Source organism: Janthinobacterium sp. GW823-FHT06H09 (genome assembly GCF_058794735.1).
The window spans coordinates 53,538-108,714 of the sequence record NZ_JBXAHC010000008.1 but is presented as its reverse complement, the minus strand read 5'-3'; the positions used below and the strand labels follow the sequence as shown (position 1 = coordinate 108,714).

Below are 55,177 nucleotides of genomic sequence, written 5' to 3'. Positions count from 1 at the left end.
GTTGCACGATGCGTTCGGCCAGCCAGTCGGCGTGTTCCTGCTCCTGTTGCGCATGCTCAAGGAACTCGGCCTTGATGGTGCCATTGTCGCGCCCGCTCACGGTGTAGTAATGGCGTTTATAGCGCGCAATACACACCAGTTCGGTGGCCAGCGCCCCATTCAACAGGGTGATCAACTCCTGGCGGTCGCCCTGGTAGCCGGCCGTCACGGCGCCGTCATCGAGGTTTTTGGCGGCGGCGCGGATGGCGGCCGTATCGATGCCAGCTGGAATCTCAACAGATGTTTGGGTCATGATGCTTCCTTTCAAGTATTACATGGGTATCCACCGGCCAAATAGCGGCCGGTGCTGCCTACGAACAAATCAAACGCCAGGCAAAAACCGTAGTTTGGCCTGGTGTTTTAACGGCGGGCGGGAATGGCCGTGTTGTCCTCGGACAAGACGATTTCCACACGGCGATTCAGCTGGCGGTTTGCCGCCGTATCGTTGCCGGCGGCCGGATAGGCGGCGCCATAGCCTTTCGTGGCGATGCGGTCACGGCTGATGCCTTGCTCCAGCAGCGCATTGCGCACGGATTCGGCGCGGCGTTGCGACAATTCCAGGTTGTGCGCGGAGCCGCCCGTGCTATCGGTAAAGCCTTCGATCAGCACGGTGCGCTGCGGGTTGTTTTTCAGCACCTCGGCCAGCTTGCGCGCCGTATTCACGCCATCGGCCGTCAGGTTCGCCTTGTCCGTGCCAAACAGCACGTCGCCCAGGGTAATGACCATGCCGCGTTCGGTTTTCTTGGCGGCCAGGTCGGCCAGCTGTGCTTCGAGTCCGGCGGCGCGCGCTTGCGCATCGCGGGCCGATGCTTCGGCAGCCTGAGCCTGGGCCTTGGCCGCTTCCGCATCCGCTTGCGCCGTCTGGGCGCGGGCCGTGGCCTGGTCAGCCTGCTGCGTGCGCGCATCGAGGCGCAACTGGTCGCGCTGCTTGCCCGCGTTGGCGATATCGGCTTCGGCCGCTTTCTGCTTGGCGACTTCTTGCGCCGTGGCTATCTTTTGCTTGGCCAGGTAGGCCAGCTTGTCGACTTTTTCGCTATCTTCCTGGCGCGTGGCGGCGGCGTTTGCCGCTTCCAGCGCAGCGCTCGCTTCGCGGAATTCGCGTGGCGCATAGGTCGATACCATCGGGTTCGATTGCGCCGCCATGTAGTCGCCGCGGGTCTGGTCGAGCAGGCTGGTGGTGGTCGGTGCGGAGCTGCAGGCGGCAACGAGGGCGGCCATGGCCAGCAGGCCGGGAATGGTGGTGTAAGTAGCTTTTTTCATGATGGAATCCTGTTCTTATTCTTGGTTATTGTTTCGGGGCTTGCTGATTGGCACGGTCGAGTTCTTCGCGCATGACGCGGATGTTCTCGTTGATTTCGTCGGCGGCGCTGGTGGCCTTGGCCGAGTTGGCCTTGCTTTGCGCCAGCTTGGCATCGGCTTGCGCCTGGTCAGCCAGGTCGCGCGCCGTTTTGTAGTCACGGTCTTTCAGGGCCTGGTTAGCCATGCGCATTTTTTCGCGGGCCGAGCGCATTTCATCGGGTGCCAGGTCGGCGGCGCCGGCGCTGGCGGCGTTATCGACGGCGGCGCGCGACACGGCGACATCGGCCGTGGCTGGCGTTTTCAGGCTGGAGCAGCCCGTCATCAGGACAACGGCCGTGGCGCAGGCGGCCAGGGCGGCCAGTGGGGAAATCTTGAAATCTCGGTTTGTCATTTTTTTTCTCCTGGAGAATGTGTAAGCGTTAGGGTTCATACGTCGGTGCATCTGGAATCAGGAACGGCGTTTGATGTAGACGTTATAGGCTCCGGCTCCCCGCATATCCGTTCGGTGCCGCACATAGAGTAAGAAATCGACAATACTTGCATCGGCAACGTGCGCCAGCGCACGTGCCGGACCGTAAAAGCGAGAAACGGGCCCGGCTGAGGAGCGATTCCTGTAGCATCGTGAATACTTGTCCAGAAAGAATCGTCTACCATGCAACTGTCCCGCCGTCAGAAAATCTCCCTCGCCAGCGCCGCCGTGCTCATCGCCCTGCCCGTCACCGCCTCCATCGTCCTGATGAATATGGACTGGAACCGCGCCAAGCCCTGGCTCAATGCGCGCGCCAGCGAAGCGCTGGGGAGACCGTTTGCCATCGAAGGCGACCTGACGCTGACGTGGCAGCAGCCCACGACGGGAGGCAAACAAGGCTGGCGCGACTATTTGCCATGGCCGCACCTGCAGGCAAAGGATGTGCGCCTGGGCAACCCAAGCACCATGTCCGGGACGGACGACGGGGCGCAGCTGGCCACCGTCAGCCAGCTGGCGTTCTCGCTCAATCCCCTGGCCCTGCTGGACAAGAAAATCATCATTCCGCAATTGCGCTTCGACACGCCGCAGGTGCGCTTGCTGCGCAACAAGGACGGCAAGAACAACTGGACCTTCGACAAACAGGAGCAGCCATCGCCGTGGCAGCTGGAATTGCAAGGCGTGGTCTTCAGCAAGGGCACCGTGTATCTGGACGATGCTGTCACGAAAACGGCGATGCGCGCCGATGTCGACACCATCGCGAACGATGCGCGCTACGGCATCGCCTGGACGCTGTCGGGAAAATACCATGGCGAAAGCGTCAAGGGCGGCGGCAAGGCCGGCGGCGTGCTGTCGCTGCAGCAGCAAGGCACGCCCTTCCCCATCCAGGCCGACATGCGCGCAGGCGGCAGCAGCATGGCCATCGAAGGCACCCTGACGCGTCCGGCCAAGCTGGCCGCGCTCGACGTGCGCCTGAAGCTATCGGGACCCAGCATGGCGAGCCTGTATCCATTGACGGGCGTGCTGCTGCCGGAAACGCCGCACTTCAGCACGGAAGGCCATTTGACGGGTACCCTGGCGCCGCGCGGCGGTGAATGGGTGTACGACAAGTTCACCGGCAAGGTGGGTTCCAGCGACATCAGTGGCAAGCTGGCCTTTTCCGCCAGCACGCCGCGCAAGCGCCTGACGGGAGAAGTCCACTCGCGCCTGCTGCAATTTTCCGACCTGGGCCCGCTGGTCGGCGCCGATTCCAGCGCCAGCAAGAAGGAACGCGGCGTGGCATCGACGCAGCCGGCCGGCCGCGTGCTGCCGGTGGAAACGTTCAAGACGGAGCGCTGGACCAGCCTGGACGCCGATGTGCGCTACACGGCCGACAAGATCACGCGCGATGCCGAGCTGCCAATCAGCAAGCTCGACACGCATGTGGTGCTGACGGATGGCGTGCTGTCATTGACGCCGCTCAACTTCAACGTGGCGGGCGGCACCTTGACGTCGCAAATCAAGCTCGACGGCAGCGGCAAGGTCATCGCCAACGGCATCGCGGCCGAACTCAAGGCCAGCGCCCGCCATCTGCACATCCAGCAACTGTTTCCCCGCCTGCCCGCCCTGCAAGCCAGCGTGGGCGAAATCAATGGCGACGCTTCGCTGTCGGCCACGGGCAATTCCGTCGCCACCCTGCTGGGCAGCTCGAACGGCGAAGTGCGCGCGCTGATCAACCGGGGCAGCATCAGCAAGCTGCTGCTGGAAGAAATGGGCTTGAATATCGGCAGTGTCGTGCTGGCCAAACTGTCTGGCGACAAGCAGGTCAAGCTGAACTGCATGGCCGCCGATTTCGCCGTCACCAAAGGATTGATGCAGACGCGCCAGTTTATCGTCGACACGGATGATGCCGTCCTGCATATCGATGGCACGGTGAACCTGGCCGATGAACGGCTGGACCTGACCCTGCGGCCGGACAGCAAGGGCTTGCGCGTCTTTTCGCTGCGCTCGCCCCTGTACGTGCATGGCACTTTCAGCAAGCCCGACGTGAGCGTCGACAAGGGCGTGCTGGCCTTGCGCGCCGGCGGCGCACTGGCGCTGGCCGTGGTGGCGCCCGTGGCGGCGCTGCTGCCGCTGGTCAATACCGGCCCCGTCGAAGATAGCGAGTGCGCGGCCCTGCTGGCCCAGGCGCGCGTGAAACCGGTGGCGCCCAAGCCGGGGAAAGCCGTACGCAAGGTGCGCTGAGCGCGGCGTGGGCGCCTTTACAATTGTTACACCCCTATGTGCGTTGCCGAACAGACCCTGCCTTGCCGCAATCCTATGCTGTGATCGTGCCTGAAACACACGGCGTCACGAAGTCATCCGGCCCATACCATGCCGGCGCCACGAGGTCTGAATTCATAGGAGAACTATCATGCAAATCATTAAAAAAATCGCCGCTACCACTTCCGTTGCCGCCCTGCTGCTGAGCCTGACGGCTTGCGCCAACATGTCCGGCCAAGATAAAAACACCGCCATCGGCGCTGGCGTCGGCGCCGTTGCCGGTTCCGTGCTGACCGGCGGCAGCGCTGTCGGCGCAGTCGGCGGCGCCGCTGTCGGTGGCGTGATCGGTAACCAGGTCAAGCCGAAGTAATTATTGCTCAAGAAAGCGGGGTGGGTGCGCAGGCGCCCGCCCCGCTTTTTTGCGTCTGCGGCACAAGGATAAAAGCAAGCGGGATGAAGGCAAGCCTGATGCAAGGCAAGCGAGGAAAGTCAGACGAAGACGTTGGCCATGCCGATGGTGCCGCTGTCCTTGACCAGCTCGTAACAGCGGCAGGAGACAGCTTCCAGGCCGGCGGAATCAAGGATTTCGATATTGCCGCGGCTGTAAGTAATCAGTTTTTGCTGTTGCAGCGCGCTCGCTGCCTTGGTCACGCCGACCCGCCGCACACCCAGGGTATGGGCGAGGAATTCATGCGTGAGGTGAAATTTTTCGGATTGCAGGCGGTCGCGCGTGATCAGCAGCGAACGGGCCAGGCGCGCCTCGAGCACGTGGAAGCGGCTGCACACGGCAATCTGGATGGCTTGCGCCAGCAGGGTGTCCGTGTAGCGGTACAGCAAGCGCTGCAGGGACTCGAGCTGGGCGAACTCGGCGCAGAAATCGGCCCGCGCGATGCGGCTGGCCATGCCGGAACGTTGCACCACGGCACGCACTTGCGCCAGGTCATGACCGAGCGCGACGGACGCGCCCAGCACGCCTTCGCGGCCGACCGAGCCCACTTCCAGGGTCATGCGGCCTTCCGCCACGGCCAACAGGGAGATCAGGCAGTCGCGGGGGAAATAAATGTGGCCGATAGGCTGGCCCGGTTCGTACAGCACCTCGCCTACCTCGACCGTGACCGTATCGAACAGCGCCGTCAGGTGCCGCAAATCGTGCTCGGGCAGGCTGGCCAGCAAGCGGTTGCCGGCGTCAGGCGCGCCCACGGACGACCCCAGGCCGGATCGGCCTGCATCGCGGGGCAGGGTCATGCTGGCGTTCGTTAGTGGCATTGCTTTTCCTTGGTGTCGTTACAACTCGACATAATTTTTACTTAGCCTACGGTGCAGTACCGCCCATGTATGTACGGTGACGCACGGAAGCGAAGCAAGCGGCACAGCACACTGGCAATACACGCGAATCGCACGGATAACACGCACTACCCATTTCATTATTTTAAAAAACAGGAGCTTTCCATGACTACCACCAAATCCCTCCATCCGCTGGTACTTGCCGCCGCTGTCGCCGTCCTGCTGTTTTGCGGCGTGGGCACGGCGGCCCTGATGGGCTGGCTGCCTTCGTCCCAGAGCGACAGCCGGCCACTGGCAGCCGGCACTTCGGCCGAACAGATGGCCAACCTGCAGGCGAACCAGCCGCCAGCGAACCTGCAGCCTGCCGGTGCGCAGCCGCTGGCCGCCCTGCCGCCTCAGCAGCAACAGCAGCAACAGCAGCAGCCAGTGCGCCAGCCGCAGCCCCAGCAGCAACCACAACAGCAATACGCGGCTGCCCCGGCACCGCAAGTGTGCAGCAACTGCGGCGTGATCGAAGCCATCCATGAAGTCAATACGCGCGCCGAAGGCAGCGGCGTGGGCGCGGCCGGCGGCGCCGTCGTCGGCGGCTTGCTGGGCAACCAGGTAGGCGGCGGCCACGGCAAGCAGCTGGCCACCGTGCTGGGCGCCGTAGGCGGCGCCGTGGCCGGCAATCAGATCGAAGGCAGCGTGCGCGCCACGCGCAGCTACAACATCGTCGTGCGCCTCGATAACGGCAAGACGCGCACCGTGCACCAGAGCGCCGCGCCGAACTGGCGCCAGGGCGACCGCGTGCGCGTCGTCAACGGCGGCTTGCGCGCCATGGGCTAAGCGAAGCGCGGCGGCGCCGCTGCCGCGATAAGTTGCAAATTCAACACACGCCCGGCCTGTCCGGGCGTTTTCTTTTTGACAATGTTCGTTGGCGTACAGATGAGTACGCCGTCCCGCGAGATGATGCGTTCAAGAAAGTTCAACGAATATCTTCAAGGAGGTGCGATGGAAAACGACAAGACAAACAGTCACCGGATCTGGCTCGGCTTTATCGGTGGCGGCATATTGGCCACGGCGCTGGGCTTTTGCGCGCTGGATTTGGCGCCCGTGCAAACAAGCGCGCCCGTGTTTGGCGTCATGCTGCTGTTGACCGGCGGCATGGTCAGCTGCCTGGCCGGCGCCGTCGGCATGGCCGGCATGCTGGCCTGGATACCGGGCATGGCCGATGAACACGCCGACCGCTCCCGCTAGTTGAGCCTTGTGTACGACAGCGTACAGAACACAATGAAAACAAAGTAGACACTTAGTCATGGCATAAGCGTTCAGCGACCCGGTCGCTGCGCAATGACAAAAACTGATGACGGCGCAAGGCCAAGGCAGCCGCCGTCATCCACACATTACTCTCGGAGGACACATCATGCTGTATACAATCGCCGTCGTACTCATTATTCTTTGGCTGCTGGGCCTGGTAACTTCCTATACCATTGGCGGCTTCATCCACATCCTCCTGGTGGTGGCAGTCATCATGATCCTGTTGCGTCTGATCAGCGGGCGCGGTTTATAGAGGCCACTCCATTGGCCAGACAGGGGCGGCGCGCGTGCAAACGGGCGCCGCCCTTTTTCCGCCTTTTGCGTACAGCGTGCGCGCACTGGCACACTGCGGCATTTTGCAGTAACGTGTGCAGGTAATTCCTGGGTATGTCCCAATAACAAAACAAGGAGAAAATCCATGAAAGAAGCATTCAAAAAAGGCCCTGGCGCCACATCCCTGATCGGTATGCTGGTGATCGCACTGGCCGCCACCGGCTGCGCGGATATGTCCTCGACGCAACGTGGCACGGCCACGGGCGCCGGCATCGGCGCGGGCCTGGGCGCCTTGATCGGCGGCACCACCGGTGGCGGCAGCAGCGGCCGCACGGCCGGCGGCGCGCTGATCGGTGCCGCAGCTGGCGCCGTGGTCGGCAATATCTGGTCGAACCGCATGGAAAACCAGAAGCGCGCGATGGAGCAAGCGACACAGGGCACCGGCGTGCAAGTGTCGCAAACGGCCGATAACCGCCTGAAAATGGAAATCCCCAGCGACATTTCCTTCGACACCAACCGCGCCGACATCAAGGGCAACTTCCGCCCCATCCTCGACCGCTTTGCCGCCACCCTGAACGAAAACCCGAACACCACGGTCAGCATCATCGGCCATACGGACAGCACGGGCAGCGATTCCATCAACGAACCGCTGTCGGTGGAACGCGCGGCCCACACGCGCGACTACCTGGCCATGCGCGGCGTCTCGCCGACGCGCGTCGTCACGGAAGGCCGCGGCGCCCGCGAGCCGATCGCCTCGAATGCGGATGCGGCCGGACGCGCACGCAATCGCCGCGTGGAGATCTACGTAGCCGAGCTTGCTCCGCGCTAAGCTGACACGCATCAATAAAAAACCCGCTGGCAAGTGACCTTGCCAGCGGGTTTTTTCTATGTGAAACGGATTATTTCGACGTCGTTGCCTTGGCGCCGCTGTCGCCCTCTTTCGCCACCTTGGCAAAGTCGCCCGCCGTCACGATCGAGACGGCCGATGGCTTCAGGTACTCGCGCAAGCCCTGGTTCACTTGCGCCAGCGTCAAGGCGGCCACTTTCGCTTCCAGGTCCTTGTCGTAAGCCATGGTACGGTCTTGCGCCAGGTAGCTGGCGAGGCCGCTGGCCAGAGCGCTGTCCTGCGTGCGGCTTACTTCTTCCGATTGCAGCCAGCCCTTTTTCGCCTCGGCCAGTTCCGCTTCCGAGAACCCGTCGGCCAGCGCCTTGGCGATTTCCTCGCGCAGGGCCGCTTCCACCTTGACCGTGTTTTGCGGCGCGCTGATGGCATACGCCATCCAGTAGCCGGCCGGTTCGCGCGACGGCACGCTCACTTGCGAACCGACGCCGTACGACAGGCCTTCCTTCTGGCGGATGCGGTCGGCCAGGCGGCTGCGCAAGGCGCCGCCACCGAGCATGTGATTGGCGATCAGCAAGGCCGGATAGCTGGCGGCGTCATCCTTGAGCGGAATCGGCTGGATGGCGAACAGCACGCTGTTGGCCTTGTCCGGCGTTTCCAGCGTGACTTTCTCGCCGCTCACAGGCTTGACGGCATCGGGAATGCGCACATACGGCTGCTGCGTCTTCCAGCTGCCGTACAGGCTGGCCACTTGCGCCTTCAGCGCGGCCGGGTCGAAGTCGCCCACGGCGGCAAACGTGGCGTTCGACGCGCCATAATAGGCGCCATGGAAGGCTTTCACATCGGCAACCTTGATGGCTTTCCATTGCGCCAGCTCAAGCGGCAAGGTGGCCACGTGGCGCACATGGCCTTCCGGCGTGGCGTCGAGCAGGCGGCGGAAGGCGTTCACGGCCAGCGGCTGCGGCTCAGGCAATTCCTGCTCGGCGCGGCCGACGCGCTCGCGCTGCAATTCCAGGAATTCCGTTTCGTTCAAGGCCGGCTTTTGCAGCACTTGCGCCAGCAGGTCCATGGCGGCCGGCAAGTTCTCGCGCTTGCCCGTCAGCATGGCGGTCACGCCTTCGGCGCCGCCGGAGATGGCTACTTGCATGCCCAGCTGGTCGAACTTGTCCTTTACTTCCTGGCGCGACAGTTTATCCGTGCCGCGCGACAATAGACTGGCCGTGTAGCTGCCCACTTGCCCCTTGCCGCGCAGGCTCTCTTCGCTGCCTAGCTGCAGTTTCAACACGACGCTGACGGTATTGCCCTTGGTTTTCTTCGGCAGCAAGGCGCCCTTCAAGCCGTTCGGCAAGGTAAAGCGCGTGGTGCGCGCTTCGATATTGTCGGGACTGGGGTCGAACGCTTCGCCCTGCGCCACGACGGCGCGGCCCGTGTAGCCGGCCAGTTGCGGCGCCACGTCGGCATAGGCCGGCACAACGGTGCGGTCCGGCGCATCGGTGGGGATGAAGCGGCCCAGGGTGCGGTTCGAGCTCTTCAGGTATTTCTCGGCCGCCGCCTGCACCTGCGCCGTCGTCAGCTTGTCGAGCTGGTCGCGCTGCAGGAAGAACAGACGCCAGTCGCCGGCCGCCAGCGACTCCGTCAGGGCGATCGTCATGCGCGCCGTATTCGACGTGATCAGTTCGACCTGCTTGTTCAGCTGCTGTTTCACGCGCGCCACTTCCGCATCCGTGACCGGCTGCGACTTCAGTTCTTCCAGCACTTTCAGCATGGCCGCTTGCGCCGCGTCGAGGTTGCCATCGACGGGCACCAGGGCGCCGAACAGGTTGTAGCCCGGCTCCAGATTGCTCACCGAGTTGTATTCGATCTTGCTGGCCAGCTTGGTTTCCACCAGCGCCTTGTGCAGGCGGCCGGCGGGCGCGTCCGTCAGCACGTGACCGAGCACCTCGATGGCGACAGCGTCCGGGTTGCCGGACGGCGCCACGTGATAGCCGGCGCCGACGAACTGCGTGCCGCCGCTGCGGCGCACCGTCACGGCGCGCTCGCCATCCTGCACGGGTTCGGCCGTGTAGGTCGGTTCGATCACGCGCGTCGGTTTCGGGATCTTGCCGAACAGTTCATTGATCTGCTTCAACACCTTCGCTTCATCGAAGCGGCCCGCCACCATCAGCACGGCGTTATCCGGCTGATAATATTTATGGTAGAACGCGCGCAGGCGGGGAATGTTGACCTGTTCGATGTCGGAACGGGCGCCGATGGTCGACTTGCCGTAGTTGTGCCAGTCGTAGGCAACAGCCTGGATGCGTTCGCTGGTCACGCCGATCGGGTCGCTCTCGCCCATTTCGAACTCGTTGCGCACGACCGTCATTTCGCCCTTCTGCGTCTTCGGATTCCACAGATCGTTCTGGTCGATGGCCGCGTTGACCATGCGGTCCGCTTCCATGGCCAGCATCTGGCGCAGGTTGTCGTCGTTGGCGGGGAAGGTGGCGTAGTAATTGGTGCGGTCGTACCAGGTGGTGCCGTTGAAATCGGCTCCTGTCGAGTTCAGGATCTCGACGGGGGTTTTCGTGCCCTTCCTGACGCCGAAGTTGGCGCTGGGCTTGAACAGCAAGTGCTCGAGCAAGTGGGCCATGCCCGTTTCGCCGTAGTTTTCATGGCGCGAACCGACCAGGTAGACGATGTTGGTGGTCAGGGTCGGCTTGCTGGCGTCCGGGAACAGCAGCACGCGCAAGCCATTGGCCAGGCGGTATTCGGTGATGCCTTCGACGGACGTGACTTTGACGGCGGCGGCACGGTTCGATGCGGCCTTGCCGGTTTTCTGAATCGGCGCGGCTTCGACCGGGGTGGCGGCCAAGATAAACGACGGCGAGAGGATGCCGGCGGCAAGCAGGAGGGCGGTAATTGGTTTCAAATCGGAGTCCTGGTAGCACTACGTTATTAGACAAGCGCAAAAGCGGGCGCAATGGAATACGAATGCAAGAATTGCCATGGACCCGCGCTGCGTCTTCGCTGCCCAGGGAAATCATTGCTCTCGCAATTTACGTCATGCTTGTCAGTTACGCAAGTGCCTGTCATCGGGCTGTTATGTGCGCGTGTTATACTCCACGGTTCCGGAACTATCTGCCTGTATATGAGACGAGCTCTCGTCCTGCTCTGCCTTTTTGTCTTCATTGCCTTACCCCAGGCGTTCGCCAGCATGGCTGACGCCAGCCCTTCCCCATTCCGGCATGCAGTCACGGCCGGCACTACTGCCACGCCTGCCTTCGTCGCCGATTGCCTTGACCCCGGCGCCCATGCGGGCTTGCCCGGCGACAGCTGCGACGCCGACGAATGCGACAACGACCCCATCACGCTCTACCCGACCTCGCGCCAGGGGGCGCCGTTTTGCGCCATCATTTGGCAAGCGGGACCGGGGGCACTTGCCGAAGCGGACGCGCGGCAGGCTACCCGGCCGCCGCGCGTCCGCCGCCACATCACGCACTCGCAACACGATTCCCTGGGGCACTGGCCGCCAGGCAAGCTTGATACTTACTGACTTTACAAGGTTACACACATGGAATGGTTATTTGACCCGACAATCTGGGTCGGCCTGCTGACGCTGGTCGTACTGGAAATCGTACTGGGTATCGACAACCTGATTTTCATCGCCATCCTGGCCGAAAAGCTGCCGCCGCACCAGCGCGACAAGGCCAGGGTGCTGGGCCTGACCCTGGCCCTCGTCATGCGGCTGGGCCTGCTCTCGCTGATTTCCTGGCTGGTCACCCTGACGACGCCCTTGTTTTCCATATGGGCCTTCTCGTTTTCGGGGCGCGACCTGATCCTGCTCATCGGCGGCCTGTTCCTGCTGTTCAAGGCCACCAGCGAGCTGCACGAGCGCCTCGAAGGCGTCACGCATGCGCAGACGGGACCGAAAGTCTACGCCGGCTTCGGCCTCGTGGTGGCGCAGATCGTCGTGCTCGACGCCGTCTTTTCGCTCGACGCCGTCATCACGGCCGTCGGCATGGTGGAAAACCTGTACGTGATGATGGCGGCCGTCGTCATTTCCATCGTCGTCATGATGCTGGCCTCAAAGGTGCTGACGCGCTTCGTCAACGCCCATCCCACCGTCGTCGTGCTGTGCCTGAGCTTTTTGCTGATGATCGGCCTGTCCCTGGTGGCCGAAGGCCTGGGCTTCCACATTCCGAAAGGCTATCTGTACGCCGCCATCGGTTTCTCGATCGTCATCGAGTTCTTCAACCAGCTGGCGCGCCGCAACTTCCTCAAGCTGCAGTCGAATGCCCCGCTGCGCGACCGCACGGCACAAGCCGTGCTGAGCCTGCTGGGCGGGCGCAAAGGCCGCGAAGCCGTGGAAGAGCACGAAGTCAAGGAATTGCCCGACGTCTCCGCCTTCGGCGTGGAAGAGCGCAACATGGTCAGCGGCGTGCTGACCCTGGCCGAACGCTCGATCCGTTCCGTGATGACGCCGCGCGGCGATGTCTCCTGGGTCAACCTGAACGACAGCAGCGAGAAGATGCTGCAATTGCTGCGCGACACGCCGCACAGCATGATTCCTGTCTGCAATGATGACCTCGACAATGTGGTCGGCATCGCGCGCAGCAAGGACCTGATCGAGGACCTCGTCTCGCGCGGCAAGATCGACCCGGCCAGCATGCGCGAAGCCGTCGTCGTGCCGGAAGCGGCCGGCGTGCTGAAAGCCATGGAGACCCTGAAGCGCTCACGCGGCCAGCTGGTGCTGGTGGTAGACGAGTTCGGCACCGTGCAAGGCGTGCTCACGCCGATCGACATCCTGGAAGCCATCGCCGGCGAATTCCCCGACGAGGACGAGCAGCCGGACGTGGAAGTGCTCGGTCCCGGCCACTGGCGCATCGACGGCGCGACGGACCTGCATTACCTGGAGCAAGTATTCGAGACGGAAACCCTGGTCAGCGAAGACGGCGAGTACAACTCGCTGGCCGGCTTCCTGCTGGCGCATTTCGAAAACATGCCGGCCGTGGGCGAAGTGCTGGAACTCGACGATCTGCGCTATGAAATCCTCGAGGCCGACGAGCGCCGCATCGCCAGCGTGGACGTGCGCCGCATCGAGCCCGATCACAGTTTGTAACACAATGGCAAGCGTGCCCCGCTTGCCATGCCGTATGCTGGGGTCTGCCTTTTCCGGAGACGCCCACATGAAACATTCTTTGCTACGCCTGACCCTGCTCGCTTGCGCCGCCTTCGGCAGCCAGGCCCAGGCCGCCGCGCCATCGGCCACCATCAAGCCTGGCCTGTGGCAAGTCGACAGCAAGATGGCGTCGCCCGACGCCGCCACCGACAATGCCATGTCCATGGTGCTGCAGCAACTGGGCAACCTTCCTCCCGATCAACGCAAGCAGCTGGAAAGCATGGCGGCCAGCCGCGGCATGGCCATGCCCACCGTGGGCGCCGACGGCGCCGTGCGCGTGACGGCGTGCGTGACGCCCGACATGGCGGCGCGCAAGCAGATTCCCACGGGCCAGCCCGGCGATTGCACCTCGAAGAACAAGGACATCGCGGGCGGCATGCAGGTGTCGTTCACGTGCGCGAATCCGAAATCGAGCGGCGAAGGCAAGGTGCTGTTCTCGGGCGACCAGGCGTTCAGCATGCAGCTGGCCGTGACGACGAGCGCGCGCGGTACGCCGGAACAGGTGAATGTGACGAGCAACGGCAAGTGGCTGGGAGCAACGTGCCCTGCCCCGTCCGCCGCCGCTCAGAAACCGTGACGGAAGCCCATATTAAAAGCCGCGTCGCCGCGCCCGGCATCGCTGGCATTGCCCACCGTGTAGCGGGCGCCGTTCTTGTTGTGGATCTTCGCGTAGGACGCGTAGAAATCGCTGCGTTTTGACAGGGAATACGTGAGGCCGACGGCCACCTGATTGGCGTCGCGGTTGGCCAGGTCGCGGTCATCCTTGCGCACGTACGAGGCCAGCAGCTTGAAACCGCCCACGGGCACGGACACGCCCAGCAGAGTGTCGCGGCTGTCCGACGACGACATCGACAGGGCCAGCGAGCTGTAGGCATTGTTCGGGTCCCACGGCGAGCTGCCATAGCCCTTGTTCACGCCCACGGCGGCAAAGGCGGTGGCCACTTTCAGGTCGATGTTCGCCGCGATCAGGGTGTTGCGCGACGACATGTCGATGGCGGGCAAGGTGCCGGAGGCGAGGATGAAGTTGTTCTTGCGCTGGTGCGACACGCTGACATTCACGGCGCCGGACGAATAGCCGAGGGTGGCGCCATACGCGCGGTTGTTGGCGCTGCTGTAAGGCGACTCGCCGAAGCTGTAGATGGCGCTGGCCGTCACGCCGCGCAAGGCGGGCGTCACGTATTTGACGGTATTGTCGTAGCGTTTCACGCTGTAGCCGGCCAGGTTGCTGGCGCTGCCGGCCATGCCGCCCTTGAACGGGTCGGCCACATCGGTGAGCGCCAGGTATTGCAGGTTGTACTGGCGCCCCAGGGTCAGCGCGCCCAGGCGGCTGTCCAGGCCCACGTAGGCTTGCCGGCCGAACAGGCGGCCCTCGTCCGACTGGCCCGTGTCGTTCTGGACGCCCGCTTCCAGGGTAAACACGGCGGAAACGTCGTTGCCCAGCGCTTCGCGCCCCTGCACGCCCAGGCGCGAGCCGGAGGCGACGCCGCCGGACACCTTGGTGCCGGCGCAACCGGCGGCGCAGCCCCGCTCGGCCACGATGCCCGCGTCGAGCACGCCGTACACGGCAACGTTGGTGGATGCGGCACTGCCCGCGCCATCGGCAGCCTGGGCCGTCGCGCCCAGCGCGAAAGGCCCCATCCCTATCACAGCAAGCGCAAAATACGAGGTCTTCATGATAAATATCTCGGTGACGTGAAAAGTAAACTACCCGGTATTGATCAGGACATGCGCTGTGTGTCTGATCCAAGTGTTACCTTATCCTCGCTTTTTGTCCAGCCATCCGTGCGTTGTACAACAGAAACTTCAGCTTAGTCCCAAGAAACACGTCGCACACTGACAACACGCAAGATTGACCATGATTGTGGCAATATGCGGCAAAATGGCGTGAATTGCAGGCCCTGCCGTAAAGCAATGTTCGGTGGCGAACGTTGCGCGATCTGACGCAGGCGGTACACTACTGGTTTTACCGACAGCGGCTCGCCCGTTTTTTCTGCATGCTAGCTATCCTCGAACGCATTGACCCCAACTCCAGCAATATCGACTTGCTGGTGGAATTATTCAACTCATTGCGTCCCAAGCGCCCCCACGACAGCGCTACCGCGATCGCCAACGTGCGCACCCTGCGCCAGCTTCTCAAAGGTAACCCCGCCCAGGCGCGCGCCCTGCACGAATACGTGCTGCGCGTGCTGGCCGCACGCCGCCACGCCAGCCTGTACACGGACATCGGCGTACTGTCGAATAGCGGCTTCTTTACAGAATTAAAACGCCGCATCGCCTACCGCATGCTGCCGCCCGCCCTTGGCGATGAATACCTGAACGACGCGCTCGACCAGGTGCTGTACCTGAAGACCGATTATTTGTGGATCAGCAACGTGCCCGCCACGGACTGGCTGGAACTGTTCGATGTGCTCACCAGCGACGAGGTCGAACTGGCCGTCGGCGACGGCAATATCATGTTGCCAGGGATGCTAGACGCCATCCGCACCCTGTCCTACCGCGTCTGCGCCATGGGCCTGGAACCGGAACTGACGCGTTTCCACAATGAAATCGAAGTGTTCCAGTCGCCGTTCATGGTGCAGAACACGGAAGTGAACGCCTACCTGGATGCCTACTCGAGCCTGCTGCAGGGCGACATCGAGCACATCGAGGACGCGCGCCATTTGCTGGTGATGCTGGACCAGTGCGACGCCGTCATCGCCAAGATCCGCAAGAAGGCGCTGTACCAGGGCACCAGCATTCCCCTCACGTATTTACTGGTGGCGCTGGCGCAGAGCATCGACCGCCTGCGCAAGCTGCTGTTCCTCGTCGACACGAGCGGCGAGCTGCCCGCGTCAAACAACGTGGATATCGACGCCATCACGGTCGACGCCACGCAGGACTTGCTGCACCCGCAGCCCGTCAGCCGCCGCCGCGCAGGCGCCGTGGGGCTGGCGCTGGAACTGATACGCGCGCATAACCACAAATACAAGGTCAGCGACCTGTTTTCCGACAATATCAACTTGCTGGCGCGCAATGTGACGGAAAACGCCAGCCGCACGGGCGAGCACTACATCGCGGAAAACCGCCGCGAAATGGGTGCCATGTTCCTCTCGTCCGCAGGCGCGGGCGTGATCATCGGCTTCATGGCCCTGTTCAAGATATTGATGTCGTATTTGCGCTCGGCGCCGCTGGTCGAAGCGTTCATGTTCAGCATGAATTACTCGATCGGCTTCATGTTCATCCACTTGCTGCACTTCACGGTGGCCACCAAGCAACCGGCCATGACGGCCTCACGCATCGCCGCCGGCCTGCACAGCAAGGATGGCCGGAATATCGACCTCGACAGCATGGCGGAACTGATCAACAAGGTCTTCCGCACGCAAAACATGGCCGTGCTGGGCAACCTGGCGACGGCCATCCCCACGGCGTGGCTGATCGCGCTCGGCTACAAGGCGATCACGGGGCACAACCTGGTATCGCCGGAAAAAGCCATGCATCTGCTGCACGATATCGATCCCATCGGCAGCCCCGCCATCTTCTACGCCATGATCGCGGGCGTGTGCCTGTTCGTGGCGGGCCTGATTTCCGGCTACTACGATAACCAGGCCCTGTACACGCGCTGGGCGCAGCGCATCGCGCAATTGCGCGGCCTGGGCCGGGTGATCGGCCAGGAGCGCTTGCAGCGGCTGGGCCTGTACCTGGAAAACAACCTGGGCGGCCTGATGGGTAACTTCTATTTCGGTATTCTGCTGGGCTCCATCGGCACCCTCGGCTTTTTGATCGGCCTGCCCATCGATATCCGCCACATCACCTTCTCGGCCGCCAACTTTGCAACAGCCCTGGTGGGACTCGACCACAACATGAGCTGGCAACTGGCCGTCAAGTCGCTGTCGGGCATCTTCGCCATCGGCACGGCCAACCTGCTGGTCAGCTTCGGCCTGGCCCTGTGGGTAGCCCTGCGTTCGCGCCAGGTGCGCTTCAAGCACGGCATGCAATTGTTGAAAATCCTGGGCAAGCGTTTCCTGCGTTCGCCCATCGTCTTCTTCTTTGGTTCGAAAAACCCGCCGCCACTGGCGCTGGCCGATGATACGGCAAACCTGTCACTGACAAACAAGGCTCAAAAATGACCGCTAGGCGCATGCAACCCTGTCTCACCGCCCTCCTGCTGTGCTGGACCCTGGCTGCATGCGCTTCGCTGCCCAATGTCAAGAACCTCAACACCACCCTCGAACCCGTGGCCAAGCCCAAGGTGATCACGGGCAAGGGCGCCGTGCTGAACGTCAACAGCCGGGCCGCCCTGCTCAACAAGCGCTGGGCCAAGTCCGGCATGGACTTGAAGACCCAGGCCGCGCTGGAAGAGGCGGCCACCGGCGTGCCTCTGATCAAGGGCAACAAGGTAACCCTGCTGTTTGACGGCCCGCAAACCATGGCCGCCATGTTCGAGGCCATCAGCGACGCCAAGACCAGCATCAACCTGGAAACGTATATCTTCGACCAGGACCCGCTGGGCCTGAAGTTTGCCGACATGCTGATCGAAAAGCAGCAATCGGGCGTGACGGTCAACGTCATCTACGACAGCGTGGGCACCATCGGCGTGCCGCAAGCGTTTTTTGAGCGCATGCGCGCGGCCGGCGTGCGCCTGGTGGCCTTCAACCCCGTCAATCCGGCCAAGCTCAAGGGCGACGACTGGAAGATCAACAACCGCGACCACCGCAAGGTGCTGATCGTCGACGGCAAGACAGCGTTTACGGGCGGCATCAATATCAGCGATACCTATGCGAAAAGCTCGCTGTTCCGCTCGAAATCGAAGCCCACCGACAAGAAGGACGTGGGCTGGCGCGACACGCACGTGAAAGTGGAAGGCCCGGCCGTGGCCGCCTTCCAGTGGCTGTTCATCCGCACCTGGGCCCAGCAAGACCAGGCAGACTTGCCTGACGCCAATTATTTCCCCGTGCTGTCCGAAGTGGGCGACAAGCTGGTGCGCGTGGTGGCCAGCGAGCCGGAAGGCGGCTTTGAAATCTACAAGGCCTACATCCTTGCCATCCAGGAAGCAAAGAAATCGATCCACATCACGTCCGCCTATTTCGTGCCCGACCAGCAGACGGTCGACGCGCTGGTCGCGGCCGCCAAGCGGGGCGTAGACGTCACCGTGGTGCTGCCCGGCGTGTCCGACAGCGGCCTCGTGTTCCATGCGGGACACGCGCTGTACGACCAGCTGCTGGCCGGCGGCATCCGCATTTTTCACTTGAAACTGGCCGTGCTGCACGCCAAGACGGCCGTCATCGACGGCGCCTGGTCGACGGTGGGCTCGACCAACATCGACATGCGCAGCTTCCTGCACAACAGCGAGCTGAACGTGATCGTGCTGGGCGACAGCTTCGGCAGGGAAATGGAAAACGCCTTCCAGGAAGACTTGCGCGACTCGGAAGAGATCACCAAGGCGAAATGGGAAACCCGGCCCATCTCCGACCGCATGAAGGAATGGGCGGCCCGTTTCATGAATTACTGGTTATAAGCACGGATGAGGCGACTGGATATTTGCACAAATATGCACTATATTGCACCAATAGTATGACGATCGTCGTACTGCTCATATCTGGAGTGAACCACCATGGGAACCGTGCGCAAGACCATTACCTTGACGGACCAGCAGGACGACTGGATCAAGGCGCAAATTGACGCCGGGCGCTATACGAACGACAGCGAATACATCCGCGACCTGATCCGGCGTGAACAGGAACGCAGCGCCGAACTCGATGCGATCCGCGCGGCGCTGGTGGAAGGCGAGGCCAGCGGTGAACCCCAGCCTTTCGACGCCAGGGCTTTCAAGCAGAGAATGCTGGCAGCGCATGGCTGAATACCGGCTGACGCCCGCCGCCGAGCATGATCTTGAGGCGATCTGGGCGTATACGTCGCAGCGGTGGGGTGTGCAGCAGGCCAGTCTTTATCTTGACAACATGACGGCAGCCTTCGATGACCTGGCACGCGCGCCCGAGACGGCACCGGCATGCGAGCAGATTCGGCCCGGCTACCGGCGCCGCAAAGTGGGACGGCACATGATTTATTTCCGCATCACTCACTATGGCATTGCCATCGTCCGCATTTTGCATGACCGCATGGATGCGGCACGCCATCTGTAATTAAAACATCATCGATCACAGCGGTCGCAAGCTGGCCCACACGCCGCCCTGGCGTTCGAACGCTTCCGTACTGACCTTTTCAAACTCGGCGCGGTCTTCATTCCAGCTGTAGCGCTCGACCCGGATACAACTGTTTTCCACGCGCAGCACATTGAAGGAGTTCGACTCGCCCCTGCCCCGCGTGGACGTGGCCGTGCCCGCCTGCACCATCAGGGCCGCGTAGCCGGCGATCTTGTAGCGCTCGGCCGTGTTGCCCGCCACGCTGGCATGCAAGTGTCCCGCCAGCAATAAATCCACGCCGCATTCGGAAAACATTTGCAGCGCCTGCGGCGCGCGGTCCACCAGATCGTCTTCATCGAAGTGCTCGGGCAAGTCGAATGGATGGTGCGTGACGATGATGCGCGTCAAACCGGGCGGCAAGCGGCCCAGGCGTTCACGCAGGAAATCGATCTGCTCGTGGCTGATGCGGCCATCCTTGAACGTCAATGAACGGGCCGTGTTGATACCCAGCACGGCAATTTCCTCGTCCACATATTCGGGCGACAAATCGTCCGTCACGTGGCGCCGGTACTTCACCAGCGGCGTCAGGAAGCGGGAAAAGACGTTATACAGGGGCACGTCATGGTTGCCCGGCACCACGATCTGCGGCCCCGGCAAGCTGTCGAGAAAGTGCCGCGCCTGCTGGAATTGCACGCTGCGGGCGCGCTGCGTGAGGTCGCCGGAGACCACCACCACATCCGGTTCCAGGCGCTCGACCAGCGCGCGCAAGGGCGCCAGCAAATCCCCGTCGACCCGGCCGAAATGCAAATCCGATAAATGCACGATGGTACGCATGGCGTTCTCCTAGCTGGCGGCGGGCACGGACGCCGGCACTATCACTTCGAGCGCGGCCGTGCGGATGCGGTAGCGCAGCGGCGTATTCATGACGGTCACTTCGCCATCGGTAGCCACGCGCAGGCGGCGGTGTTTCGTGGCGATTTCCAGGTCGGTGGCCGTCAGCACATCGAAATCCTTGGCCTGCGACAACTTGCCGAACAGCGCGTGCAGGGCCAGGCGTACGAGGCCCAGGCGGCCCGGACGCTGCGCCACGTACAGGCTCAGCTGGCCACCGTTGAGGCGTTCGCGCTCGCCGATATTCAAGCCTTCCATCCGGTATTCATTATTGCCGATGAAGACGAAGGGCGTGCGCCGCGCATGCACGGCGTCGTTGAGTTTCAATTGCACGCTGAGAAAGGGATAGCGGCGCAAGGCGGCCACCAGCGCCCAGCTGAAGGCCAGCCACTTGCCCCGTCCCAGCCGCCGCTGCTGCTTTTCGCGGTCGCGCACGATATCGGGATACAGGCCCAGGCTGGAATTGTTCAGGAAGATGCGGCCATTGACTTCCCCCACGTCGACCTGGTGCGGCACGCCCTGCGCCACGTTGGCAATCGCCGCATCGAGGTCAAGCGGGATATTCAAATCCTTGGCGAAGTGGTTCAAGGTGCCCAGCGGCAAGACGCCAAACGGCGTGCCGCTGCCGACGACGACGGACGCGACGGCATTGATGGTGCCGTCGCCGCCCCCGGCCACGACGATGGGCGCGCCATCGCGCAGGGCTTGCTCGGCCGTGGCGATCATCTCGGCCCCGCTTTGCGCCAGGGTGATGGCGGCGTCGAGGCCCACGGCCAGGAATTGCGCTTCGAGCTGCTGCGCCCAGTCCGGCGCATAGCCGCAGCCGGCGCCCGCGTTGATGATGACGGCGATTTTGCTCAGGATCGTTCCCCTTATGTGGTTTGCCGGATGTGCCGGCGGCGGCGCAGGGTCGACACGCCGGCGATACAGATGGCCAGCCAGCCATAGCTTTCCGCCATGGCCGCCAGCACATCGCTCAGGTAATGTGCGCCCAAATAAATGCGGCTGAAGCCCACGAGCGACGCCATCAGGAATGCGCCCAGCGCGATACCGATGCGCTTGCCCCAGGCGCCCGGCGCCGTCTGGCAAATCAGGTAGGCGGCCAGCAAGCCATACAGGGCTGTCGAGGTGGCCGTATGGCCGCTGGGAAAGCTGTACGTGCTCAAGGCCGTCTGCAGGATGGGCTCGTCAAAGCTGGGCCGCGCGCGCACAAAAATGTACTTTAACAGCAGGTTCAAAAACATGACGCCCGGCATGGTGATGACCAGGGTAAACAGCCAATAGTCAGCGCCCTTGCGGTGCAGATACCAGCCCAGCAAGACGGCCAGGGTGATGGCGCCGATCACGCCATGCATATGCGTGACGACCAGCAGCACGCTGGTGATCCACGGCACGGCATGCCGGTTGAACCACTGCGCCACCTGCAGGTCGATCACGGTGATCTGCTCCATGCCCATCACGGCTTCGGCGATCTCGTGGAAGACCACGATGGCCACCAGCATCAAGGCCACGCCGACCGTCATATGCAGGCCCAGCTCGCCTTCGGGCGACAGGCGCGCCTCGACGAAGCGGCGCAGTTTCATGGTCACGCCCATGTCATTTTTCTCTTGCAAACTGATCTCTCTTTCTTGTTCCTGGCGATGATCAAAAAAACCACACCAGCAAAAAAATACTGTTTATTCATACAGTAGCTGTGTATTCATACAGTAGTTATGCTATTCTGATGACTCGTTCAACACATCTCCCTCAAAGGAATTGTCATGGCAACATTGAATAGCGGTTTTGGCTCACGGTTCGGCCTGGAATACGCCCCAAGCTCTTTCCTCGTCCGCATGGGCAAGCGCGAAATCCTCGTCTGCCGCGACTTCCGCAAGCGCTACTACACCGTCAATCCCTTGATCGAGTGCGGTACGGGCATCGAGCCGGGCTATGTTGAAGTGCTGCTGATGCGCCGTTGGCTCCTCATTTTATCCAAGGCGCATTAAGAATGACTTTAAAACAAGGTGCTTGCACTCTGTTTTGAAGTCTGCTCCGCCCGGCCACGCCGGGAGCGCGCCAGTACCGGCCAGCGGCAACGCTGGCCGACCCCTCATTACTGCGTGCGTTCCTGTGCGGCCGGGCTGGCAGGTGTATTCGCGCTTGTCTTGACAGGCGCCGCCTTGTCGAACACATTCGCCTCGTACCACAAGGTCACGAACAGCACCATCACGACGGGGCCGATGAACAGGCCCACGAGGCCCAGGGTTTCCACGCCGCCCAAAATGCCGAACAGCACGGCCAGGAAAGGCAAGCGGGTAGCATTGCCGATCATGCCGGGACGCACGAAGTGATCGGCCACGAACAGCACCACGGTGCCCCATGCGGCCACGCCGATGGCGGCGCCTACATTGCCCTGGAACACCAGCAAAGCGGCCGCGCACAGGTAAGCGAGCGGCGCGCCGAACGGGATGATGGCCAAAATACCGGTGGCGAACGCCCACAGGGCCGGCGACGGCAAGCCGGCAATCGCATAGGCGAAGCCGATCAGCACGCCTTCGGCCAGGCCCACGAGCACCAGGCCATTGACGGTGGCGCGGATGGCCGTGGGGATCTTTTGCGCATAGCGGCCCCAGCGTTCAGGACGCAAAAAATGGCTGCCGACGGCCGTGATCTGGCGCGTCAGCGCTTCGCCATCCTTGTAAAAGAAAAACAGGCATAGAAAGGCCAGGCCGAAATCGACCAGGCGGTGGAAGACGTCCGCGCCCAGCACCTTGAGCATGTCGCGCGCGGAATGAAAACCGCCCACGGCGCTGCCCGCAAAGAAGTGACCGAGGCCGTGGGGCTGGCTCAGGGTGGCTTGCCACCAGTCGCCGATGGCGCTGCCGGCCAGCGGAATATGCGCCACCCAGTCCGGCACGGGCAAGCCGTCCGTATTCGCATGGACGACGAAATTGGCCAGCACGGGCACTTCGCGCGCCGCCTGCGCCACGCCGAACAGCACGGGGATGATAAAGATGCAGGCGAACGCCAGGGTCAGCACGGCGGCCGCGATGATGGTGCGCTGGCCCAGCGCCGCGCGCACGCGCAGGTACAGGGGCCAGGTGGCCACGCACAGGATGCCGGCCCACACGAGCGGCAAAAAGAAACGCTGCATGACGAAGGCCGTCACGGCGATCAGGGCCAGGGAAAAGCCTGCGCTGACGATGTCGCGCTGGGTATCGGTCATACCACTCCATTCGTGCCCCGCACACTTTAAAGGTGTACGGGCTTATAGCGCCTAACAAAACCGTAGCGAGCGGAAGGAAGTTGTGGCTGAGAAGCGCAACTGTACGAAGGTACAGTGAGCATCGCAGGCCGCAAATTACGACGCGCAGTAGGTTTTGATAGGTGCTAGGCTACGCGCCAGTTGCGCAGGCGTAGCGTAACACGGAGCCATGGCGATTTATACGAGGCCCAGCTCCACCGGTTTGACGCCGGCAAACACGTGCTCGAGTTGCGCCGGCGTCAAACCGAAGGTGCGGCGCAGCAAGCCGCCCAGCACGGCGCGGTATTCATTGAACACGGGCATGTCGCGGTTCTGGAACAGCGTCGCCTGCGACATCGCCACTTGCTCACCCGCCACCTGCTTGCCCTTGATGCCGCCGCCGAGCACCCAGAACACGCTGCCGTGGCCATGGTCCGTGCCGCGGTTGCCGTTTTCGCGGAAGGTGCGGCCAAATTCGCTGACGACGACGACGACGGTATTGCGCCATTCGCTGCCCATTTCCTGCGAAAACGCGGCCAGGCCCCGGCCCAGTTCGTCGAAGCGCCCCGCCAGGTAGCCATTCGCGCCGCCCTGCCCCACGTGCGTATCCCAGCCGCCCACGTCGACGAAACCAAGGTTGTATTTGTCCTTCATCAAGCGCGCGATGCGCTGCGCTTCCAGTTCAAAGCCCTTGGTACTGATGGCGTTGCGGTTGGCCGCCTGCATTTCTCCCGTCAATTCCCGGCTCACGTCCTCGCGCACGGCAAAGCCCGCGCTGACCGGTTGCTGCAGAGGCGTGCCCTTGTACATCGCCGCGATGAGCTGGCTTTGACGCGCATCGATACCGGACTTGCCCACGGAGCGCAGCCCCATGTTCGGCACTTGCACGCCGCCCTGGAAGATCAGGGGCAGCTGGTCCGTGAAGGAAATGGCGTGCTTGCCGCTGTTGAGGCTTTGCGCGAGCCGGTTCAAAAAGCCAGAACGGAAATCGCGGCGCCCGCCCAGTTCCTGTCCCAGTTCGATGCTGTCCTGCGTCTCGAAATGGCTGCGCGTCAAATCCGTCGTGCCGGCAAACGGAATGAAGGCCGCCTCGCCGCCCGTGAACATGGGATAGATGGTCTCGCGCAAGGCCGGATGCAGGGCCCAATCGCTATTCAAGGCCAGCGCGCCGTTGTCCGCACCCGGTTTCGCGATGGCGATATTCGGCCGCGATGCATAGTAAAAATCGCTGCCGATGGGCACCAGCAGGTTGTTCGCGTCATAGCCGCCGCGCAGGAAGACGAACAGCAGCTTCGCATTCGTGGCGGGCGCGGCCAGCAAGCCGCCCGCGTGCGACAACAGGGGCGCGGCGGCCAGGGCTTTCAACAGGTCACGACGGTTCATGGCGATCCTTTCAATCTAGCGGTGCATCATTTCCGGCGAAGAGAGCAGAAATGTATTCCACTCCTGCGGCGAGGCGGCCTGTTCCAGGGCCTGGCGCGTGGCGGGACTCAAGGTCGGCTGTAGCGACTGGTAATACAGGGCGCTGGCCAGCTGGGGAAACGCGACCTTTTCCTGTGGCTGCGGGCCGTCCGTCTTGAACAGGCCGGCGCTGCCCGAACCGATGGTGCGGGCGATATCGAAACGCGTCGTCATCTGGCCGGGGCTGGCCCAGGACGCATCCGTGAGCGGATAGCCGTCCGGCGTCTGGCGCCCGTACAGGGGCTGTCCCATGCGCGCGAGCCAGCTCAGCATGGGACCGGCGTTCAGGATGGGCTTGTCGTCATAGCTGAGGCGCACGGCCGACACCACATAATGCATGGGATCCTTGAATTTCTTGCCCAGCGACTGCCTGAACTCGGGACTGCTGAACATGGTCTGCAACACGTCGGCGATCATGCCGTCGCTGTGCTGGAAGGTGGCCGCCATGCGCGCCACCAGCGCTTCGGGAGGGTTATCTCCCACGAAATACTGGGCCAGCTTGCCGCTGATAAAGCGCGCGGTGGCGGGACTGCGGCTCAGGCGGTCCAGCGCTTCATCGAGTTCGGCCAGTCCCCGCCCCTTCACCGTTTGCCCGAGGAATTGCTTATCGCCGTAATCGTGGCGGTTCGGATTGAATTCGAACAGGCCCCGGCGCACGTATTGCGATTGCAGCGCCGGTTTCACCTTCGGCGTATCCGTGCCCAGGTTGACGCCCACGCCGGTGAGGATACGCGCCAGTTCCTGCACGTCGGTCTGGCTATAGCCCCCGTTCACGCCCAGGGTATGCAGCTCCATCAGCTCGCGCGCATAGTTTTCATTGATGCGCTTGACGGCATTGGCTTCATTATCGAGGTAGCGCAGCATGGCCGGGTGGTGGACGGTCGCGCCCAGCAAGTCGCGGAATTTCCCCAGGGCATGCGGCGCGATGGCGTTCGCCTCGTAATCGCCGACCATGGCGCGCAAGTTGTGCTTGCCCTGGTGCACGCTGAAATGGTTGAGCCAGAACCAGCTCAGCTGCTGCTGCAGCTGGTTCGGCGAATACACGTCCAGCAACAGCGAGCGCGTGGCCGCCTCGCGCGCCAGGCGGTTCAGTTCCTGCTGGTACTCCTTTTGCGCTTGCTGCTTCGCCATGTCGTCCATGACGCCGGCCGACTCCTTGCGCTTTTGCTCCACGGACATGACGAGCTGGTCGAGCGGCACCTGGCTGATGGTCATGGCGTCGATCTGCGCCTGCACGGCGGGCGGCAGGCTCGTTTTGCCTGGGTGTAACTGCGCCTGCAGCCAGGCGTTCCAGCCTTCCTTTTGCAACTGGCGCACGCTGCCGCCGTTCACGCCCCAGCTGACGCGCTCGAGCATCGCGATGCCTTGCGCGGCATTGTCGGGCGCGGCGACGGCATGCTGCGCGGCCGGCGGCGCCGTCGCGGCACAGCCGGCCAGCAACAGCAGGGATATCAAGGTCGTCGGCAATAATCGGTTCGGGCTCATGGCAATCTTTCAAGCGGTTTCAACCAGAATGCCTGAGGGTACGCCCAGGTTGACCCGCGCATGATTGCCATTTGCAACGAGTTGTAATCAAGCGGGCGTGTTCGCCAGCCGATCGCGCGCGGGCGCGGGTACGTTAGCAATGAACAATCTCGGATAAAATGTTATCGAGAGAATGGCGTACTGCAATGGCAGCTGCGTATTTTCTCTTAAACCAGACATTATCCATACAATACGTCCACATTAAAAAGAAATGAAAATATTATTTATCGCCGCATTGGGAATCTTATCGTTCATTCAAACGCCCTTATCCTTCGCCGAGAATCTGAATGGAAAAACCCTGTATGTGCAGCGATGTGCCGTGTGCCACGGAGCAGAGATCAAGGGAACCGGGCCATTGGCGAATAAAAGCAATCCCTCTACACCGGATCTGACAACGGCCGCTTTTAAAAAACGCCTGAAGGATTATCCGGGCGTGATCGTATCGTCCGTCATACTGCGCCCGAATGGCGATTTGATTCCAAAGACCTTGAAAGAGAATGGCGTCAAGATCGCGCCATACGCCTGGCGGGTAAAGGATTTTCGCGATTTGAATCAATACATGAGTGATGTGATTTTCAAAAACCGCTGATCTTGAAATCAGCGGAGTACACCTCGCGCAGGAATACTCCGAAATCAATCATGCTGTTTGAATAACTCCACGCACTGATCCCGCAGGAAGTCGCGCAACTGCAGCACCAGCGGCGTCACTTGCGCCCGGTGCGTGCAGACCAGGTGCAGGGGCGTCGCCTCGCCCGCCACGTCGGGCAACAGCGCTTGCAGGCGGCCGGTGGCCAGGTCGCCAGCCACGTCGAGCCGCGATTTGTAGGCGATGCCCAGGCCCGCCACGGCCCAGCGGCGCACGAGGTCGGCGTCGTCGGCGCTGCGGTTGCCGCTCACCTGCACGGTGACTTGCTCGCGCTGGGGCAAGCGGTAAAAGGTCCAGCGGTCGTGCAAGCCGTCTTCCAGCGCGAAGCGCAGGCAATTGCGTTGCGACAAGTCTTGCAGCGCCAGCAAGGGGCCATGCTCGCGCAGGTAGCCGGGCGAGGCCACCAGCACCCTGTCGTTGGCGGGCGCGATGGGCATGGCGACCATGCTCGAATCGTCTTGCTGGCCATAGCGGATGGCCACGTCGACTTGCTGACGCACCATGTCGGCCACCCGGTCGCTGACGCTGAGCTGGTAGTGCAGTTTCGGATGGCGCGCCTGGAATGCGTCCAGCCAGTCCAGCATCAGGTTGCGGCCCAGGTCGGAAGGCATGGCAATTTTCAAGGTTCCGCCGAAACTGTCCTTGCCGGCCAGCAGTGCGTCATGGCCCGCGCGCAGCAGGCGCAGGGCTTCGCGCGCATGCTCGAGATATTGCGTGCCTTCCGGCGTCAAGCTCAGCGAACGGGTCGTGCGGGCCAGCAGGCGCAAGCCCAATTCCCCCTCCAGGCGCTTGACGGCGGCGCTGGCCAGCGCAGGCGAGATGCCGATCTCGCGCGCGGCCGCCGACAAACTGCCCCGGTCAGCCGTGCGGACAAACACTTGCAAGTCATCGAGTCGCAGCAATTTTCAGCATTCCTTTGAAAGTGTTTCGGTACGCGCCCTCTTTTACCGCGGCGTGAAAATGGCCATGATACGTCATCAAGCCTGTATGGCGTAGGTCGGATGAGGTCCAAAGGACCGTAATCCGACAACATTGTTGGCGTGGCCGATGGTGGTGTCGGATTACGCGCGGTACAGCCGCGCTAATCCGACCTACCCGACTCCATCACTGTTTTACCAAAGGAAGAATATGAAAGCCATCGCCTACCACCACAGCCTGCCCATCACGGATGCCGACGCCCTGCTCGACATCGAGCTGCCCGTTCCCGCCGCCACCGGGCGCGACCTGCTCGTCGCCGTCAAGGCCATTTCCGTCAATCCCGTCGACACCAAGGTGCGCCAGAACCGCGCGCCGAAAGACGGCCAGCCGGAAGTGCTGGGCTGGGATGCGGCCGGCGTCGTCACGGCCGTCGGCCCCGACGTCACCCTGTTCCAGGTGGGCGACAAGGTCTGGTACGCGGGCGCCATCAACCGCCCCGGCAGCAACAGCGAATTTCAATTAGTCGACGAGCGCATCGTGGGCCACATGCCGGCCAGCCTCGATTTCGCCCCGGCCGCCGCCCTGCCGCTCACGGCGATCACGGCGTGGGAATTGCTGTTCGACCGCCTGCAGATCAGCCGCGACAAGAATCTGACCGGCAAGTCGCTGCTCGTGATCGGCGCGGCCGGCGGCGTCGGCTCCGTGCTGGTGCAACTGGCGCGGCAGTTGACGGGCGTCACCATCATCGGCACGGCCTCGCGCGCGGAAACGGCCGATTGGGTCAAGCAACTGGGCGCCCACCACGTGATCGACCACAGCCTGCCGCTGGCCGCCGAAATCACGCGCCTGGGCTTGCCGCCCGTCGATTACGTGATCAGCCTGAACCAGACGGACAAGCATTTCGAGCAGATCGTCGAACTGATCGCGCCGCAGGGCAAATTCGCCCTGATCGACGACCCCGAGCACATCGACGTGCGCAAGTTCAAGGGCAAGAGCGTGTCCTTGCACTGGGAACTGATGTTTACCCGTTCGCTGTTCCAGACGGCGGACATGGTCCAGCAGCACGCCTTGCTCGAGGAACTGGCGCAGCTGGTGGACGCCGGTATCATCAAGACCACCGTGGCCGAGCGCTTCGGCACGATCAACGCGGCAAATCTGAAGCGCGCGCATGCCCTGCTGGAAAGCAATACGGCCAAAGGCAAGATCGTCCTTGAAGGGTTCTAAACTCAGGTAATCAGAATGGCCCGGAAATCATTGACATTCGTCAATGTCGGGCCCGTGATCACACTATCTCCCAGCGCCTGGAAGAAGCCGTGTCCATCGTTGTTGTCGAGGCTATCGCGGGGCTTGATGCCCTGCGCCCAGGCACGCTGCAGGGTGTCGGGCGCGAGATAAGCGCCGGCGATGTCTTCCTGGCCGTCGACGCCATCCGTGTCGCCCGCCAGCGCGTGGATGCCCTCGTATCCGTCCAGCGCGATGCCCAGCGCCAGCAAAAATTCCACGTTGCGCCCGCCGCGGCCCTTGCCGCGCACGGTGACCGTCGTTTCGCCCCCCGACAGCAGCACGCACGGGGCGGGAAACGGCTGGCCCCGCATCGCCGTTTGCAGCGCGATGCCGGCCATGACTTTGCCCACATCGCGCGCCTCGCCTTCCAGGCTGTCGCCCAATATATACGGCGTGACGCCGGCAGCGCGCGCCACGGCCGCCGCCGCCTCGAGCGCCATCTGCGGCGTGGCGACCAGGGTCGTGCGCGTGCGCGCCAGCCGTGGGTCACCGGGTTTCACGGATTCGCCGCGCCCGCTTTCCAGCGTTTTTCTTATGCTGTCCGGCAAGTCCATGCCATAGCGGCGCACGATGGCCAGCGCATCCTCGCACGTCGTCGCGTCGCCCACCGTGGGGCCGGAGGCGATATCGCCGAGCTTGTCGCCAGGCACGTCGGAGATGGCCAGAGTGATGACTTGCGCCGGATGGCAGGCGGCTGCCAGCCGGCCGCCCTTGATGGCGGACAAATGGCGGCGCACGCAATTCATTTCGCCGATGGTGGCGCCCGACGCCAGCAGCGCGCGGTTCAAGGCTTGCTTGTCTTCCAGGGGGATGCCGTCCAAAGGCAATGCCAGCAGCGACGAGCCGCCGCCCGAGATCAGGCACAGCACCGTGTCGTCCGCCTGCAAGTTGCCCACCAGGTCCAGCATGCGCCGCGCGGCCGCCATGCCGGCCGCATCCGGCACAGGATGCGACGCTTCCACGATCTCGATGCGTTCACAGGGCACGGCATAGCCGTAGCGCGTGACGACCAGCCCCGACAGCGGCCCCGGCCAATGCCGCTCCACGGCTTGCGCCATGGCGGCCGACGCCTTGCCGGCGCCGATGACGATCAAGCGTCCCCTGGGCGCGGGCGGCAGATGGGGCGGTATGCAGTGCGATGGCTGCGCCGCCTCGACGGCGGCATGGAACATGGCTTGCAGCAAGGCGCGCGGCGCGGGGGGCGTCGTCATGGTGTTCTCCTCGGGTATCCGAACCCGATCATAGCAGGGACGGCGCTGCCCAGAGACTACAATGGCGGCTTGATCACGAACAGGAATGCAATGAGCGACGCCATCGAATGGACCAGTCTTGCCCGCACTTTCGGGCTGTTTACCGTCACGGCCGTGGCTGAACTGCTGGGCTGCTACCTGCCCATGCTGTGGTTGAGCAACAAGGGCAGCGCCTGGCTGCTGTTGCCGGCCGCCCTCAGCCTGCTGATCTTCGTGTGGCTGCTGACCCTGCATCCGGCCGCCAGCGGCAGGGTCTACGCCACGTATGGCGCCGTCTACATCGCCACGGCGCTGGGATGGCTGTGGCTGGTGGACGGCGTCACGCCCGCCTGGACGGATGTGACGGGCGTGGGCCTGGCCTTGGCCGGCGCCGCCGTGATTGCCATGGGGCACAAGGCGACGTAATTACGCCGCGTGCTGGCGGAAATTCGTTTCCGCCGACCATGCCGCGCTGGCGCGGGCCAGCAGTACGGCTTCGCCATCGGCCAGCCAGTCGTCCGCGTCGGCAATCTTCCACATGGCTTGCAGCAGCTTGCGGCGCAAGTCCGGGTCCGTGATTTCATCGAGCAGGCTGTCGATCACGCCATGGGCCAGCTGCACAGCGCCATGCACGGTCGACGTCAGCATGTCGTCGCACAAGTCTTGCAACAGCTGTTGAAAAGCGGCCGGCGCCAGGTCGATATGTTCGAGGATCTTGCTGCGGTGCATGGCTTGCAGCTCGGCGCTGGCCAGGTTGCCATCGACCACCATCATCAGGGCCAGAATACGTCCCGCTGCCTGGGGACTGTTCGTTGCATAGGTACGCATAGTTTTTCTTCCATTGTTGGTTTAAAAAGCGCGCCACCGCCGTGCGGGGCGCGCCGTATCGCTGTTAAATTCGCTGTTTTACTTCTTGTCGCTGCGGGTGATGAACACGCTCGCCACGCAGCTCGACACGATCAGCACCGCCACCACCAGCAGCGACGCTTCGACGGGCACGTGGTACCACGGCATGATCAGCATCTTGGCGCCGATAAACACGAGCACCATCGCCAGGCCATACTTGAGCATGTGGAAGCGGTCAGCCACGTCCACCAGCAGGAAGTACAAGGCGCGCAAGCCCATGATGGCGAACAGGTTCGACGTGAAGACGATGAACGGGTCCGTCGTGATGGCGAAGATCGCCGGGATCGAGTCGACCGCAAACACCAGGTCCGTCACCTCGATCAGGATCAGCACCAGGAACAGCGGCGTGACATAGCGCAAACCGCCCTTGGCCACGAAGAAACGCTCGCCGTGGTCGCCGTCCACCACCCGCAAGTGGCGGCGGGCAAAGCGCAGCACGGGGTTGTTCGCCACATCCGGTTCCGCATCGGCCGCCACCAGCATGCGCATGCCGGTAATCAACAGGAAAGCGCCGAACAGGTACAGCACCCAGCTGAACTCGCTCACCACCCATGCGCCGGCCATGATCATCACGGCGCGCATCACGATCGCGCCCAGCACGCCGTAGATCAGCACGCGGCGCTGGTACTGGATCGGCACCTGAAAGGCGCTGAAGATCAGCAGGAAGACGAACACGTTATCGACGGACAGCGCTTTCTCGATCAGGTAGCCGGAGAAAAACTCCAGCGCCTTCTGGTTGGCGATCTCGGGACCGGCCGTGCCGTTCAGATACCACCACAGGCCGCCGTTGAACAGCAGGGCCAGGCTGACCCACACGAGCGACCACGTCGCCGCTTCCTTGACGCCGACCTTGTGCGCCTTGTTGCCGCCGAAGACGAACAGGTCCAGCGCCAGCATGAACAGGACGAATACGATGAAGCCGGCCCACATGGGTGCCGTTGCAATACTCTCCAGGCCATTCATCGGCGGCCTCCGCAACTGTCTGTCTCTATCCTGATGCCCATGGCACTCTCCTTGCATGAATTGAGCAGTCATCATAGGCTGAATATAAACATCGAACAAATCGAATATAATTTACGAATACATCGAAAAATTCGATGTATTAATTTTACCGGGAACAAACATGTCCACACTCAACTTCAAGCACTTGCGCTATTTCTGGATGGTGGCCAAGACGGGCAGCATCGCGCGCGCGGCCGAGCAGCTGCACCTGACGCCGCAATCGATTTCGGGCCAGCTCAGCGACTTTGCCGACACCCTGGGCGTGGAACTGTTCCGCCGCAGCGGGCGCAAGCTGGAATTGACGGAGACGGGCAGGCGCATCCTCAGCCATGCGGAAGAGATTTTCAGCACGGGCGACGAATTGCTGGAAATCGTGCGCGACCAGTCGCGCACGGCGACGACCACGTTTCGCGTGGGCTGCGCTGATTCCGTATCGAAACTGATCGCCTGCCGCCTGGTCGAACCGGCGCTGGGCCTGGCCGAACCGCTGCGCATGATCTGCCGCGAAGGCCGGCTGGCCAGCCTGCTGGCGGACCTGGCCGTGCACCGGCTGGACCTGATCATCGCCGACCGCCCCATGCCGTCCCATTTGAGCGTGCGCGGCTACAACCACCTGCTGGGCGAAAGCGGCATGACCCTGTTCGGCACGCCGGCGCTGGCCGCCACGCTGGAAGGCGGCTTTCCGCTATGCCTGAACGGCGCGCCGCTGCTGCTGCCGGGCGAGGATTTCGCCATCTATGGCCGCCTGCTGCAATGGCTGGGCGACAACCACCTGCACCCGCGCATCGTGGGCGAGTTCGACGACAGCGCCATGATGCAGGCCTTCGGCCAGTCCGGCGCCGGCCTGTTCTTCGCCCCCACCGTGATCGCGCCCCAGGTGTGCGAACAGCATGGCGTGGTGGCGCTGGGCCGGGTCGACAGCCTCGTCGAGCAAGTGTACGCGATCACCACGGAACGCCGCCTGAGCCACCCCGCCACCGTCGCCATCAGCCAGAGCGCGCGGCGCGAACTGTTCGTCTAGGCGCCGGCCCTATTCGGCGCTGACCACCACCTTGCCCGGCTGCCCGACTTTCATGTGCACTCGGCACGCGATGACGGCAGCCTGGTCTAGGTGCTGGCGGGAGCTTCTGTTGCCAGCCGTCCACAGATAATCAGACGAAATACATTTGAACAAATATATCTTTATAATGGCACTCCTCCCCGACGCCCTGCGCGCCCCTTCCTGGACTTGCCGCAATGAAGCACTTGCACGACATCCCCTCTGCCTTCAAGCATGAATTTGCCAACCCGCGCCTGTGGTGGTCGCGTGCCGTCGTCGTCGGCATGGCCGCCGTCGCGGGCCTCGTCGTCGTGGGCTTTTCGTGGCTGGCGGAAACAGCACTCGATTGTTTTCTCTTTTTTAACGGCAAGGCCTGGTGGTTCGCCCTGCTGTGGACACCCGCTTGCGCCGCCTTGCTCGTCTGGCTGACGCGCCGCTACGCGATGGGCGCGGCCGGCTCCGGCATCCCGCAGGTGATGGCCACGCTGGACCCGGCCGTGGCACCCGAGCAGCGCTCGCTGTTCGTGTCCCTGAAACTCAGTGCCGCGAAAATAGTCCTGACTGCGGGCGGCTTGCTGGGGGGATTGTCTCTGGGGCGCGAAGGGCCGTCCGTGCAGATCGCCGCCGGCGTGATGCTGGCCGCGCGCCGCTGGCTGCCGCGCCATTCGCAGGTGAGCGCCCATTCGCTGCTGGTGGCCGGTGGCGCGGCCGGCATCGCGGCTGCCTTCAACACGCCGCTGGCGGGCGTCATGTTTGCCATCGAGGAATTGTCACGCTCGCCCGAGCAGCGCAACAGCGGCCTCATCGTCGCCGGCATCGTGCTGGCCGGCATGATGGCCGTCTCCATCCACGGCAACGCCACCCATTTCGGCATCATCCACCCCGGCCCCATCGGCCTGGCGCTGGCCCTGCCAGGTTTATTGGTCACCCTCGTGGCGGGCGTGGCCGGCGGCCTGTTTGCGCGGCTGCTGCTGGCATCCGCCCGGGGCAATCCGCTGGGGAAATTATCGGCGTGGAGAACCAGCCGGCCAGTGCTGTTTGCCGCCGTCTGCGGTTTGCTGGTGGCGGCCATCGGCATCGCCAGCCACGGCGCCACGTTCGGCAGCGGCACTGTGGCCACGCGCGCCATGCTCGAAGGCGCGTCCGAGACGACGCCCGCCTTTGTGGCCTTCAAATATGTGGCGACGTGGCTGACCGTCTGGTCGGGCGTGCCGGCCGGCATCTTTGCACCGTCCTTGGCCATCGGCGCCGGCATCGGGCATGACATCGCGCAATTGCTGCACTATCCGCATGCGCCCGCCCTGATCGCGCTGGGCATGGTGGGATTCCTGGCCGCCGCCACGCAGGCGCCGCTGACGGCGTTCATTATCGTCATGGAAATGGTCGATGGCCACGGCATGGTGCTGAGCCTGATGGCCTGCGCCGTGGTAGCCAGCACCGTGTCGCGCGTGCTCAGCGAGCCGCTGTACGGGGCGCTGGCGCAGCTGCAGCTGCAACGGCTGCCGCAGGCCAGCCGGGATACTACATCGTAAACGGAAACGGCTGCATGCCCGCCTGCCTGTCATCGGGGGCGACGACGGCCAGCAAGGCGCTCAAGCCCTGGTTCAGGTGCGCCAGGCTGTCGGTGTCCAGCTGGGCCAGCGCGCTGGGCAGCAAGCCGCGAGCCGGCTGCGGCGCGCCGGCGATCACGGCTTGCCCTTCCGCCGTCAGGGTGAGCGTAACGACGCGCTGGTCGGGCTGGTCGCGCGCCTTGCGCACATAGGTTTTTTTCACCAGCGCCTCGACCAGGTTGCTGGCCGTCGTCTGGTGTATCGACATCTTGCCGGCCAGCTCGCCCATGCGCAGGCCCGGCCGCTCTAGCAATTCCTGCATCACCCACAGTTGCGCGCCAGACACGCCGCATTGCTTCTCGATCTGCGCCGAGTGCCGCTGCGCCGCGCGCATGACGACGCGCATGTTTTGCAAGGCCATGCCCTGCGCCCGGGCCACCGCCGAAATGTCCGCTTCCACCACCATTGCCTCCGTTATCGTACCGGCTGCGCGCCTGCTGGCGGGCCGGAATCCCTGCATGATACCTGCAAAGGCGGGGGGATTCCTAGCGCATGGGGACTGGCTCTCCAGCTTGCCAAGCCTGCTCCAGCACCAGCTTGCCGGCCGGGTCCCACTGGCGCTCGATGCCCTGTTTCTTGTCATGTTCATACGGCACGACCTGCTGCGGGCTACCGTCCGCGTACCAGGTCTGCAGCAAGCCATGGCGCTCGCCGTCGCGCATGGGCGTGACACTGGCGCGCACGCCGTTGTCATGCCATTGCGTCACGTCGCCCTGCTCGCGCCCTTGGGCATCCTGCTGCCAGGCAACGGTCGGCTGGCCATTGCTGCCCCACTTCTGCATGCTCAGCAGCTTGCCCTTGCGGTACAGCGCTCTCTGCGCCAGTTGGCCATTGTCATGGCTGTCGAACGACCAGCCGTCGGGCTCACCATGGCGCCACGTCATGCTGGCGAGTACCTTGCCGTCGGGCGCCAGGGTGACGGCCTCGCCATCCTGCTCGTCATGGATGAAATGGCTGCGCTGGAACAGCTTGCCGTCGGCGTAAAACAATTGCTGCAGCCCATGCATCCTGCCGCCTTTCAGGAAGGCGCGGCTGCTCACCTTGCCATTCGGGCCATACGACACATACTCGCCATCGGCCATTTGCTGGCCGTGGTAGCGGATGCGGTTCATCAGCTGGCCATTCTCATGGTAAGACTCGACAATACGGTCGCGCCCGTTCGGCAGCACGGTCACCTTTTGCTTGAGCTGGCCGTTGTCATAGAACGACGTGCCGCGAGCCGGCGCCTGCGCCTGCGCCGCCACCGGCAGCACCGTCATGAGCGCTGCCAGCAGCGCCAGGCGCATTTTCTGTGCATACCGCATGCCGCCCCCCCCTACTGCGCGGCCACCGGCTGGCCATCGTGCCACGCCTGCTCCAGCACCAGCTTGCCCGTCTTGTCCCACTGGCGCTCGATGCCGTGCTTCTTGCCATGTTCATACGGCACGATCTGCCGCAGGCTGCCGTCGCTGTACCAGGTCTGCAGCAAGCCGTGGCGCTGGCCTTCGACAAACGGCGTCACGCTGGCGCGCACGCCGTTGGCATGCCAGTCGGTCGTGTCGCCGTGGTCGCGCCCCTGCACATCTTTCTGCCACGCAAACACGGGCCGGCCATTCGGGGTCCACGTTTGCAAGCTGAGCACGGCACCTTTCTGGTACAGCGTCTTGTTCGACACGACGCCATTGCCATGGCTTTCAAACGACCAGCCATCGGGCTGGCCGTGCACCCAGACGGTCCTGGCGAGCACCTTGCCATCCTCGGCATACATGACAAACTCGCCTTCGCGCTGGCCATCGACGTACCGCCCCTTGCGGTGCAGCTTGCCATCGGCATAAAACGATTCCTCCACGCCATCCATCTGCCCATTGCGCCGATACGAACGGCTGCTGACGGCGCCATTCGCGCCATACGACACATGCTCGCCATCGGCCATCTCGTCGCCGTGGTACAGCGTGCGGCTCATCAATTGGCCGTTCTTGTGATACGTTTCCGAGATGCTGTCGCGCCCGTTCGGCAGCGGCGTGACCTTCTGCTTGACCTGGCCATTCTCGAAGTACACGCAGCCGCCCAGCAGCTCCTCGCCCTGGGCATTGAAGTAGGTTTCGCGCAGCAGCTGGCCATTCTCGTAGTAATACTTGCGAAACTTTACGAACCTGATCTGACTCAGGTCCAGATCCGTGGCATAGGTTTCAAAGGCCAGCACGCCCGGCGTGTCGGGAAATTCGAGCCGCACATGCCAGGCGCCCAACGCCTCGTCGCGCACGGGCGGCGTGCGCAGCGCATACACGGCGCGGCGCTGGTTGCTGGGCATGAAATTTTCATCCAGATACATGGTGTGGTCTTCCTCCTGCAAGGTTGGCGTTGGCATTTGCCCTTCGGGCTGTTCCTGAGCCGCCAATGGCAGGGCTGCGCCCATGCCCAGCGCGGCGGCCAGCAGCCAGCGCATCGTCTGTTGCATCGTCTGTTGCATCCTCATGTTGCTGTTCATGTTGCTTTGCGGCCACTATCATAAAGGCAAGCGCCGTTCGCCATGGGCACGATTGCCGCCCCAACAATAAAAAACCGGGACCAGACCTGCTGGTCCGGCCCCGGTCCGGGGACATGCGCTGGCGCGGCAAGCGCGCCACACATCAGCCCATGCCATCCTTGACAGGCGACAACTGGCTCGCATGCAGCCGCGCATACGCGCCGCCCTGTTGCAGCAAGTCACCGTGGCTGCCCGACTCGACCAGGCGGCCGCCCTGCATGACGACGATGCGGTCGGCGCTTTCGATGGTGGATAGTCTGTGGGCGATGACGATGGTGGTGCGGTTGCGCATCAGCACTTCCAGCGCCGCCTGCACGGAGCGCTCCGACTCCGTGTCCAGCGCGCTGGTCGCTTCATCGAGCAGCAGGATCGGCGCATCCTTGTACAGCGCGCGCGCGATGGCCAGGCGCTGGCGTTGCCCGCCCGACAGGCGCGAACCGTTCTGGCCCGCCTGGGTCGCGTAGCCTTGCGGCAGCTGCATGATGAAGTCGTGCGCATACGCGGCGCGCGCCGACGCTTCGATGCGGGCCATGTCCGGGGCCGGGTCGCCATACGCGATATTCGCCGCCATCGTGTCGTTGAACAGGATCACATCCTGGCTGACGAGGGCGAACTGGCGCCGCAGGGCCAGCAAGGAGTAGTCGCGCACGTCGACGCCGTCGAGCAGGATCCGGCCGCCGCTGACGTCATAGAAGCGCGGCAGCAGGCCCAGCAAGGTCGTCTTGCCGCCGCCGGAGCCGCCCACCAGGGCCACCGTTTCGCCGGCGCGGATGTCGAGCGTGATATCGCTCAAGGCCGTGGGCGCATCGGGATCGTCGCTGTTGTAGCGGAAGTGCACGTTCTGCAGAGACAGATTGCCCTGCACGGCGGCCGGGGCGATGGTGCCCGGGTCCGGTTCCAGCGGCGTGTCGATCAAACCGAAGACGGACTCGGCCGCAGCCAGGCCCCGCTGCAGCGGCTCATTAATTTTCGTTAAATTCTTGATCGGCGACTGCATGGCCATCAGCGCGCCCATGAAGGCAACAAAAGCGCCCGGCGTGATGGCGCCGCTTTGCGCGCGCAGCATGGCGAAATAAATCACGGACGACAGGGTAATGCCGACGAGCATCATGATGAAGCCGGAATTCATGGCCGAGGTGGCCGCGTGCTTGACGGCCAGCTGGCGGTTGCGCTTGACGACGTTGCCGAAGCGCGCCTGTTCATAGTCCTGCCCGCCGAAGATTTTCACCACGCGCTGGCCGCCGATGCTTTCATCGAGCACGGACGTCAGCTCGCCCACGGCTTGCTGCGAACTCTTGCTCAGGTGGCGCATGCGCCGTCCCGCCAGGGTCACGACGATGGCGACGATGGGCATCGAGGCCATGCAGAACAGGGCCAGTTTCACGTCGATGCTGAACAATAAAATCAGGTAGCCGACGGTGGCGACGGAATCGCGCACCATCACGTTGAGCACGTTCAAGCCCGCCTGCGACACCTGGCTGGCGTCGAAGGCCACGCGCGACTGCGTCAGGCTGGTGGTGGTGGTGTCGAAAAAGCGGCTGGGCAGGCGCATGATGGTGGCGAACATCTTTTCGCGCAAATCGGCCTGCACCCGGCTCGATAGCCAAACGGAACCGTAATCGCCGGCAAAGCTCGACACCATGCGCAGCACGGCCAGGCCCAGGATGGTGGCGGGAATCACCCACAGATCCACCTGTCCCGCCTGTGCCGGCAAGAAACGGTCGACCCAGCCCTGCAGCATGCCCATCACGCCAGACGCGGGCGCGACCTGCGTGCTGGCCGTCGTGCGCATGGCGTCGACGACGTTTTGCAACTGGCGGATTAACAACACATCGGTGGCGGACGCCACGCCCACGGCCAGCAAAGTGGCGGCAACGATGGCGCCATAGCGGCGAAACTGGCCGGCCAGGCGGAAGAACAGGAGGCGACTTTGCTGCATGCAGGTGAGAAAAGTAAGGGTAAAACGTGATTCTAACCGCTGCCAGACTCACCTATGAGAAAGTCGTCACCTTGCCGGCGCAGGACCGGCAAGGAAAACACGGACGATCAGCTCTTCGCCACTTTCCACACGGCCGTGCCAGCCTTGCAGACTTTCAGCTTGAGGGTCTGTTCCTGGCCCTTGGCGTTCAAGCCCACCTGCACCTTGCGGCAGGTTTGCGCGTCCGTCTTTTCCGTGTCGCTGGCCGTGATGTCGGCGGCGATGCGCACGGAATTGCGCAAGCCTTCATTGCTCCATTGCACGGTTTCGCCATCCTTCTTGTCGTTGAGCACGTCGGTGACGGCTTTCACGAAGACGGGCTTGTCGTTCTTGTTCAGGTAAGCCATCGGCGTATCGGCCAGGAAACCCAGGCCGACGGCGGAAGCGGAAGCGCACAGGACGGCGCTGCCGAGGATCAGTGCGGAAAACAGTGGTTTGGTAGGGATACGCATCGTAAGACTCCTGGTAAGAAAATAAATAAGGGCAATTGTACGGGCAAGCCGTGCTTTACCGGAATCGGCTGGCGAAATACCGCCCGTTTCAACAGGGCGGCCGCGCGACAGATCGGCAGCATGCTCCGTGAATTTTCATGACCAAAGTTCCTATCTCCATTGCCGGGGCTGCCACTATGCCACCGTGACGGCGGAAACACGGGGCAAGTCTACCGTCTGGCAAGCCGATGCTACATTTTTTTCCGTAAAGCAAGTGCACGCTTGACTTGCCGCCGCTGCGGGCATTCAATGGCAATGGTTACTAATCATTAACTTTATCTGCTGCCACGCTCCTGGCGCGGCAGCGATGAAAGGATGGCGCGATGGCCTTGGCACAAGAACAGCATCTGGCGGACACCTGGCAGACGGGTGGCTTGAAGCCGCGCGCCTGCGACTGCGGTGGCACCGTCTTCACCATCCTGCACCAGCGGGTGATGGCGGACATGCGGCGACGGCAATTTCTCGGTGGCACGGCCGCCATGCTGGCGCCCTTCATCGGCTTGTCCACCAGCAATGCCATTGCCCAGCAGCCGCAAGCAGCCGAACGCCCCCTATTGCTGACCAATCTGAGCCTGTTCGACGGCACGGGCAAGGCGCCCCGTTCCGGTATCCACGTGCTGGTGACGGGGGCAACTATCACGGCCCTGCTTCCGGCCGGCGAGAAAGTCGAGGGTGCGCAAGTGATCGATTGCCAGGGCAAGCTGGTGATGCCGGGCCTGATCGACGCCCACTGGCACACCATGCTGGCCGCCATCAACCAGGTGACGGCCATGACGTCCGACGTCGGCTATTTATATCTGGTGGCGGCGCAGGAAGCGCGGCGCACCCTGCTGCGGGGGTTCACGTCCGTGCGCGATCCTGGCGGCCCCGCCTTTGCATTGCAACGCGCCATCGATGAAGGCATCGTCGACGGTCCGCGCATCTTCCCGTCGGGCGCCATGATTTCGCAAACCTCGGGCCATGGCGACTTCCGCATGCGTTCCGATATCCCGCGCGCGGCCAACGCGCCGCTGGGCATGGCGGAAACGGCCGGCATGGCCATGATCGCCGACGGCGAAGCGGAAGTGCTGCGCCGCGTGCGCGAGCAGCTGATGCTGGGTGCGACGCAGATCAAGATGATGGCCGGCGGCGGCGTCGCCTCGATGTACGACCCGCTCGACAGCACCCAGTATTCGGAACGCGAACTGCGCGCCGGCGTGGAAGCGGCCGCCGACTGGGGCACGTATGTGATGACCCACGTCTACACGCCGAAAGGCATCCAGCGCGCCATCCGCGCGGGCGTGCGCAGCATCGAGCACGGCCAGCTGGCCGACGACGAATCCGCGCGCATGATGCGCGACACGGGCACGTGGTGGAGCCTGCAACCATTCCTGCAAGATGCGGATGCGAATGTGTATCCTGACGCGGCGCGCAAGGCCAGCCAGGCCATCGTCTCGGAAGGTACGATACAAGCGTATGCGCTGGCGCAAAAGTACGGCATCAAAACGGGCTGGGGCACGGATATCCTGTTCAACGCGAAAAACACGCCCACGCAGGGCCGCCAGCTGGCCAAGCTCACGCGCTTTTACGATCCCCTGACCCTGCTGGCGCAGGCGACGGGGCAGAATGGACAATTGCTGGCCCTGTCTGGCCAGCGCGCGCCCTACCCGGGCACTTTGGGCCGCCTGGCCGTGGGCGCGCTGGCCGACTTGCTGGTGGCCGATGGCGACCCCGCGAAAAACCTCGATTTCCTCGCGCATCCCGAGGAAAGCCTGTTCCTGATCATGAAGAACGGGCGCATCTACAAGGACAAATTGAGCGCGCCACTGGCAGGCTGAAGGCGGGCGCGTTGGCAACGGCGGTGGCTTGCCGCATAATGCGCCCATGTTCAAACTGACTTTTCTCGGCACGTCTTCCGGCGTGCCCACGCGCCACCGCAACGTCACCTCGCTGGCCCTGCAAACCACGCACAACCGCGACTGGTGGATGATCGATTGCGGCGAAGCCACGCAGCACCGGCTGCAGCGCCTGCCCTTGTCCGTGCACGACCTGGTGGGCATCTGCATCACCCACGTGCATGGCGACCACAGCTATGGGCTGCCGGGCCTGCTGGCCAGCGCCTCGATGACGGGGCGCAAGAAACCCTTGCTGCTGATCGCCCCGGCCGCCATCAAGGCCTGGATCGACGCGACCCTGCTGCACACGGAACTGTTTTTGACGTACCCGTTGATCCACATCGACGTGGACAGCGCGCCAGTCGTGCATGCAGCAGCGGGCTTGACCGTCTCGCGCCACGCGCTGTCGCACCGCGCACCGAGCGTCGCGTATCGCTTCGCGCTGGAAACGAGCAGATGGAAACTGGACAAGACGGCCCTGCAGGCGGCCGGCGCGCCGCCCGGCCCCGCCTGGGGGCTATTGCAGGCGGGCCAGGATGCGCTGCTCGACGATGGCACGGTCTTGCGCGCCGCCGCTTTCCGCCAGACGGAAACGCAGCGCGCCACCGTGGTGATCGGCGGCGACAACGACACGCCGTCCTTGCTGACGGACGCCTGTGCCGATGCGCAACTACTCGTGCATGAAGCCACCTACACGGAAGCGATGCTGCAAAAAGTGGGACCCGGCCCCACGCACAGTTCCGTGCAGCGCGTGGCGCAGTTTGCCGAAGCGGTCCGCTTGCCGAATCTGATCCTCACGCACTTCAGCGCCCGCTATCACAATGCGGAAGGCATGGCCGAGCTGGAAGCGGAAGCACGGCTGCATTACTCGGGTGAACTGTTCCTGGCGCGCGATTTCGACAGCTATGAACTCGATGCGGCGGGCGTGCTGACCAAGGTGCCGGCGAAATCGTCGTTCAGTGGGGATTGACGCCGTATTGCTCCGCATACTCGGCCGCCAGCGTGCGCGCCGCCTGCTGCTGTGACGGCGTGAGGATCTCCAGCAACTGGTCGCGGTTCTTGATCGATTGCGCGCTGCCTGCCTCGGCCGGCATGGCGATCCACGCGTACGCCTGCACGTAATCGAGCTCGACGCCCTGCCCTTGTGCGTACAGCAAGCCGTATTCGTTCTGCGCCGACAGGGAACCGGCCTCGGCCGCCTGCTTGTACCAGAACGCCGCCTCGGCATAGTCTTGCGGTACGCCATCGCCCTTGCGATAAGCCTGCGCCAGATTGAATTGCGACTGGCCATCGCCCGCCTCGGCTGCCTGGCGCCCGTAGGCCAGCGATTGCGCCATGTCTTGCGCGACGCCATCGCCGCTCGCATACATCAGGGCCAGGTTGGCCAGCGACGGCGGAAAGCCCGCCTGCGCGGCCGCCGTGAACAATTCCACCGCTTTCGGCAAGTCTTGCGTCACGCCATGGCCCTGGTAATACAGGCTGGCCAATAAATGCTGGCCGGCGGGATCGCCAGTGTATGCCGCGGCATCGAATTGTTTAAAGGCCTCGGCGTAATTGCCGTCGTTATAAGCGAGGATGCCCGCTTCATTAAAAGATGCGCTGGAAACAGTCATGAAGATTCCTTGTTCGGGGATTTTTGGCATTGTACACAGCACTGTTACAGGCAGAATGCACGATAGAAACCGTGTGGCGCATTGCCCATATCCTGCGTTATGATCATTCTCCACCTGATGCAATCGGGGCATTGTGCCCGAAGAATAACGCCATGAAATTGATTGTTCTGCTTTTATCCCTGCTTTCCACGTCCGCTTATGGCGGCACCTTGCATCTGGATAAAGCCGCGACAGGGAAAGTACGGCAAGCGGCCGATATCCGCTATGCGAATCATGATGAAAAACAGACCTACCAGCTGAAAATCGGCAAGCAGTGGATGACTGGCAGTTGCAGCACCAGCGGCACGGGCAATTTGCACGCGCTGCTGGCCGACATGAATTTCGACGGCCATGCCGACCTGTGGGTCACCGGCTATACGGATAGCCAGGGACGCATCCGCTGTTCCGACGTGTGGCGGTGGGATGCGCAAGCAAAACAATACAGTTTCAACAAACCCTTATCGGCCATTCCGAATCTCGATATCAGCATCGCCGAGCAAAGAATCGAAGGCGGCATCGCCAATTGCGGTTGCGCGGCGCAATGCTTTTATGAAGACAGCTATAAGTGGCAGGCTAACAAATTAATCACCGTCGCCCGGCGCGCACAGGATTGCGAGCGCTACCGGGAATATGGATTGAACGATAAAAACGACCTGGTCATCGTCAAGGATGAAAAGATCGATAGCGGCAATCCAGGCCAGCAAGCCATCGAACATACCAACGTCGTTGACTGGCAGCGCCACGCGCAGATCATGCGCAAATCCTGGGAATAAATCCTTCACTACCATCGAATAATTCACTTACACATGACGACACATTCAGCATCAATTACTTTCCATGCAGCCAGGGCGGAAGATACCGCGGCCTTCATCGCCTTGCGCGGCAAGACGCGGCAAAACGCCGTTTCCAAAGAACGCCTGGCGGAAGTGGGCATCACGGCCGACACCTGGGCCGAGATGATGCGCTCGGGCAGCCTGCCCGGCCAGGTCTGCCATCACGATGGCCAGCTGGCCGGCTACTGCTTCGGCGAGCGCGACACGGGCGAAATCATCGTCCTGGCGCTGCTGCCGGAATTTGAAGGCCTGGGCATCGGCAAGACCTTGCTGGAACTGGTGATGGCCGAGCTGCGCGCGCAGGGCCACCAGCGGCTGTTCCTCGGCTGCTCCAGCGACCCCGCCTCGCGCTCCTACGGCTTTTACCGCTACCTGGGCTGGACGGCGACGGGCGAGACGGACAAGTATGGCGACGACGTGCTGGAATTCGTGCTCAACTGACAGCAAGGGACGCCGTCGCAGCGCTTTCGTCGTCCCCTGTCATGCGCAGCTCCATCGTATTTCCCGCCGCCACCCGTGCTGTCGAGCATGACGATTTCGCGTATTGGCGACAGCCACGCCACCGTTATCAAAAAAACGCCTGTTGACAATTTCCTCCATGCATGAATTACCCACAAGGCAATCGCCTTGAAGCATGGCATTCCCGTCTGGAGCGGCATGTTCTCTCATGCCCACCGCCTCGCTGCCTCGCGCTGCGCGCGTTTCCTTCCGATCATCATCTTCCGAAAACACGGAACTTTCAGCAGCATCCACTTGTAAAGAAAATCTTTACTGTTGTAAATAAGAGCAACAGTGATAGATAAAATTGACATTTCCCATATGGAAATGTTTTTATGTGTCTTCTAGGTAAAATGAATATCACATTTTACAAAAAAATGACTGCAATTGAACGGTCAAACTAGATCGAGTTGGCAGGCGCGTGCCTATCGCAAGGTGCTTGTTTCAACAGTTTTTCACATATAACGGGTCCTGAGAATGACTCGTACGGAGAAGTGAATTGACTAAGAAGTTTGTTTTGAAGCGCAGCGTCGTCGCTGTCGCATTGACATTGTCCTCATCCCATATGGCGTTTGCCCAGGAAGCACCGGCAGAACCGGCATTGCAAAAAGTCCTGGTGACCGGTTCGAACATCAAGCGCACTGAAAAAGAAGGCTCCTCGCCTATCCAGACCTTGAATGCCAAGCAGATTGCCGCTACCGGCGCCAATACTGTGGCCGAACTGTTGCACTCGATTCCTGCCTTCGGCTCGGGCTCGTCGGTGGACGTGACCGACGGCGGCTTTGCCCGCGGTGCGGCAACCGCCTCCATGCGTGGCCTCGGTTCGTCTTCCACGCTGATTTTGCTCAATGGCCGCCGTATCACCGCATCCGCCTATGCCGACCCGAATCAGGGAAAATCGGCCGTCTATGACTTGAACAGCATTCCCGTCTCGGCCATCGAACGCGTCGAAGTATTCAAGGATGGCGCATCGGCCGTGTACGGTTCCGACGCCATCGCCGGCGTCGTCAACTTCATTACGAAAACCAAGTACACTGGCGCCGAAATGAGCGCCAGCATCAGCGCCAACGACGACGGCGAATTTGCCCGCAAGAGCGCCAGCGGTATCTTCGGCTTTGGCAAGGACCGCTTCAATGCCTTCGTCAGCTTTGACGTAGCCAAGCGCGACAGCACCATCATCAAGAACGAAAATGACGTCGAGAAAGGCATGTATGCCGACATCAACGGCCGCCTGAACCCTTTCTCCAGCAGCCTGACCACGTCGCCTTTCTTCTACGCTGAAACGAAGCCTGGCACGAAGAACTTCGCCACCACCTACGCCCAGCGCGCGCAAATCATCAACCGCCTGGACTGCCCGGCGTCGCAGCAAATCACCGGCAACATGGCGGCGCATAACATGCTGGCAAGCGACCCGCTGGTAGGCCGCACCTTCTGCAACTTCAACATCGACGATTACGCCGAAGTGCAAAGCGCCGGCAAGGATGCCAACGTGCTGTCGCGCGCCACGTTCGAGATCAATGACGACGTGACCGCCTTTGCCGAAGCCGGCTACAGCCGTTCGGAGCGCACCTATCTGCGCGTGCCGACGGCCTTCCGCAGTACAGCTTCGACCACCGTGTATCAACTCAACGGCGCACCGCAGCAGTTCCAGATGATCTTGCCGGTAGGTCATCCTGACAATCCATTCCCGACACAGCGCGCCGCTGTTGGCTACCGCGTCAGCGCCCCGGGCGGCGCCTCCAATCTGAACGAAAGCTATCGCTTGCTCGCTGGCGTGCGCGGCACGACAGGTGCGTGGGATTGGGAAACGGCCGTACTGTGGAACCGAGCCGAACGCACCGAAAACTGGAACGGCATGCTGTATCGTCCGACCCTGGAAAAGGTCATGACGCAGAACTGGACCCTGGCGCAGGTCAATGCCGACCCTAGCGTCACGCGTGACCTGGAAAACCGCGGCTTTGCCCAGGTAACGCAAGTCGACGCCAAGGCGAGTACCGCATTTGGCCAGCTGGCCGGCGGCCAGGTCGGCGTGGCGTTCGGCGCCGAATTCCGTCAAGAAAAAATCGGCCTGACGCCAGACATGGCGACGCAGCGCGGCGACATCATCGGCCTGGCCAACTCGTCGGCCGATGGCCAACGCAATGTCAGCTCGACATTCATCGAAGTACGCACGCCGTTTGCGAAATACTTTGAAATGGACTTTGCCGGCCGTTACGATAAATACCCTAACCTGAAGGGCAACTTCGTGCCGAAAGTCGGCGCCAAGTGGACCATCAGCGACCGCGTAGCCGTTCGCAGCACCTATGCCGAAGGTTTCCGTGCACCAGCGCTGACCCAGGTTTCGCCTGGCGGCGTGCAATCGTTCAGCAACGTGGTTGACCCGCTGCGCTGCCCGGACGGCGTCAATCCGGCCACCGGCGCGGATAAAACTGATTGCAAGAAAGGCATTTCCAGCCTATCCGCAGCCACGCCTGATCTGCGCCCTGAAACATCGAAGAGCTACTCGCTGGGCCTGATTCTGGCGCCGACCAAGGAAATCGACGTGCTGGTCGATTACTACCGCATCAAGAAAGTGGATGAAACCGCTTTGTTCAGCGCGCAATACATGGTGGATCGTCAAGACCGCTATCCTGGCAGCGTGATACGCGATAACAATCCGGCCAATCTGGTGACCGACGCCAATGGCAACGTGGTGCCTAACTCCGGTCCGATTTCCCAGGTCAACCGTTCGTATGTGAACCAAGGCAGCACCGAAGTGCAGGGCATCGATTTCGAAGTGGCGTACCGCAAATCGCTGGGCGATCTGGGCCGTCTGACCGCCAACCTGAACTGGAGCTATCTGATGAGCTTCAAGCGCGCGGAACGTCCGGGCGAAGTGGCAACCGATACCTCCGGTGCGAACGGCGGCCTGTCCGACTATGCTACTTCGGTCGGCGACAATCCCAAGAACCGCGGCAACCTGTCGGTCAACTGGACCCGTGGCGACCACTCGCTGACGACATCGGTAGATTTCGTCGGTCCCGTATCGTTGCTGCGCCGTAGCGACAACAATGTGGTCTACGAGAAACCATACTGCCAGTACGGCGTAGGTCAGCCGAAGTCGGCATATGGGCTCAGTGGTTTGCCGAAGTACAGCAACTACATCAGCAGCTGCGACGTGAAGAGCTGGACGACGACCAATATGGCGTACTCCTACACGGGCTTCAAGGATCTGACCCTGTCGTTCAATATCAAGAACCTGTTTGATATCAAGGCGCCATATGATCCACGTTACCCAGTGGAAGGCTTCAATCCGCAGTTGCACAATGGTCAAGGCCGCTACTTCCGCATCAGCGCCAACTACCACTTCATGTAATCCTCTGCTGCCGGCGTGATGGTGCGCCAATAGCCAAGGGCTGAGTCCTGTCTTGCACAGGCCTCAGCCCTTTTTAGTTTCAGATGGGGAATGCCGAAGGTCAGCCCATGCACCAAGCCCGGAATCGACGGCTTCCGCCAGGTTTCAGCCGCTGACAAGCAGTGTGCCGCCTGGCCACCGCCGGCTCAAGGCGTCTTCGTATCCTCTTCCTTGTCGGCCGCCGCCAGCCCCCAGTCATTCCAGCCTTCGCCAAACAGCTCGATGGGATGCTGCGTGCGCTCGGAACCATTACCGCAGCGCATGGCGTCCGGCGGACAATACTTGTCGCAACCCCAGCAGATGCGTTCGGGGTTCTTGGGGTTCAAGGGAAAGGGCTTGGCCATGGGGGCGATGGGGTCGGTTGAGGTCTCGTTGACGACTCTAGACCTGGCGCGGAGGACGGTCAAACGAATTTCGGTTGGGAATTTGCTTAAGTCAATTTTGCGAAGATTACTGCGGCGGCAGCTTGCACCCTGCGTGCCCCCAGAAGACCAGCGTATGTCATTCCCCCTCATAACTGCTTACCGCATCATTGGCATGACTCTTGATGACCTTCATTATTTTGGCATTGCCTTTATATTTCACCTCAAGAACTCTCAGCTGATTTTGCGCCACCTTGCAGTATTGATGTATGTTCTTGAGGAGATCATCCTGCTGCCGCTTAGGTAGCTCTCCATCAAATTCTCCCGCCAGGTGCTCACATGCTTCGGCGTTATAGATAAATCTGCTGACATCCTTAGGGAGTGGCTCGGCTGAAAAGGCAAAAGGAAGAACAAAGCAAATAGGCACTATCAGAAGAAATTTTCGCATGACTTTCCTTTAATAGCCATTATTGGACCAGTGTGGCCGGTCGCTTCCAGGCCCGCTGTATTTCTTTACCCCATATGTTGCAGCGACCGCAATAAGTTGCCTGTTCATGCCCGTCCTAGGCAAAGTGGCAATCCTCACCAGATTGCCGCTCGCATCTTTCACCTCAACCGTTCCGCTCCACAGCAAATCCATATCAATCGCCAGACCAGAATTGTGTTGCGAGCGCAGTGCGGGTTTGATGGGTAAATGATTAATCTGCAAGACAATCAACATTGCCTTTGCAGCCTTGACAGATGCGTCAATTTCGCCGTGATCCCATTCTATATGCACACCCGCCATTTTCGGGATGTGTTGGGGATCAAGCTGTTTTCTTGCGATTCTCCACGCATAATGCATCAGGTAGGAGCGCTGCGGCGGTCTGTAGGTGGCATTGATTGCAACCCTGATCCCCGCCTCTTTCATTGCATATAGAAAATCTTCTACTGCCAAACGAAAATTTCCTGACAAATCCCTGGTGTTGGTGCTGCCTGGAAATTTTCGCCCCCATTTCTCACCACTGAGTTCGTCGTTCATCTCGCCTCCATCATCATCATCATCAAATACCCTTAATTTAATGCAAACCTGGAGGGATGTTGTTGACAGAGAACAGGAGGCTTATGGCAGCGGTATCAAGTGGATATAAGCGCCTTATGACGCAGAAACGGACACTTCCAGCACGATCCGCGCGTAGCAGGCACCACCGTCAGCCGCCTGCGCCTTCATCTCGTCCAGCGCATACACCATCGTCACCGTGGCGCCGGGCACGAACAGCTTGATGTCCTGCTTCCGATGCGTGTAGATGCTCTCGTCGACTGTCGAGCCATCGGTCAGACGCAAAGTGAAGCTGTTGACTTGATCGCCGCGTCGGCTATCCTGGCCCGCGAAATACGTGCGCTCGATACAGCCCGTCAACGTTTGCGTCTGGATGCGGCCGGCTTTGATGCTTTCCCACCATGCTACGGAGGCGAACAGGCCGTGCCTGCCTTTCAGGCCCATGTGGGGCCGGGAGCTGTCGAGGGTAAGAGCCTGGGTCTTGGCCACGCGAGCGGGGTCTTGCGCCAAGGCTTCGGCGAGAGTGTAGACGGGTTTCATAAGGGCACAAGCGTTCCTGGAAGCGCTCACTTAATGTTTGCGCTGAATGATAAAAGCATTGGCGGCAGGCTCAAAACCGAGCGTCGGATAGTAGGACATGGCATCAGGGGCGGAAAGCAATATCAGGGACACTTCGTCGCCGATGACGGCCTGGGTGCGCTGGACAAGCGCTTTGCCGATACCCAGGCCCTGGTATTGCTTGTCTACCGCCAGATCCGACAGATAACAGCAATACGCATGGTCGGTCAGCGACCGGGCCAGCCCCACAAGCTGGCCATCCACCCATGCCGACAGCACCAGACAAGGCGCGGCAAACATGCGCGCGATTCGCGGGAGGTTGCTGGTGGGCCGCTTGATGCCGGACTGATCGAAGACGCGAACAACGTCCAGCGGATCAAGAGGAAAGTTATGACGATATTCGACAGTGGTGTTTTTCATTGGTTCACGGGTGTAAGGAGATGGCGCATGGGAAACCTCTGCCATGCACCTAGTATAAGCAGCGATGATCGCGGCATGTGGACCATACGGCATCGGTGACGGGGCGCCAGGAGTGCGCGCCAGAGGCGCCATGCTGCCAGCGGCCACATCGCCGGCATGCCCGTTCAGTGATTAAACCGCCTCCGATCTGCTAAAATAGTTGAAAATTTTAATAATCCGTGAATAACCTGTATTTTCCGACACAAGGAATGTGTTTAGCAAATGAAAGCCATTATATTCTGCACCAGCTTTATAAAAGATGCACCATCATGGGAAAGCCGGTATCAACGGTGGCTCGATTACTATAAAGACATTCCAATCGATGCAGTAAAGAAGATAATGATTGACGATGGGTCGCCATTTCTTCCGCCTGCCGACATTATCAAGACAGTTTCCCATAGCGCCCCTCTGGCTTCGAATGACGATAAAAATCTCATCATTCGCTTCGACAACAACCTGGGAAGGCAAAGCGGGGCTGACTACCCTGGCTGGTGGCGCAGTTTTCTGCACTCGGTCAAGGTGGCCAATGAATTAGGCGTGGATAAAATCATCCATATCGAGTCGGACGCCTATATCATGACGCCGCGCCTGGTAAAATTCATCAATGAAATCGAATCAGGCTGGAATGTCCTGTGGTCCCCGCGCTATCGCATGCCAGAAACGGCCATTCAAGTCATCTGCAGAGATCAATTTGGAATTTTCGAGAAATTCAAGGATAACCACCCAGATTATTCTTTCCCGGATATTGCGGAAAAGTTGCTTCCTTTTACAACTGTACATAAACAGTTCAAGGGCGACCGTTACAGCGATTTCACGAAAAACAGATGGATATTTCGTTCGAAAAAATTCAACAAAATCCCCATTTTTAAGCATGTTTTTTTCTGGGAAACAATCCCGCCCGATGCGGACTTCGTCACGCAAGGCATTCAGCGTCAACAATTCGTGTTCAGACGCGATGAAGTGGCATGAATTCGTCATGGTGGGGGATATCAAACAGCCTCGGCAAGGAGTGTAAAGATGCAGCTACCGTTACGATGGAATCAACGCATGTGCGCCGCCCTCGCCGGCGCTCTTTTTCTTGTCGCTGGCATCGCCTCGGCAATCGCTGCCACGCTTGACGAAGATAGAACCCGCGGTGACATACATGGCTTGTTTGAGATCAGGGAGGCCGCAGTCAAGTTCATGGCAGCAGAAAATGTCAAAAACGGCACACGGTGGCAGGTATTGGAGCCGAACCGGAAGATTCTGGTGACGAAATGCGCGCTACCTTTGCATGTGGCATGGGTGCCGAAGAGCCATGGCCTTTCTGGACCGAATGTTGCTGTGAGTTGCGCCAGGACCGTAAAGCCGACAATACAACATAAATGGGAAGTATTTGTGCCGGTCGACAAGAGGCCACAACGCGCCGCAGGTATTCCGGCAAACTCCTGAGATTCCCCAACGCGACGGGCAGTTCCGTCATTTGGACACGAACGGATGCGTTGGGCGTCGTAGAAGCCGGCTCGGCGCAAAAGCTACGCAGGCCGACTCGTCAGAAGCTCGATACAGTGATGATGCGGACTGATGGTTACTCTCGCCCCATGCCGCTCGGTCAACGTCTTCCCAAACGGTCATGTAACGCACAACTCGTCCCTGCCCGAGTCATCTCTGCCAGGGACGAGACACAAGTACATTGGCGGCGGCACTACTCTGCCGTAGTCGGATCAATGACTGAGATGACTTCCGACACACGGTTTGCAGGAAAGCCACCTTGCTGGGCATGTTCGCGAACCTGCGCTTCATTTTCAGCGATGTAAACACAATAGATTTTATCGCCAGTAACATAGCTTTGCAGCCATTGAATTTGTGGTCCCATCTTGTTTAAGACACTGCAGGACTTCCGCGAAATGGCTTGAAGTTCTTGCTCAGACAACTTCCCGGCCCCGGGAATATCACGCTCAATAACGTATTTTGGCATAGCGGTCTCCTTATGAGGTTTCCGGGCGAGCACAACGCTCGCCGGTTCTGTGCGTCACACATGCCGTGACATGTATTCGTTATATACCATGCTGGTGGGGTGGTGTTGTTGGAATTGCCATGAAATGCACTGGAGTCTGGTCTGGCATTCAGACACGGGCTTAGGCGTGGCGTGCTGTGAGAGCGGTCTCAGTTCAGAAGGCGGTTTCTTATTTCCTGACGGAAGCGGTGTAAGGCAAATAACTAGGTTCTATGAGCTATTGAAAGAGAGAACTAGCAACTGTACCTACCAACATACCTACAAGTAATGCTTGGTACAAATTGGCCGGGGTAGGACGTGAACTCGTACAATCAAGAATGCGCGGGGTACTGCGGGCATCGTTACTTATGAGATGACGTCACTTTTCCTCCACTCTCTCTGTAAAGCCATCAATAGTCTCTAAAAAGATCCCCAGCGAGTAACGTCAACGTTCAACCCAGTAAAACTGGGCATGCACTCTATCGTGCACTGTGGCAAGCCGACCACCTCCTAGCTCGGCCATCGCGGGAACTGCCTATATATGCAAAAAAATGTCTATGAAACTTGACCCCTGGCATGATTAATTGACCACCAGTTACAAAGTGTGAGTTTTAATCACAAAGCAAACCCTATAGTTGAGTGCCAAGTGTCGGCTAACAACATAACTAGGGACTCACATCATGAAACTGACAAGCTTACGTATAAGAAACTTCAAACGCATTGGTCCCGCAGGCTGCAACATCCGAATAGATGAGATAGTTGTCTTAGTAGGACGCAACAATGTTGGCAAGTCCACAGTCCTTGACGCTTATGAGGCATTTGCATCTGCCGGGAAAGAACTATCTCTGAGCCATTTCCATAATGAGGATGCCAAGAATCAAGTCGAAATAACTGGAATTTTCTGCAACGTTACTGCTGAGGATGAAAGTGTTATTTCAGCCAAGTGGACCCATGATGATGATGAATTTGGCCGCTGCATCAAAGTTCGCTGGATATGGGCCACTCCAGACAAACCGGGGCAGAAGCAGTCATTCAATCCGACTACTCGGAACTTCGAAGATGGCGGCGTCGGAGGTTTCGATTCATTAATTCAAAGTCGAATTCCAAAGCCGATTCGCATCAGGCCAACCGATTCAACTGAAACAACTCAGACAAAAGTGGTAAGCATGCTGAAAGAGCATGTAAAAGCCCGGCTCAAAGAAGATTCTTCCCATGCTAAAGAAGTGATTAATCAGATCGAGATACTGGCAAGCAAACTAATGGACGAGACTCGCGAGGCAATGACCGAGCTATCGAATAAGATAACGGCAAATGTAGCTGAAGTTTTCCCGGGCACGACTATCGAACTCGTTCCAAAATCGAAGGACTCAATCGATGAAAAAATAGTAGGAGCTGAATCTTTCCTCCGTATTGGCACTGCGAATGAGACAGCAATTCCACTAATACATCAGGGAACGGGGTTACAACGTGCGCTGCTTTGGTCAGCGCTAGCTGTTATGTCCCAGGTAAGCAATATCAAGAAAAAAAGAGCGACTCCGAGGCAACACGCATTCTGCTAATTGACGAGCCAGAAGCATTCCTACATCCACCAACCGTGCGCGGGGCAAGAGAGGCACTTTACAGCTTCGCGCTAAATAATCCAGAGTGGCAAGTCATAGCAACCACGCATTCACCAGTTTTTATCGATTTATCTAAAAGCCATACAACCATTATCAGAGTTGATCCAGACGAAAACTCTGAGCGTTTTATTTCAACCGATAAAATATCTTTTGATGGAACCGAGCGTGCTCGTCTTCAGATGATTCGTGCATGCAATCCAGTAGTGAACGAGTTTTTCTTTTACGACAACATTGTACTGGTCGAAGGGCCAACCGAGCACCTCGTGGTCAAGCATTGTGCTAATTTATTAGGAATAGATGTCCACGTCATCGACTGCATGGGAAAAGCAAATATAGAATTATTTGCAAAAATCCTCAATCAATTTAAAACTAGATATATTGTAATTCACGATTCCGATACTCCGAAGATTATGAAGCAGGAAAAACCAGTGAAGAGCGGAACTTGGACTATGAACACCTCGATTCGTGAGGCTGCGGCGAAGGAGGGGGCGGGAATCGTCTTCACTCAGTTCCCTCACTTTGAGGGCGAGTTCTACGGCGAAAGTCTCAGCGGGGGAAAAGTCGATAGAATCCTCGAAATACTGTCAGCGCCTGAAACATCGGAATACAAGCTTTTGATCGATGTTTACTGCCGAGTTTTAAAGCGGGACAAAGACGTGTTTACCTCATGCAGCGACACATTCCGAGCAAAGTTGCAAAATTACATTACCACCAACAATCTTACTGCTCACCCATTGTGGAAATTACAAGCATAAGTTAATAGACAAAACTACCCCATGTTACCTTGGGGTAGCTTCTGCTCTAAGCACTGGTCAGGGTCCAGGATAACCACCATGCGCTTTTCATCGTTCGGGTTGTGGAAGCGTTGGGGGCGCGAGGGTCAGGTCCGCCATTCAGACACGGACTGATGCGTCGGGTTCTGTGAAAGCTTGCTCAGTCGAAAACCTAATTAGAACCACGAATGCGCGCCTGCTGCGCGCGGGGCTGCCGCGCAGCGGCAGCGGTTGGAGGATTCGTAGGACACGAGGGTCAGGTCCGTAATTCAGACACGGACTGATGCGTCGGGTTCTGTGAAAGCTGGCTCAGTCGAAAAGCTGATTGGAACCACGAACGGGACACGAGGGTCAGGTCCGTAATTCAGACACGGACTGATGCGTCGGGTTCTGTGAAAGCTGGCTCAGTCGAAAAGC

Annotated in this window: 56 protein-coding genes (1 of these 56 running past the window's edge); 28 read left to right on the top strand and 28 right to left on the bottom strand. The window is 61.1% G+C overall.

All coding sequences use genetic code 11. The features are described 5' to 3' along the window. The 3 genes from AC1Q6X_RS15360 to AC1Q6X_RS15350 form a co-directional block, all read right to left on the bottom strand. Positions 1-292, bottom strand: the 5' portion of a protein-coding gene (locus tag AC1Q6X_RS15360) for a ferritin-like domain-containing protein (RefSeq protein WP_070224913.1). It extends 245 nt beyond the left edge of the window; only the first 292 of its 537 coding nucleotides appear in the window; it begins with the start codon at positions 290-292; the stop codon falls past the left edge of the window. A gap of 107 nt (positions 293-399) precedes the next feature. Next, positions 400-1,299: an OmpA family protein gene (locus AC1Q6X_RS15355; protein ID WP_070224912.1), complete on the bottom strand. Its 900-nt coding sequence runs from the start codon at positions 1,297-1,299 to the stop codon at positions 400-402. A 25-nt stretch (positions 1,300-1,324) separates the two neighbouring features. Continuing rightward, complete coding sequence (locus AC1Q6X_RS15350; RefSeq protein WP_070224911.1) at positions 1,325-1,729, bottom strand: DUF4398 domain-containing protein; 405 nt, start codon at positions 1,727-1,729, stop codon at positions 1,325-1,327. Between the two features lie 261 nt (positions 1,730-1,990). On the opposite strand from AC1Q6X_RS15350, the gene AC1Q6X_RS15345 reads away from it, so the two are divergent. Both AC1Q6X_RS15345 and AC1Q6X_RS15340 read left to right on the top strand, forming a co-directional pair. Beyond that, positions 1,991-4,027, top strand: coding sequence for an AsmA family protein (locus AC1Q6X_RS15345; protein ID WP_070312969.1), 2,037 nt, complete (start codon positions 1,991-1,993; stop codon positions 4,025-4,027). A 169-nt stretch (positions 4,028-4,196) separates the two neighbouring features. Beyond that, on the top strand, positions 4,197-4,415 hold the full coding sequence (locus AC1Q6X_RS15340; RefSeq protein ID WP_034758955.1) for a YMGG-like glycine zipper-containing protein: 219 nt from the start codon (positions 4,197-4,199) through the stop codon (positions 4,413-4,415). A gap of 119 nt (positions 4,416-4,534) precedes the next feature. On the opposite strand, the gene AC1Q6X_RS15335 is transcribed toward AC1Q6X_RS15340, so the two are convergent. Further along, positions 4,535-5,311 (bottom strand): Crp/Fnr family transcriptional regulator, encoded by a 777-nt coding sequence (locus AC1Q6X_RS15335; protein WP_492497734.1) that lies wholly within the window; start codon positions 5,309-5,311, stop codon positions 4,535-4,537. Positions 5,312-5,494: 183 nt separating this feature from the next. Here AC1Q6X_RS15335 and AC1Q6X_RS15330 point away from each other — a divergent pair, with 183 nt between their 5' ends. The 4 genes from AC1Q6X_RS15330 to AC1Q6X_RS15315 all read left to right on the top strand — a co-directional run bounded on the left by AC1Q6X_RS15330 (position 5,495) and on the right by AC1Q6X_RS15315 (position 7,730). Next, positions 5,495-6,157, top strand: a complete 663-nt coding sequence (locus AC1Q6X_RS15330; protein WP_492497733.1) for an outer membrane lipoprotein — start codon at positions 5,495-5,497, stop codon at positions 6,155-6,157. Positions 6,158-6,322: 165 nt separating this feature from the next. Continuing rightward, positions 6,323-6,568: a hypothetical protein gene (locus tag AC1Q6X_RS15325; protein ID WP_070224908.1), complete on the top strand. Its 246-nt coding sequence runs from the start codon at positions 6,323-6,325 to the stop codon at positions 6,566-6,568. A gap of 166 nt (positions 6,569-6,734) precedes the next feature. Beyond that, complete coding sequence (locus AC1Q6X_RS15320) at positions 6,735-6,881, top strand: lmo0937 family membrane protein (protein ID WP_121670992.1); 147 nt, start codon at positions 6,735-6,737, stop codon at positions 6,879-6,881. A gap of 213 nt (positions 6,882-7,094) precedes the next feature. Then, positions 7,095-7,730, top strand: coding sequence for a YiaD family glycine zipper/OmpA-like lipoprotein (locus tag AC1Q6X_RS15315; protein WP_409028766.1), 636 nt, complete (start codon positions 7,095-7,097; stop codon positions 7,728-7,730). Positions 7,731-7,800: 70 nt separating this feature from the next. Here AC1Q6X_RS15315 and AC1Q6X_RS15310 read toward each other — a convergent pair whose 3' ends face one another. Beyond that, positions 7,801-10,647, bottom strand: a complete 2,847-nt coding sequence (locus tag AC1Q6X_RS15310; protein ID WP_121668905.1) for a M16 family metallopeptidase — start codon at positions 10,645-10,647, stop codon at positions 7,801-7,803. Positions 10,648-10,932: 285 nt separating this feature from the next. On the opposite strand from AC1Q6X_RS15310, the gene AC1Q6X_RS15305 reads away from it, so the two are divergent. The 3 genes from AC1Q6X_RS15305 (at position 10,933) to AC1Q6X_RS15295 (ending at position 13,474) form a co-directional block, all read left to right on the top strand. Beyond that, positions 10,933-11,271 carry a hypothetical protein gene (locus AC1Q6X_RS15305; RefSeq protein ID WP_492497732.1) on the top strand — a complete coding sequence of 113 codons (339 nt, stop codon included), beginning with the start codon at positions 10,933-10,935 and terminating at the stop codon, positions 11,269-11,271. Positions 11,272-11,289: 18 nt separating this feature from the next. After that, a complete protein-coding gene (locus AC1Q6X_RS15300; RefSeq protein WP_070312973.1) occupies positions 11,290-12,837 on the top strand; it encodes a TerC family protein in 1,548 nt (515 codons plus the stop codon). A gap of 67 nt (positions 12,838-12,904) precedes the next feature. Continuing rightward, positions 12,905-13,474: a DUF3617 domain-containing protein gene (locus AC1Q6X_RS15295; protein ID WP_492497731.1), complete on the top strand. Its 570-nt coding sequence runs from the start codon at positions 12,905-12,907 to the stop codon at positions 13,472-13,474. On the opposite strand, the gene AC1Q6X_RS15290 is transcribed toward AC1Q6X_RS15295, so the two are convergent. Continuing rightward, the gene (locus tag AC1Q6X_RS15290; RefSeq protein WP_070291350.1) at positions 13,462-14,571 is read right to left on the bottom strand and encodes a porin; all 1,110 of its coding nucleotides are present in this window, start codon (positions 14,569-14,571) and stop codon (positions 13,462-13,464) included. The two genes, AC1Q6X_RS15295 and AC1Q6X_RS15290, sit on opposite strands and share 13 nt — an antisense overlap. A 320-nt stretch (positions 14,572-14,891) precedes the next feature. Here AC1Q6X_RS15290 and AC1Q6X_RS15285 point away from each other — a divergent pair, with 320 nt between their 5' ends. The 4 genes from AC1Q6X_RS15285 (at position 14,892) to AC1Q6X_RS15270 (ending at position 19,016) form a co-directional block, all read left to right on the top strand. Next, positions 14,892-17,003, top strand: coding sequence for a site-specific recombinase (locus tag AC1Q6X_RS15285; protein WP_070225020.1), 2,112 nt, complete (start codon positions 14,892-14,894; stop codon positions 17,001-17,003). 11 nt (positions 17,004-17,014) lie between these two features. Next, positions 17,015-18,391 carry a cardiolipin synthase gene (gene cls, locus AC1Q6X_RS15280; RefSeq protein ID WP_492497730.1) on the top strand — a complete coding sequence of 459 codons (1,377 nt, stop codon included), beginning with the start codon at positions 17,015-17,017 and terminating at the stop codon, positions 18,389-18,391. Between the two features lie 96 nt (positions 18,392-18,487). Continuing rightward, positions 18,488-18,733 carry a type II toxin-antitoxin system ParD family antitoxin gene (locus tag AC1Q6X_RS15275; protein ID WP_070224900.1) on the top strand — a complete coding sequence of 82 codons (246 nt, stop codon included), beginning with the start codon at positions 18,488-18,490 and terminating at the stop codon, positions 18,731-18,733. After that, positions 18,726-19,016, top strand: a complete 291-nt coding sequence (locus tag AC1Q6X_RS15270; protein ID WP_492497729.1) for a type II toxin-antitoxin system RelE/ParE family toxin — start codon at positions 18,726-18,728, stop codon at positions 19,014-19,016. Before AC1Q6X_RS15275 ends, AC1Q6X_RS15270 begins: the two co-directional genes overlap by 8 nt. Positions 19,017-19,031: 15 nt before the next feature. On the opposite strand, the gene AC1Q6X_RS15265 is transcribed toward AC1Q6X_RS15270, so the two are convergent. The 3 genes from AC1Q6X_RS15265 to AC1Q6X_RS15255 are packed head-to-tail and all read right to left on the bottom strand — an operon-like array spanning position 19,032 to position 21,520. Next, a complete protein-coding gene (locus tag AC1Q6X_RS15265; protein WP_492497728.1) occupies positions 19,032-19,850 on the bottom strand; it encodes a metallophosphoesterase family protein in 819 nt (272 codons plus the stop codon). A gap of 9 nt (positions 19,851-19,859) precedes the next feature. Continuing rightward, complete coding sequence (locus tag AC1Q6X_RS15260) at positions 19,860-20,768, bottom strand: diacylglycerol/lipid kinase family protein (protein ID WP_492419611.1); 909 nt, start codon at positions 20,766-20,768, stop codon at positions 19,860-19,862. A gap of 11 nt (positions 20,769-20,779) precedes the next feature. Beyond that, positions 20,780-21,520, bottom strand: a complete 741-nt coding sequence (locus tag AC1Q6X_RS15255) for a phosphatase PAP2 family protein (protein ID WP_492497727.1) — start codon at positions 21,518-21,520, stop codon at positions 20,780-20,782. Positions 21,521-21,667: 147 nt separating this feature from the next. Here AC1Q6X_RS15255 and AC1Q6X_RS15250 point away from each other — a divergent pair, with 147 nt between their 5' ends. Next, positions 21,668-21,892 carry a hypothetical protein gene (locus tag AC1Q6X_RS15250; RefSeq protein ID WP_010396348.1) on the top strand — a complete coding sequence of 75 codons (225 nt, stop codon included), beginning with the start codon at positions 21,668-21,670 and terminating at the stop codon, positions 21,890-21,892. A gap of 107 nt (positions 21,893-21,999) precedes the next feature. On the opposite strand, the gene AC1Q6X_RS15245 is transcribed toward AC1Q6X_RS15250, so the two are convergent. The 3 genes from AC1Q6X_RS15245 to AC1Q6X_RS15235 all read right to left on the bottom strand — a co-directional run bounded on the left by AC1Q6X_RS15245 (position 22,000) and on the right by AC1Q6X_RS15235 (position 26,076). After that, complete coding sequence (locus tag AC1Q6X_RS15245; RefSeq protein ID WP_070224896.1) at positions 22,000-23,112, bottom strand: AI-2E family transporter; 1,113 nt, start codon at positions 23,110-23,112, stop codon at positions 22,000-22,002. Between the two features lie 216 nt (positions 23,113-23,328). After that, on the bottom strand, positions 23,329-24,513 hold the full coding sequence (locus AC1Q6X_RS15240; protein WP_492497726.1) for a DUF1501 domain-containing protein: 1,185 nt from the start codon (positions 24,511-24,513) through the stop codon (positions 23,329-23,331). 15 nt (positions 24,514-24,528) lie between these two features. Next, positions 24,529-26,076, bottom strand: coding sequence for a DUF1800 domain-containing protein (locus tag AC1Q6X_RS15235; RefSeq protein WP_492497725.1), 1,548 nt, complete (start codon positions 26,074-26,076; stop codon positions 24,529-24,531). Between the two features lie 250 nt (positions 26,077-26,326). Between AC1Q6X_RS15235 and AC1Q6X_RS15230 the strand changes: the two genes are divergently transcribed. Then, positions 26,327-26,704, top strand: coding sequence for a c-type cytochrome (locus AC1Q6X_RS15230; protein ID WP_492497724.1), 378 nt, complete (start codon positions 26,327-26,329; stop codon positions 26,702-26,704). A 44-nt stretch (positions 26,705-26,748) separates the two neighbouring features. Here AC1Q6X_RS15230 and AC1Q6X_RS15225 read toward each other — a convergent pair whose 3' ends face one another. Next, positions 26,749-27,663 (bottom strand): LysR family transcriptional regulator, encoded by a 915-nt coding sequence (locus tag AC1Q6X_RS15225; RefSeq protein WP_492497723.1) that lies wholly within the window; start codon positions 27,661-27,663, stop codon positions 26,749-26,751. Positions 27,664-27,889: 226 nt separating this feature from the next. On the opposite strand from AC1Q6X_RS15225, the gene AC1Q6X_RS15220 reads away from it, so the two are divergent. Continuing rightward, on the top strand, positions 27,890-28,903 hold the full coding sequence (locus AC1Q6X_RS15220) for a zinc-binding alcohol dehydrogenase family protein (protein ID WP_492497722.1): 1,014 nt from the start codon (positions 27,890-27,892) through the stop codon (positions 28,901-28,903). 2 nt (positions 28,904-28,905) lie between these two features. On the opposite strand, the gene AC1Q6X_RS15215 is transcribed toward AC1Q6X_RS15220, so the two are convergent. After that, positions 28,906-30,174: a glycerate kinase type-2 family protein gene (locus AC1Q6X_RS15215; protein WP_492497721.1), complete on the bottom strand. Its 1,269-nt coding sequence runs from the start codon at positions 30,172-30,174 to the stop codon at positions 28,906-28,908. A gap of 90 nt (positions 30,175-30,264) precedes the next feature. Between AC1Q6X_RS15215 and AC1Q6X_RS15210 the strand changes: the two genes are divergently transcribed. After that, positions 30,265-30,618 (top strand): YnfA family protein, encoded by a 354-nt coding sequence (locus AC1Q6X_RS15210; RefSeq protein WP_492497720.1) that lies wholly within the window; start codon positions 30,265-30,267, stop codon positions 30,616-30,618. On the opposite strand, the gene AC1Q6X_RS15205 is transcribed toward AC1Q6X_RS15210, so the two are convergent. Both AC1Q6X_RS15205 and AC1Q6X_RS15200 read right to left on the bottom strand, forming a co-directional pair. Beyond that, positions 30,619-31,020 carry a TerB family tellurite resistance protein gene (locus tag AC1Q6X_RS15205; protein WP_070312983.1) on the bottom strand — a complete coding sequence of 134 codons (402 nt, stop codon included), beginning with the start codon at positions 31,018-31,020 and terminating at the stop codon, positions 30,619-30,621. Between the two features lie 78 nt (positions 31,021-31,098). Further along, complete coding sequence (locus AC1Q6X_RS15200) at positions 31,099-32,061, bottom strand: TerC family protein (protein WP_492497719.1); 963 nt, start codon at positions 32,059-32,061, stop codon at positions 31,099-31,101. 160 nt (positions 32,062-32,221) lie between these two features. Between AC1Q6X_RS15200 and nhaR the strand changes: the two genes are divergently transcribed. Both nhaR and AC1Q6X_RS15190 read left to right on the top strand, forming a co-directional pair. Continuing rightward, entirely contained in the window at positions 32,222-33,121 is a 900-nt protein-coding gene (gene nhaR, locus AC1Q6X_RS15195) for a transcriptional activator NhaR (RefSeq protein WP_230505880.1), read from the top strand. A gap of 215 nt (positions 33,122-33,336) precedes the next feature. Continuing rightward, complete coding sequence (locus AC1Q6X_RS15190) at positions 33,337-34,671, top strand: chloride channel protein (protein ID WP_492497718.1); 1,335 nt, start codon at positions 33,337-33,339, stop codon at positions 34,669-34,671. Here AC1Q6X_RS15190 and AC1Q6X_RS15185 read toward each other — a convergent pair. The 5 genes from AC1Q6X_RS15185 to AC1Q6X_RS15165 all read right to left on the bottom strand — a co-directional run bounded on the left by AC1Q6X_RS15185 (position 34,661) and on the right by AC1Q6X_RS15165 (position 39,685). Beyond that, positions 34,661-35,155: a MarR family winged helix-turn-helix transcriptional regulator gene (locus AC1Q6X_RS15185; protein WP_492497717.1), complete on the bottom strand. Its 495-nt coding sequence runs from the start codon at positions 35,153-35,155 to the stop codon at positions 34,661-34,663. The genes AC1Q6X_RS15190 and AC1Q6X_RS15185 overlap by 11 nt on opposite strands. 79 nt (positions 35,156-35,234) lie before the next feature. Then, positions 35,235-36,053, bottom strand: a complete 819-nt coding sequence (locus AC1Q6X_RS15180; protein ID WP_492497716.1) for a toxin-antitoxin system YwqK family antitoxin — start codon at positions 36,051-36,053, stop codon at positions 35,235-35,237. Between the two features lie 11 nt (positions 36,054-36,064). Beyond that, complete coding sequence (locus tag AC1Q6X_RS15175) at positions 36,065-37,186, bottom strand: toxin-antitoxin system YwqK family antitoxin (RefSeq protein WP_492497715.1); 1,122 nt, start codon at positions 37,184-37,186, stop codon at positions 36,065-36,067. A 172-nt stretch (positions 37,187-37,358) separates the two neighbouring features. Continuing rightward, complete coding sequence (gene msbA / locus AC1Q6X_RS15170; RefSeq protein ID WP_492497714.1) at positions 37,359-39,194, bottom strand: lipid A export permease/ATP-binding protein MsbA; 1,836 nt, start codon at positions 39,192-39,194, stop codon at positions 37,359-37,361. Positions 39,195-39,301: 107 nt separating this feature from the next. Further along, the gene (locus AC1Q6X_RS15165) at positions 39,302-39,685 is read right to left on the bottom strand and encodes a hypothetical protein (protein ID WP_492497713.1); all 384 of its coding nucleotides are present in this window, start codon (positions 39,683-39,685) and stop codon (positions 39,302-39,304) included. Between the two features lie 362 nt (positions 39,686-40,047). On the opposite strand from AC1Q6X_RS15165, the gene AC1Q6X_RS15160 reads away from it, so the two are divergent. Then, on the top strand, positions 40,048-41,541 hold the full coding sequence (locus AC1Q6X_RS15160; protein ID WP_492497712.1) for a metal-dependent hydrolase family protein: 1,494 nt from the start codon (positions 40,048-40,050) through the stop codon (positions 41,539-41,541). Positions 41,542-41,587: 46 nt separating this feature from the next. Further along, positions 41,588-42,568, top strand: coding sequence for a ribonuclease Z (locus tag AC1Q6X_RS15155; protein WP_070224870.1), 981 nt, complete (start codon positions 41,588-41,590; stop codon positions 42,566-42,568). Here the strand turns inward: AC1Q6X_RS15155 and AC1Q6X_RS15150 are convergent. Next, entirely contained in the window at positions 42,555-43,211 is a 657-nt protein-coding gene (locus AC1Q6X_RS15150) for a tetratricopeptide repeat protein (RefSeq protein ID WP_492497711.1), read from the bottom strand. The genes AC1Q6X_RS15155 and AC1Q6X_RS15150 overlap by 14 nt on opposite strands. A 29-nt stretch (positions 43,212-43,240) precedes the next feature. On the opposite strand from AC1Q6X_RS15150, the gene AC1Q6X_RS15145 reads away from it, so the two are divergent. The 3 genes from AC1Q6X_RS15145 to AC1Q6X_RS15135 all read left to right on the top strand — a co-directional run bounded on the left by AC1Q6X_RS15145 (position 43,241) and on the right by AC1Q6X_RS15135 (position 47,936). After that, complete coding sequence (locus AC1Q6X_RS15145) at positions 43,241-44,023, top strand: XAC2610-related protein (RefSeq protein ID WP_492497710.1); 783 nt, start codon at positions 43,241-43,243, stop codon at positions 44,021-44,023. Between the two features lie 33 nt (positions 44,024-44,056). Beyond that, the gene (locus AC1Q6X_RS15140; RefSeq protein WP_070291380.1) at positions 44,057-44,524 is read left to right on the top strand and encodes a GNAT family N-acetyltransferase; all 468 of its coding nucleotides are present in this window, start codon (positions 44,057-44,059) and stop codon (positions 44,522-44,524) included. A gap of 607 nt (positions 44,525-45,131) precedes the next feature. Beyond that, positions 45,132-47,936, top strand: a complete 2,805-nt coding sequence (locus AC1Q6X_RS15135) for a TonB-dependent receptor plug domain-containing protein (RefSeq protein WP_492497709.1) — start codon at positions 45,132-45,134, stop codon at positions 47,934-47,936. A gap of 185 nt (positions 47,937-48,121) precedes the next feature. Here the strand turns inward: AC1Q6X_RS15135 and AC1Q6X_RS15130 are convergent, their stop codons facing one another. The 5 genes from AC1Q6X_RS15130 to AC1Q6X_RS15110 all read right to left on the bottom strand — a co-directional run bounded on the left by AC1Q6X_RS15130 (position 48,122) and on the right by AC1Q6X_RS15110 (position 50,354). Further along, positions 48,122-48,319 carry a DUF3079 domain-containing protein gene (locus tag AC1Q6X_RS15130; RefSeq protein ID WP_492497828.1) on the bottom strand — a complete coding sequence of 66 codons (198 nt, stop codon included), beginning with the start codon at positions 48,317-48,319 and terminating at the stop codon, positions 48,122-48,124. A 157-nt stretch (positions 48,320-48,476) separates the two neighbouring features. Continuing rightward, the gene (locus AC1Q6X_RS15125) at positions 48,477-48,785 is read right to left on the bottom strand and encodes a hypothetical protein (protein ID WP_071653839.1); all 309 of its coding nucleotides are present in this window, start codon (positions 48,783-48,785) and stop codon (positions 48,477-48,479) included. 9 nt (positions 48,786-48,794) lie between these two features. Continuing rightward, on the bottom strand, positions 48,795-49,358 hold the full coding sequence (locus tag AC1Q6X_RS15120; protein ID WP_070313004.1) for a hypothetical protein: 564 nt from the start codon (positions 49,356-49,358) through the stop codon (positions 48,795-48,797). Positions 49,359-49,472: 114 nt separating this feature from the next. Next, the gene (locus AC1Q6X_RS15115) at positions 49,473-49,916 is read right to left on the bottom strand and encodes an immunity protein RhsI2 family protein (RefSeq protein ID WP_070313005.1); all 444 of its coding nucleotides are present in this window, start codon (positions 49,914-49,916) and stop codon (positions 49,473-49,475) included. Between the two features lie 30 nt (positions 49,917-49,946). Further along, the gene (locus AC1Q6X_RS15110) at positions 49,947-50,354 is read right to left on the bottom strand and encodes a GNAT family N-acetyltransferase (protein ID WP_121668879.1); all 408 of its coding nucleotides are present in this window, start codon (positions 50,352-50,354) and stop codon (positions 49,947-49,949) included. A gap of 261 nt (positions 50,355-50,615) precedes the next feature. Between AC1Q6X_RS15110 and AC1Q6X_RS15105 the strand changes: the two genes are divergently transcribed. Together AC1Q6X_RS15105 and AC1Q6X_RS15100 are read left to right on the top strand one after the other, a co-directional pair. Further along, a complete protein-coding gene (locus AC1Q6X_RS15105; protein ID WP_492497708.1) occupies positions 50,616-51,362 on the top strand; it encodes a hypothetical protein in 747 nt (248 codons plus the stop codon). A gap of 78 nt (positions 51,363-51,440) precedes the next feature. After that, complete coding sequence (locus tag AC1Q6X_RS15100) at positions 51,441-51,824, top strand: hypothetical protein (RefSeq protein ID WP_492497707.1); 384 nt, start codon at positions 51,441-51,443, stop codon at positions 51,822-51,824. A 253-nt stretch (positions 51,825-52,077) separates the two neighbouring features. Here AC1Q6X_RS15100 and AC1Q6X_RS15095 read toward each other — a convergent pair whose 3' ends face one another. Then, on the bottom strand, positions 52,078-52,350 hold the full coding sequence (locus tag AC1Q6X_RS15095; RefSeq protein WP_070224858.1) for a DUF4242 domain-containing protein: 273 nt from the start codon (positions 52,348-52,350) through the stop codon (positions 52,078-52,080). A gap of 698 nt (positions 52,351-53,048) precedes the next feature. Here AC1Q6X_RS15095 and AC1Q6X_RS15090 point away from each other — a divergent pair. Together AC1Q6X_RS15090 and AC1Q6X_RS15085 are read left to right on the top strand one after the other, a co-directional pair. After that, complete coding sequence (locus AC1Q6X_RS15090) at positions 53,049-53,927, top strand: AAA family ATPase (RefSeq protein WP_492497706.1); 879 nt, start codon at positions 53,049-53,051, stop codon at positions 53,925-53,927. Beyond that, positions 53,846-54,742, top strand: a complete 897-nt coding sequence (locus tag AC1Q6X_RS15085; protein WP_492497705.1) for an ATP-dependent nuclease — start codon at positions 53,846-53,848, stop codon at positions 54,740-54,742. The genes AC1Q6X_RS15090 and AC1Q6X_RS15085 overlap by 82 nt, the downstream gene beginning before the upstream one ends. Positions 54,743-55,177: the final 435 nt, after the last annotated feature.

Excerpts from the sequence above, each read along its gene's own strand:
- AC1Q6X_RS15290 (WP_070291350.1), bottom strand. The coding sequence starts at position 14,571 with ATGAAGACCTCGTATTTTGCGCTTGCTGTGATAGGGATGGGGCCTTTC.
- AC1Q6X_RS15330 (WP_492497733.1), top strand. The coding sequence starts at position 5,495 with ATGACTACCACCAAATCCCTCCATCCGCTGGTACTTGCCGCCGCTGTC.
- AC1Q6X_RS15110 (WP_121668879.1), bottom strand. The coding sequence starts at position 50,354 with ATGAAAAACACCACTGTCGAATATCGTCATAACTTTCCTCTTGATCCG.
- AC1Q6X_RS15125 (WP_071653839.1), bottom strand. The coding sequence starts at position 48,785 with ATGCGAAAATTTCTTCTGATAGTGCCTATTTGCTTTGTTCTTCCTTTT.
- AC1Q6X_RS15300 (WP_070312973.1), top strand. The coding sequence starts at position 11,290 with ATGGAATGGTTATTTGACCCGACAATCTGGGTCGGCCTGCTGACGCTG.
- AC1Q6X_RS15200 (WP_492497719.1), bottom strand. The coding sequence starts at position 32,061 with ATGAATGGCCTGGAGAGTATTGCAACGGCACCCATGTGGGCCGGCTTC.
- AC1Q6X_RS15180 (WP_492497716.1), bottom strand. The coding sequence starts at position 36,053 with ATGCGGTATGCACAGAAAATGCGCCTGGCGCTGCTGGCAGCGCTCATG.
- AC1Q6X_RS15185 (WP_492497717.1), bottom strand. The coding sequence starts at position 35,155 with ATGGTGGTGGAAGCGGACATTTCGGCGGTGGCCCGGGCGCAGGGCATG.
- AC1Q6X_RS15265 (WP_492497728.1), bottom strand. The coding sequence starts at position 19,850 with ATGCGTACCATCGTGCATTTATCGGATTTGCATTTCGGCCGGGTCGAC.
- AC1Q6X_RS15335 (WP_492497734.1), bottom strand. The coding sequence starts at position 5,311 with ATGCCACTAACGAACGCCAGCATGACCCTGCCCCGCGATGCAGGCCGA.
- AC1Q6X_RS15205 (WP_070312983.1), bottom strand. The coding sequence starts at position 31,020 with ATGCGTACCTATGCAACGAACAGTCCCCAGGCAGCGGGACGTATTCTG.
- AC1Q6X_RS15140 (WP_070291380.1), top strand. The coding sequence starts at position 44,057 with ATGACGACACATTCAGCATCAATTACTTTCCATGCAGCCAGGGCGGAA.
- AC1Q6X_RS15275 (WP_070224900.1), top strand. The coding sequence starts at position 18,488 with ATGGGAACCGTGCGCAAGACCATTACCTTGACGGACCAGCAGGACGAC.
- AC1Q6X_RS15350 (WP_070224911.1), bottom strand. The coding sequence starts at position 1,729 with ATGACAAACCGAGATTTCAAGATTTCCCCACTGGCCGCCCTGGCCGCC.
- AC1Q6X_RS15270 (WP_492497729.1), top strand. The coding sequence starts at position 18,726 with ATGGCTGAATACCGGCTGACGCCCGCCGCCGAGCATGATCTTGAGGCG.
- AC1Q6X_RS15315 (WP_409028766.1), top strand. The coding sequence starts at position 7,095 with ATGCTGGTGATCGCACTGGCCGCCACCGGCTGCGCGGATATGTCCTCG.
- cls (WP_492497730.1), top strand. The coding sequence starts at position 17,015 with ATGCAACCCTGTCTCACCGCCCTCCTGCTGTGCTGGACCCTGGCTGCA.
- AC1Q6X_RS15295 (WP_492497731.1), top strand. The coding sequence starts at position 12,905 with ATGAAACATTCTTTGCTACGCCTGACCCTGCTCGCTTGCGCCGCCTTC.
- AC1Q6X_RS15210 (WP_492497720.1), top strand. The coding sequence starts at position 30,265 with ATGAGCGACGCCATCGAATGGACCAGTCTTGCCCGCACTTTCGGGCTG.
- AC1Q6X_RS15245 (WP_070224896.1), bottom strand. The coding sequence starts at position 23,112 with ATGACCGATACCCAGCGCGACATCGTCAGCGCAGGCTTTTCCCTGGCC.
- AC1Q6X_RS15220 (WP_492497722.1), top strand. The coding sequence starts at position 27,890 with ATGAAAGCCATCGCCTACCACCACAGCCTGCCCATCACGGATGCCGAC.
- AC1Q6X_RS15305 (WP_492497732.1), top strand. The coding sequence starts at position 10,933 with ATGGCTGACGCCAGCCCTTCCCCATTCCGGCATGCAGTCACGGCCGGC.
- AC1Q6X_RS15320 (WP_121670992.1), top strand. The coding sequence starts at position 6,735 with ATGCTGTATACAATCGCCGTCGTACTCATTATTCTTTGGCTGCTGGGC.
- AC1Q6X_RS15235 (WP_492497725.1), bottom strand. The coding sequence starts at position 26,076 with ATGAGCCCGAACCGATTATTGCCGACGACCTTGATATCCCTGCTGTTG.
- AC1Q6X_RS15190 (WP_492497718.1), top strand. The coding sequence starts at position 33,337 with ATGAAGCACTTGCACGACATCCCCTCTGCCTTCAAGCATGAATTTGCC.
- AC1Q6X_RS15105 (WP_492497708.1), top strand. The coding sequence starts at position 50,616 with ATGAAAGCCATTATATTCTGCACCAGCTTTATAAAAGATGCACCATCA.
- AC1Q6X_RS15215 (WP_492497721.1), bottom strand. The coding sequence starts at position 30,174 with ATGACGACGCCCCCCGCGCCGCGCGCCTTGCTGCAAGCCATGTTCCAT.
- AC1Q6X_RS15155 (WP_070224870.1), top strand. The coding sequence starts at position 41,588 with ATGTTCAAACTGACTTTTCTCGGCACGTCTTCCGGCGTGCCCACGCGC.
- AC1Q6X_RS15095 (WP_070224858.1), bottom strand. The coding sequence starts at position 52,350 with ATGCCAAAATACGTTATTGAGCGTGATATTCCCGGGGCCGGGAAGTTG.
- AC1Q6X_RS15090 (WP_492497706.1), top strand. The coding sequence starts at position 53,049 with ATGAAACTGACAAGCTTACGTATAAGAAACTTCAAACGCATTGGTCCC.
- AC1Q6X_RS15285 (WP_070225020.1), top strand. The coding sequence starts at position 14,892 with ATGCTAGCTATCCTCGAACGCATTGACCCCAACTCCAGCAATATCGAC.
- AC1Q6X_RS15165 (WP_492497713.1), bottom strand. The coding sequence starts at position 39,685 with ATGCGTATCCCTACCAAACCACTGTTTTCCGCACTGATCCTCGGCAGC.
- nhaR (WP_230505880.1), top strand. The coding sequence starts at position 32,222 with ATGTCCACACTCAACTTCAAGCACTTGCGCTATTTCTGGATGGTGGCC.
- AC1Q6X_RS15120 (WP_070313004.1), bottom strand. The coding sequence starts at position 49,358 with ATGAACGACGAACTCAGTGGTGAGAAATGGGGGCGAAAATTTCCAGGC.
- AC1Q6X_RS15115 (WP_070313005.1), bottom strand. The coding sequence starts at position 49,916 with ATGAAACCCGTCTACACTCTCGCCGAAGCCTTGGCGCAAGACCCCGCT.
- AC1Q6X_RS15240 (WP_492497726.1), bottom strand. The coding sequence starts at position 24,513 with ATGAACCGTCGTGACCTGTTGAAAGCCCTGGCCGCCGCGCCCCTGTTG.
- AC1Q6X_RS15100 (WP_492497707.1), top strand. The coding sequence starts at position 51,441 with ATGTGCGCCGCCCTCGCCGGCGCTCTTTTTCTTGTCGCTGGCATCGCC.
- AC1Q6X_RS15230 (WP_492497724.1), top strand. The coding sequence starts at position 26,327 with ATGAAAATATTATTTATCGCCGCATTGGGAATCTTATCGTTCATTCAA.
- AC1Q6X_RS15345 (WP_070312969.1), top strand. The coding sequence starts at position 1,991 with ATGCAACTGTCCCGCCGTCAGAAAATCTCCCTCGCCAGCGCCGCCGTG.
- AC1Q6X_RS15150 (WP_492497711.1), bottom strand. The coding sequence starts at position 43,211 with ATGACTGTTTCCAGCGCATCTTTTAATGAAGCGGGCATCCTCGCTTAT.
- AC1Q6X_RS15160 (WP_492497712.1), top strand. The coding sequence starts at position 40,048 with ATGGCCTTGGCACAAGAACAGCATCTGGCGGACACCTGGCAGACGGGT.
- AC1Q6X_RS15340 (WP_034758955.1), top strand. The coding sequence starts at position 4,197 with ATGCAAATCATTAAAAAAATCGCCGCTACCACTTCCGTTGCCGCCCTG.
- AC1Q6X_RS15325 (WP_070224908.1), top strand. The coding sequence starts at position 6,323 with ATGGAAAACGACAAGACAAACAGTCACCGGATCTGGCTCGGCTTTATC.
- AC1Q6X_RS15355 (WP_070224912.1), bottom strand. The coding sequence starts at position 1,299 with ATGAAAAAAGCTACTTACACCACCATTCCCGGCCTGCTGGCCATGGCC.
- msbA (WP_492497714.1), bottom strand. The coding sequence starts at position 39,194 with ATGCAGCAAAGTCGCCTCCTGTTCTTCCGCCTGGCCGGCCAGTTTCGC.
- AC1Q6X_RS15250 (WP_010396348.1), top strand. The coding sequence starts at position 21,668 with ATGGCAACATTGAATAGCGGTTTTGGCTCACGGTTCGGCCTGGAATAC.
- AC1Q6X_RS15175 (WP_492497715.1), bottom strand. The coding sequence starts at position 37,186 with ATGCAACAGACGATGCGCTGGCTGCTGGCCGCCGCGCTGGGCATGGGC.
- AC1Q6X_RS15130 (WP_492497828.1), bottom strand. The coding sequence starts at position 48,319 with ATGGCCAAGCCCTTTCCCTTGAACCCCAAGAACCCCGAACGCATCTGC.